Annotated in this window: 55 protein-coding genes and 1 pseudogene (2 of these 56 running past the window's edge); 26 read left to right on the plus strand and 30 right to left on the minus strand. The window is 65.1% G+C overall.

All coding sequences use genetic code 11. The features are described from left to right. On the minus strand, positions 1 to 576 hold the 5' portion of the coding sequence (gene rdgB, locus HNR28_RS14145; protein WP_052355771.1) for an RdgB/HAM1 family non-canonical purine NTP pyrophosphatase. 72 nt of this gene lie to the left of the window's left edge; the window shows 576 of its 648 coding nt (coding positions 1-576); the start codon lies at positions 574 to 576; the stop codon falls past the left edge of the window. A 55-nt stretch (positions 577 to 631) separates the two neighbouring features. Beyond that, a complete protein-coding gene (rph, locus tag HNR28_RS14150) occupies positions 632 to 1384 on the minus strand; it encodes a ribonuclease PH (RefSeq protein ID WP_151025360.1) in 753 nt (250 codons plus the stop codon). Between the two features lie 84 nt (positions 1385 to 1468). On the opposite strand from rph, the gene HNR28_RS14155 reads away from it, so the two are divergent. The 4 genes from HNR28_RS14155 to HNR28_RS14170 all read left to right on the plus strand — a co-directional run bounded on the left by HNR28_RS14155 (position 1469) and on the right by HNR28_RS14170 (position 5738). Further along, positions 1469 to 2380, plus strand: coding sequence for a YicC family protein (locus HNR28_RS14155; protein ID WP_043682684.1), 912 nt, complete (start codon positions 1469 to 1471; stop codon positions 2378 to 2380). A 376-nt stretch (positions 2381 to 2756) separates the two neighbouring features. Next, a complete protein-coding gene (locus HNR28_RS14160) occupies positions 2757 to 3020 on the plus strand; it encodes a hypothetical protein (RefSeq protein ID WP_151025362.1) in 264 nt (87 codons plus the stop codon). After that, positions 3017 to 4000 (plus strand): c-type cytochrome, encoded by a 984-nt coding sequence (locus tag HNR28_RS14165; RefSeq protein ID WP_184142980.1) that lies wholly within the window; start codon positions 3017 to 3019, stop codon positions 3998 to 4000. Before HNR28_RS14160 ends, HNR28_RS14165 begins: the two co-directional genes overlap by 4 nt. 13 nt (positions 4001 to 4013) lie before the next feature. Continuing rightward, positions 4014 to 5738 carry a cbb3-type cytochrome c oxidase subunit I gene (locus HNR28_RS14170; protein WP_211369354.1) on the plus strand — a complete coding sequence of 575 codons (1725 nt, stop codon included), beginning with the start codon at positions 4014 to 4016 and terminating at the stop codon, positions 5736 to 5738. Here the strand turns inward: HNR28_RS14170 and HNR28_RS14175 are convergent. After that, positions 5720 to 6631: an urea transporter gene (locus tag HNR28_RS14175; protein ID WP_151025521.1), complete on the minus strand. Its 912-nt coding sequence runs from the start codon at positions 6629 to 6631 to the stop codon at positions 5720 to 5722. The genes HNR28_RS14170 and HNR28_RS14175 overlap by 19 nt on opposite strands. A gap of 258 nt (positions 6632 to 6889) precedes the next feature. Between HNR28_RS14175 and HNR28_RS14180 the strand changes: the two genes are divergently transcribed. Both HNR28_RS14180 and HNR28_RS14185 read left to right on the plus strand, forming a co-directional pair. Further along, positions 6890 to 8107, plus strand: coding sequence for an MFS transporter (locus tag HNR28_RS14180; protein ID WP_043682690.1), 1218 nt, complete (start codon positions 6890 to 6892; stop codon positions 8105 to 8107). Further along, a complete protein-coding gene (locus HNR28_RS14185) occupies positions 8104 to 9330 on the plus strand; it encodes a CynX/NimT family MFS transporter (RefSeq protein WP_244978311.1) in 1227 nt (408 codons plus the stop codon). The genes HNR28_RS14180 and HNR28_RS14185 overlap by 4 nt, the downstream gene beginning before the upstream one ends. A 98-nt stretch (positions 9331 to 9428) precedes the next feature. Here HNR28_RS14185 and fabB read toward each other — a convergent pair whose 3' ends face one another. The 4 genes from fabB to HNR28_RS14205 form a co-directional block, all read right to left on the minus strand. Then, on the minus strand, positions 9429 to 10646 hold the full coding sequence (gene fabB, locus HNR28_RS14190; RefSeq protein WP_151025480.1) for a beta-ketoacyl-ACP synthase I: 1218 nt from the start codon (positions 10644 to 10646) through the stop codon (positions 9429 to 9431). Positions 10647 to 10657: 11 nt separating this feature from the next. Continuing rightward, a complete protein-coding gene (gene fabA, locus HNR28_RS14195) occupies positions 10658 to 11170 on the minus strand; it encodes a 3-hydroxyacyl-[acyl-carrier-protein] dehydratase FabA (protein WP_043682696.1) in 513 nt (170 codons plus the stop codon). 232 nt (positions 11171 to 11402) lie between these two features. Continuing rightward, entirely contained in the window at positions 11403 to 11852 is a 450-nt protein-coding gene (locus HNR28_RS14200; RefSeq protein WP_151025479.1) for a flagellar protein FlhE, read from the minus strand. Then, on the minus strand, positions 11849 to 13450 hold the full coding sequence (locus HNR28_RS14205; protein ID WP_244978312.1) for a methyl-accepting chemotaxis protein: 1602 nt from the start codon (positions 13448 to 13450) through the stop codon (positions 11849 to 11851). Before HNR28_RS14205 ends, HNR28_RS14200 begins: the two co-directional genes overlap by 4 nt. Before the next feature lie 182 nt (positions 13451 to 13632). On the opposite strand from HNR28_RS14205, the gene HNR28_RS14210 reads away from it, so the two are divergent. Both HNR28_RS14210 and HNR28_RS14215 read left to right on the plus strand, forming a co-directional pair. After that, complete coding sequence (locus HNR28_RS14210; protein WP_151025478.1) at positions 13633 to 14397, plus strand: NRDE family protein; 765 nt, start codon at positions 13633 to 13635, stop codon at positions 14395 to 14397. A 162-nt stretch (positions 14398 to 14559) separates the two neighbouring features. Continuing rightward, complete coding sequence (locus HNR28_RS14215; RefSeq protein ID WP_151023978.1) at positions 14560 to 15021, plus strand: GatB/YqeY domain-containing protein; 462 nt, start codon at positions 14560 to 14562, stop codon at positions 15019 to 15021. Positions 15022 to 15033: 12 nt separating this feature from the next. Here HNR28_RS14215 and HNR28_RS14220 read toward each other — a convergent pair whose 3' ends face one another. Continuing rightward, positions 15034 to 16056 carry an alkene reductase gene (locus HNR28_RS14220; RefSeq protein WP_043682708.1) on the minus strand — a complete coding sequence of 341 codons (1023 nt, stop codon included), beginning with the start codon at positions 16054 to 16056 and terminating at the stop codon, positions 15034 to 15036. Between the two features lie 227 nt (positions 16057 to 16283). Here HNR28_RS14220 and HNR28_RS14225 point away from each other — a divergent pair, with 227 nt between their 5' ends. The 12 genes from HNR28_RS14225 (at position 16284) to HNR28_RS14280 (ending at position 25323) form a co-directional block, all read left to right on the plus strand. Continuing rightward, the gene (locus HNR28_RS14225; RefSeq protein WP_043682710.1) at positions 16284 to 16940 is read left to right on the plus strand and encodes a potassium channel family protein; all 657 of its coding nucleotides are present in this window, start codon (positions 16284 to 16286) and stop codon (positions 16938 to 16940) included. A 68-nt stretch (positions 16941 to 17008) separates the two neighbouring features. Further along, entirely contained in the window at positions 17009 to 18373 is a 1365-nt protein-coding gene (locus HNR28_RS14230; RefSeq protein WP_151023979.1) for a TrkH family potassium uptake protein, read from the plus strand. A gap of 163 nt (positions 18374 to 18536) precedes the next feature. Next, a complete protein-coding gene (locus HNR28_RS14235) occupies positions 18537 to 19355 on the plus strand; it encodes a transporter substrate-binding domain-containing protein (RefSeq protein ID WP_043682712.1) in 819 nt (272 codons plus the stop codon). 97 nt (positions 19356 to 19452) lie between these two features. Further along, positions 19453 to 20169: an ABC transporter permease gene (locus tag HNR28_RS14240; protein ID WP_151023980.1), complete on the plus strand. Its 717-nt coding sequence runs from the start codon at positions 19453 to 19455 to the stop codon at positions 20167 to 20169. Further along, a complete protein-coding gene (locus HNR28_RS14245) occupies positions 20166 to 20849 on the plus strand; it encodes an ABC transporter permease (protein WP_043682716.1) in 684 nt (227 codons plus the stop codon). The genes HNR28_RS14240 and HNR28_RS14245 overlap by 4 nt, the downstream gene beginning before the upstream one ends. A gap of 111 nt (positions 20850 to 20960) precedes the next feature. Continuing rightward, the gene (gene abiEi / locus HNR28_RS14250; RefSeq protein WP_043682719.1) at positions 20961 to 21509 is read left to right on the plus strand and encodes a type IV toxin-antitoxin system AbiEi family antitoxin; all 549 of its coding nucleotides are present in this window, start codon (positions 20961 to 20963) and stop codon (positions 21507 to 21509) included. After that, positions 21506 to 22432, plus strand: coding sequence for a nucleotidyl transferase AbiEii/AbiGii toxin family protein (locus HNR28_RS14255; RefSeq protein ID WP_043682720.1), 927 nt, complete (start codon positions 21506 to 21508; stop codon positions 22430 to 22432). Before abiEi ends, HNR28_RS14255 begins: the two co-directional genes overlap by 4 nt. A gap of 10 nt (positions 22433 to 22442) precedes the next feature. Beyond that, the gene (locus HNR28_RS14260) at positions 22443 to 22841 is read left to right on the plus strand and encodes a YchJ family protein (RefSeq protein ID WP_151023981.1); all 399 of its coding nucleotides are present in this window, start codon (positions 22443 to 22445) and stop codon (positions 22839 to 22841) included. A gap of 67 nt (positions 22842 to 22908) precedes the next feature. Beyond that, complete coding sequence (locus HNR28_RS14265) at positions 22909 to 23553, plus strand: glutathione S-transferase family protein (RefSeq protein ID WP_211369274.1); 645 nt, start codon at positions 22909 to 22911, stop codon at positions 23551 to 23553. A 149-nt stretch (positions 23554 to 23702) separates the two neighbouring features. Next, positions 23703 to 24248 (plus strand): YbhB/YbcL family Raf kinase inhibitor-like protein, encoded by a 546-nt coding sequence (locus HNR28_RS14270; protein WP_151024000.1) that lies wholly within the window; start codon positions 23703 to 23705, stop codon positions 24246 to 24248. 22 nt (positions 24249 to 24270) lie between these two features. Then, positions 24271 to 25077 (plus strand): helix-turn-helix transcriptional regulator, encoded by an 807-nt coding sequence (locus tag HNR28_RS14275; protein WP_151023982.1) that lies wholly within the window; start codon positions 24271 to 24273, stop codon positions 25075 to 25077. Positions 25078 to 25167: 90 nt separating this feature from the next. Then, a complete protein-coding gene (locus HNR28_RS14280) occupies positions 25168 to 25323 on the plus strand; it encodes a helix-turn-helix domain-containing protein (RefSeq protein WP_170288421.1) in 156 nt (51 codons plus the stop codon). A 36-nt stretch (positions 25324 to 25359) separates the two neighbouring features. On the opposite strand, the gene HNR28_RS14285 is transcribed toward HNR28_RS14280, so the two are convergent. From HNR28_RS14285 to HNR28_RS14325, 9 genes are all read right to left on the minus strand, one after another. Beyond that, the gene (locus tag HNR28_RS14285; protein ID WP_151023983.1) at positions 25360 to 26460 is read right to left on the minus strand and encodes an NAD(P)-dependent alcohol dehydrogenase; all 1101 of its coding nucleotides are present in this window, start codon (positions 26458 to 26460) and stop codon (positions 25360 to 25362) included. Positions 26461 to 26794: 334 nt separating this feature from the next. After that, positions 26795 to 28237: a flagellin N-terminal helical domain-containing protein gene (locus tag HNR28_RS18565; RefSeq protein WP_151023984.1), complete on the minus strand. Its 1443-nt coding sequence runs from the start codon at positions 28235 to 28237 to the stop codon at positions 26795 to 26797. Positions 28238 to 28357: 120 nt separating this feature from the next. After that, a complete protein-coding gene (locus HNR28_RS14295; protein WP_151023985.1) occupies positions 28358 to 29413 on the minus strand; it encodes a glycosyltransferase in 1056 nt (351 codons plus the stop codon). A 100-nt stretch (positions 29414 to 29513) separates the two neighbouring features. Next, positions 29514 to 30515: a DUF4351 domain-containing protein gene (locus HNR28_RS14300; RefSeq protein WP_151023986.1), complete on the minus strand. Its 1002-nt coding sequence runs from the start codon at positions 30513 to 30515 to the stop codon at positions 29514 to 29516. 110 nt (positions 30516 to 30625) lie between these two features. Beyond that, a complete protein-coding gene (locus HNR28_RS14305; protein WP_151023987.1) occupies positions 30626 to 31168 on the minus strand; it encodes a hypothetical protein in 543 nt (180 codons plus the stop codon). Positions 31169 to 31307: 139 nt separating this feature from the next. Continuing rightward, on the minus strand, positions 31308 to 32789 hold the full coding sequence (locus HNR28_RS14310) for an IS5 family transposase (RefSeq protein ID WP_151023988.1): 1482 nt from the start codon (positions 32787 to 32789) through the stop codon (positions 31308 to 31310). Positions 32790 to 33160: 371 nt separating this feature from the next. Further along, positions 33161 to 34081: a methyl-accepting chemotaxis domain-containing protein gene (locus HNR28_RS14315; RefSeq protein WP_184142983.1), complete on the minus strand. Its 921-nt coding sequence runs from the start codon at positions 34079 to 34081 to the stop codon at positions 33161 to 33163. A gap of 38 nt (positions 34082 to 34119) precedes the next feature. Next, the gene (locus HNR28_RS14320) at positions 34120 to 34884 is read right to left on the minus strand and encodes a DUF3944 domain-containing protein (RefSeq protein ID WP_170288422.1); all 765 of its coding nucleotides are present in this window, start codon (positions 34882 to 34884) and stop codon (positions 34120 to 34122) included. A gap of 522 nt (positions 34885 to 35406) precedes the next feature. Further along, a complete protein-coding gene (locus HNR28_RS14325) occupies positions 35407 to 36303 on the minus strand; it encodes a flagellin N-terminal helical domain-containing protein (RefSeq protein ID WP_151023991.1) in 897 nt (298 codons plus the stop codon). Positions 36304 to 36522: 219 nt separating this feature from the next. Between HNR28_RS14325 and HNR28_RS14330 the strand changes: the two genes are divergently transcribed. Next, on the plus strand, positions 36523 to 37785 hold the full coding sequence (locus HNR28_RS14330; protein WP_151023992.1) for a tyrosine-type recombinase/integrase: 1263 nt from the start codon (positions 36523 to 36525) through the stop codon (positions 37783 to 37785). Positions 37786 to 38004: 219 nt separating this feature from the next. Beyond that, a complete protein-coding gene (locus tag HNR28_RS14335; protein ID WP_043682731.1) occupies positions 38005 to 38856 on the plus strand; it encodes a flagellin N-terminal helical domain-containing protein in 852 nt (283 codons plus the stop codon). Positions 38857 to 39012: 156 nt separating this feature from the next. Here HNR28_RS14335 and HNR28_RS14340 read toward each other — a convergent pair whose 3' ends face one another. From HNR28_RS14340 to HNR28_RS14345, 3 genes and pseudogenes are all read right to left on the minus strand, one after another. Beyond that, positions 39013 to 42096 (minus strand): glycosyltransferase, encoded by a 3084-nt coding sequence (locus HNR28_RS14340; RefSeq protein ID WP_242404172.1) that lies wholly within the window; start codon positions 42094 to 42096, stop codon positions 39013 to 39015. Positions 42097 to 42267: 171 nt separating this feature from the next. Further along, a pseudogene (locus HNR28_RS18865) lies at positions 42268 to 42642 on the minus strand (glycosyltransferase family 2 protein); the annotation flags it as partial. Positions 42643 to 42667: 25 nt separating this feature from the next. Then, positions 42668 to 43336 carry a class I SAM-dependent methyltransferase gene (locus tag HNR28_RS14345; protein ID WP_043682734.1) on the minus strand — a complete coding sequence of 223 codons (669 nt, stop codon included), beginning with the start codon at positions 43334 to 43336 and terminating at the stop codon, positions 42668 to 42670. Between the two features lie 96 nt (positions 43337 to 43432). On the opposite strand from HNR28_RS14345, the gene HNR28_RS14350 reads away from it, so the two are divergent. From HNR28_RS14350 to HNR28_RS14365, 4 genes are read left to right on the plus strand one after another with little or no spacing between them, the layout of a single operon-like run. Then, positions 43433 to 44584 carry a DegT/DnrJ/EryC1/StrS family aminotransferase gene (locus HNR28_RS14350; protein ID WP_277355900.1) on the plus strand — a complete coding sequence of 384 codons (1152 nt, stop codon included), beginning with the start codon at positions 43433 to 43435 and terminating at the stop codon, positions 44582 to 44584. Further along, entirely contained in the window at positions 44581 to 45858 is a 1278-nt protein-coding gene (locus tag HNR28_RS14355) for an ATP-grasp domain-containing protein (RefSeq protein ID WP_043682740.1), read from the plus strand. Before HNR28_RS14350 ends, HNR28_RS14355 begins: the two co-directional genes overlap by 4 nt. Before the next feature lie 17 nt (positions 45859 to 45875). Next, positions 45876 to 46334, plus strand: a complete 459-nt coding sequence (locus HNR28_RS14360; protein WP_043682743.1) for an adenylyltransferase/cytidyltransferase family protein — start codon at positions 45876 to 45878, stop codon at positions 46332 to 46334. A gap of 16 nt (positions 46335 to 46350) precedes the next feature. After that, entirely contained in the window at positions 46351 to 47613 is a 1263-nt protein-coding gene (locus tag HNR28_RS14365; protein WP_151023993.1) for a CDP-glycerol glycerophosphotransferase family protein, read from the plus strand. A gap of 4 nt (positions 47614 to 47617) precedes the next feature. Here HNR28_RS14365 and HNR28_RS14370 read toward each other — a convergent pair whose 3' ends face one another. The 10 genes in view from HNR28_RS14370 to rfbG are tightly spaced (at most 56 nt apart) and all read right to left on the minus strand, a layout consistent with a single transcriptional unit that may run on beyond the window. Further along, entirely contained in the window at positions 47618 to 48643 is a 1026-nt protein-coding gene (locus HNR28_RS14370; RefSeq protein WP_043682747.1) for a glycosyltransferase family 2 protein, read from the minus strand. A gap of 56 nt (positions 48644 to 48699) precedes the next feature. After that, entirely contained in the window at positions 48700 to 49833 is a 1134-nt protein-coding gene (locus HNR28_RS14375; RefSeq protein WP_151023994.1) for a glycosyltransferase family 2 protein, read from the minus strand. Next, on the minus strand, positions 49815 to 50681 hold the full coding sequence (locus HNR28_RS14380) for a glycosyltransferase family 2 protein (RefSeq protein WP_052355779.1): 867 nt from the start codon (positions 50679 to 50681) through the stop codon (positions 49815 to 49817). Before HNR28_RS14380 ends, HNR28_RS14375 begins: the two co-directional genes overlap by 19 nt. 51 nt (positions 50682 to 50732) lie before the next feature. Further along, positions 50733 to 52220: a glycosyltransferase family 2 protein gene (locus HNR28_RS14385; protein WP_052355780.1), complete on the minus strand. Its 1488-nt coding sequence runs from the start codon at positions 52218 to 52220 to the stop codon at positions 50733 to 50735. A gap of 30 nt (positions 52221 to 52250) precedes the next feature. Then, complete coding sequence (locus tag HNR28_RS14390) at positions 52251 to 53036, minus strand: cephalosporin hydroxylase family protein (protein ID WP_043682752.1); 786 nt, start codon at positions 53034 to 53036, stop codon at positions 52251 to 52253. 22 nt (positions 53037 to 53058) lie between these two features. Beyond that, complete coding sequence (locus tag HNR28_RS14395; protein ID WP_043682755.1) at positions 53059 to 53874, minus strand: NAD-dependent epimerase/dehydratase family protein; 816 nt, start codon at positions 53872 to 53874, stop codon at positions 53059 to 53061. After that, positions 53871 to 54359 carry an acyltransferase gene (locus tag HNR28_RS14400; RefSeq protein WP_043682756.1) on the minus strand — a complete coding sequence of 163 codons (489 nt, stop codon included), beginning with the start codon at positions 54357 to 54359 and terminating at the stop codon, positions 53871 to 53873. The genes HNR28_RS14395 and HNR28_RS14400 overlap by 4 nt, the downstream gene beginning before the upstream one ends. Then, positions 54356 to 55579, minus strand: a complete 1224-nt coding sequence (locus HNR28_RS14405) for a class I SAM-dependent methyltransferase (protein ID WP_043682757.1) — start codon at positions 55577 to 55579, stop codon at positions 54356 to 54358. Before HNR28_RS14405 ends, HNR28_RS14400 begins: the two co-directional genes overlap by 4 nt. Then, positions 55576 to 56142, minus strand: a complete 567-nt coding sequence (locus tag HNR28_RS14410) for a dTDP-4-dehydrorhamnose 3,5-epimerase family protein (protein ID WP_043682758.1) — start codon at positions 56140 to 56142, stop codon at positions 55576 to 55578. The genes HNR28_RS14405 and HNR28_RS14410 overlap by 4 nt, the downstream gene beginning before the upstream one ends. Beyond that, positions 56139 to 56554, minus strand: partial view of a CDP-glucose 4,6-dehydratase gene (rfbG, locus tag HNR28_RS14415; RefSeq protein WP_242404175.1) — the 3' portion only. Its footprint extends 679 nt past the window's final position; 416 of the gene's 1095 nt are visible here — the last part of the coding sequence; the start codon falls outside the window, past its right edge; its stop codon occupies positions 56139 to 56141. The genes HNR28_RS14410 and rfbG overlap by 4 nt, the downstream gene beginning before the upstream one ends.

The raw sequence follows: 56554 nt of genomic DNA on the forward strand, positions 1-56554 counted from the left end.
CAGCAGGCCGCGCAGGGCGCGTGCGCGGTGGCTGAGAATGTTCTTCTGCTCCAGGGGCAGCTCGGCGGCGGTCATGCCCAGGTCGGGCAGGTAGAAATACGGGTCGTAGCCGAAGCCGTTGGCGCCCCGCGGGGCGTCCAGGACCTCGCCGTCCCAGGAGCCCTCGACCACGATGGGGCGTGGGTCGTCGGCGCTGCGCATGTAGACCAGGACGGCGACGTAGCTGCCGCGCCGGTCGGTGCGGCCGGCCATCTCGGCCACCAGCCGGGCGTTGTTGGCCGCGTCCGAGCGCGTGCCGTCCGGCATCCGGGCGTAGCGCGCCGAATGGACGCCGGGCGCGCCGCCGAGGGCGTGGACGCACAGGCCGGAATCGTCGGCCAGCGCCGGCAGGCCGGTGGCGCGGCTGGCGTGGCGCGCCTTGGCCAGGGCGTTTTCCACGAAGGTGTGGAAGGGTTCCTCCGCCTCGGACACGCCCAGCGCGCTCTGCGGCACCATGTCGATGCCGGCGGCCGCCAGGCTGGCGGAAAATTCCCTCAATTTGCCCGGATTGCCCGAGGCCAGCACGACCTTTTTCATCGCCGGGCCGTCCCGAGACGAGCTGGCCGCTGGCGCGGCGTGGGGGCCACTGTTTTCATGCCGCCTCCAGGGCGCGCGCCTGCGCGCGGATCAGGGCCTGGATGCCGGCGGTGGCCAGGTCCAGCAGGCCGTCCAGCTCGTCGCGGCGGAAGCTGCCGCCCTCGCCCGTGCCCTGCACCTCGACGAAATCCCCGGCGCCGGTCATGACCACGTTCATGTCGGTGTCGCAGGCGGCGTCTTCCGGATAGTCCAGGTCCAGCACCGGGCGCCCGCCCACGATGCCGACCGAGACGGCGGCCACCTGGCCGCGCAGCGGATCGGCCGCCAGCTGGCCGCCGGCCATCAGACGGCGCACCGCCAGCGCCGCCGCCACCCAGGCGCCGGTGATGCTGGCGCAGCGGGTGCCGCCGTCGGCCTGCAGCACGTCGCAATCCAGGTGCAGCGTGCGCTCGCCCAGCGCCTGCAGGTCGAACACCGCGCGCAGGCCGCGGCCGATCAGGCGCTGGATTTCCTGGGTGCGGCCGCTCTGCTTGCCGCGGGCCGCCTCGCGCTCGCCGCGGGTGTGCGTGGCGCGCGGCAGCATGCCGTATTCCGCCGTGACCCAGCCCTGCCCGCGCCCCTTCAGGAAGGGCGGCACCTTGTCCAGCACGCTGACGTTGCACAGCACGCGGGTGTCGCCCATGCAGGCCAGCACCGAGCCTTCGGCGTGGCGCGTATAGCCGGTCAGCAGTTCGATGGGGCGCAGTTCGTCGGGCCGGCGGCCGGACGGCCGCGGCGGGGCGGAAACGGGGGCGGAGGGGAGCGTCATGAAGGAATTTCCTGCGATGGGCCGCGCGATGGGGCCGGACTACAATAAGGCCCCATTGTAGATAAACGCCGACGAGACCGCCCCATGATCCGCAGCATGACCGCCTTTGGCTCCGCCCGTCTGGATTCCGACGCCGGCTCGATCAGCGCCGAGATCCGCAGCGTCAACAACCGCTTTCTGGACCTGAGCCTGCGGATCCCGGAAGACCTGCGCTTCGCCGAATCCCGCCTGCGCGACCTGGTCGGCCGCCAGGCCCTGCGCGGCAAGGTCGAGCTCAAGCTGAGCTACGCCGCGCTCGACCGCGAGGCCCTGCGCCCGCTGGATCCCGAGGCGGTGCGCGCGCTGGCCGAACAGCTGCAATGGGCGCGCCGGTTCATTCCCGACCTGCCCGCCCCCACGCTGGCCGAACTCCCGCGCGAAGGCGGGCTGCGCGGCGGGCTGGACGCCGAAGTCTGGCTGCCCCTGTGCGAGCAGGCCTGCGCGCAGGCCCTGGAGGAATTCGGCGCCGCGCGCCAGCGCGAGGGCGCCCGGCTGGCCGAGGCGATGCTGGCCATGGCCGGGGAGGTCGATGCCATCGTCGCGCGCGTGGAAACCGAACTGCCGGCCCTGGTGCGCCAGCACCAGGAGCGCGTCGCCCAGCGCCTGCGCGAGGCCCTGGAGGCCGCCAGCCCGGAGGGCTTCGCCGCCATCGGCGGGGCCGAGCTCACCGCCCGCATCGCCCAGGAAGCCAGCCTGTTCGGCCTGCGCGTGGACGTGGCCGAGGAACTCACCCGGCTGCGCTCGCACCTGCAGGAACTGCGCGAGATCCTGTCCGGCAGGCATGCGTCCGCGGCGCGCGGCGGCAGCGGCAAGCGGCTGGACTTCCTGTTCCAGGAAATGAACCGCGAGGCCAACACCCTGGGCTCCAAGGCCGCCGCCCTGTCCGTCACCCAGGCCGCCATCGACCTGAAGCTGCTGATCGAGCAGATGCGGGAGCAGGCGCAGAACATCGAGTGACCGCCTGGGGAAAACCCCCATTTTTACGCTATTTTGATCCAGATCAAGGCGCTCGACCCCGGCAGTTGATCCTTGTGGTTCGGGCGCTCTGCGCGTCGCCCGCGGGCGCCCAGTCCGCGTTCCTCAGAAAAAACATCAAGAACATTCTGTATCTCCATGATACATAGGAATATATTCTTGAAAGACAATCTCTTGGACGTGGTCATTCGCGCCATTTCTTCATCTCGCGCCGCAGCAAAGAAAACCATCGTTTGATGTTTTCCTGATTCTTTACGCATCAACCATATCCCGCATCCGGCTTGATGGCTTCGCGGCTCCCCGCCCACCCCCGCTCCTAGACTGTTCCTGCCATCCGCAACCTGGAGGAAAGGGAATCATGGCGCAACGCATTATCGACGGGGTCCTCTCGGCCCTGGCCGGCCTGGTCAGCGTGCTGCTGTCCTGGCCCTACTGGCGGGATTTCGAATACTGGCCGGAATCCCATGCCATGTGGTGGCTGTACATCGCGGTGGGCTACGTCCTGGCGGTGTACGTGTTCTACGTCTTCATGGGCAGCCTGCGCACCCTGTTCCTGCATGACGAGCAGGCGCGGGCCCCGGCATCCGGGCGCGAAGGCCTGGCGAGGGAGGACCGGTCATGAGCTGCCTGAACGGTACCGACTGCCGCGAACCGGCCAAGCGCCGCGCCGCCCTGGCCGTGCTGGGGCTGATGCTGGCGATCTTCCTGCTGCTGTCGGCCTGGTCCTTCCTGCCGTCCCGCGTGCAGGCCATTCCCGATACGATCCAGTACGGCGGCGTCGACGCGGTGGAGGGCAAGCGCGTCTTCCAGGCCTACAACTGCATGGGCTGTCATACCATCGTCGGCAACGGCGCCTATTTCGGGCCCGACCTGACGCGCATCTACGCCGATGCCGGGCCCGCCTGGCTGGCCGCCTTCCTGCCTTCGGCGGGCGGCTGGCCCACGTCGGCCGCCGTGCGGGTGCAGCTGCAGAATCCCGCGGTCCGGGAAGACGCCGGCTCCGCCGACCTGCAAGACTACCTGCGGCATCATCCCGGGGTGGCCGAGCGGCTGGACCAGCGCGGGGGCCGGCACACCCTGATGCCCAACCTGCCGCTGGACGCCCATGAGGTCGCGGCGCTGATCGCCTTCCTGAAATACACCTCGTCCATGCACACCGAGGGCTGGCCGCCCAAGCCGCGCGAGGATCGGCGGATCCCCGCCGGCCTGGCCGGGCCGGCGGCGGCCGGCAGTCCGGCGGCCAGCCAGGCCGTCGCCGCGGCCGCCACGGCGCCCCCCGCCACGGCCGCCGCGCCGGACGCGCAGGCCCAGGATCCCGTGGCGCGCGGCCGGCAGCTGGTCTCCGACCTGGGCTGCGTGGCCTGCCACGCCACCGACCAGAAGCGCACGGTGGGTCCGGGCTGGGGCGGCCTGGCCGGCCACGCGGTCGAGCTGGCCGACGGCACCACCGTCACGGCGGACGAGGCCTACCTGGTCCGCTCGATCCGCCAGCCCGACGCCCAGATCGTCGCGGGCTACCCGCCGCACGTCATGCCGTCCTACGACGCGCTGATCGACGAGGCCGACATGAAGGCCATCGTGGCCTTCCTGCGCAGCCTGTGAAAAGGAAGCCATCATGATCAAGATCGACTATCAGACACAGCGCCTGAGCCTGCGCTTCTTCCTGCTGATGCTGGTGCTGTTCGGATTCCAGGTCCTGTTCGGCCTGCTGATCGCCGTGCAGCACGTGGACCCGCACCTGCTCTCGGGCATCCTCAACTTCAACGTCCTGCGCGCCGAGCACACCAATCTCGGCATCCTCTGGATCCTGTCGGGCTTCATCGGCACCATCCTCTTCATCGGCCCCCTGCTGTCGCGCCGCGAGCTGGCCGCTCCCGGCCTGATCCGCTTCCTGTTCTGGGCCCTGCTGGCGGTCACGCTGTGGAACGTCGCCACCCAGTCCCTGGCGGCGCACGGCATCGCCGGCTGGTGGCTGGGGCAGCCCTGGCTGCAGGAAGGCCTGGAATACCTGGAGGCCGGCCGCGCCGCCGACATCGTCATCTTCGTCGGCTTCGCCATCCTGGCCTGGGTGGTGCTGCGCACCTTCCCGGCGCGCCGCGAATGGAACGAGATCCACTGGGGGCTGGCGATCGGGGTCACCGCCCTGACCTTCGTCTGGCTGTTCGGCGTGTTCTTCGTCGAGCGCCTGGACCTGCAGGAATACTTCCGCTGGTACGTGGTGCACTACTGGGTCGAGGGCGTCTGGGAAGTCATCCACATCAGCCTGGTCGGCTTCCTGCTGGTGCTGATGTTCAAGGCCGACGTCAAGGCGGTGGGCTACGCCGTGTTCTGGGGCGTGGCGATGGTCTGGCTGTCGGGCCTGATCGGCAACGCCCACCATTACTTCTGGATCGGCACGCCGGAATTCTGGCAGTTCTGGGGCTCGCTGTTCAGCGCCCTGGAACCGCTGCCGCTGGTGTTCTGCTTCTGGCACATCTACCTGGACGCCCACCAGGACCACCGCCCGCTGGAAAACGCCCCGGCCTTCTACTTCATCCTCGGCTCGGTGGTGCTGGAGCAGGTCGGAGCGGGCATCCTGGGCTTCACCATGACCTTCGCGCTGACCAACGTCTGGTCGCACGGCACCTGGGTCACGCCCAGCCACGCCCACCTGGCGCTGTTCGGCACCTTCGGCATGCTGGGCATCGCGTCGGCCTACTATGCCATCCCGCTGCTGCGCGGCGTGAAGGACTTCGACCAGCGGCTGGGCCGGATCGCCTTCTGGCTGGTCTTCGCCGGCATGCTGGGCATCGCCTTCGCCTTCGCCATCGGCGGCACGATCCAGGTCTTCCTGTACCGCGCCATGGGGCTGAACTGGTTCGGCGGCCAGGTCTTCCCCGCGATGCAGTTCTACAAGGTCCTGGTGCCGGTGTTCGGCCTGGTCTTCCTCACCGGCGCGGGCCTGCTGATCTACGACCTGCTGACGCTGGGGCTACGCGCCCGCACCGCTCCCCGTGAGCAGGCGGTCCCGCGCGCGGCCGGCGCGGGACGCTGGGGCCGCACGCTGCACGGCGCGGAAGCCGGCCTGTGGCTGATGGGCATGTGGCTCTTCGGCGCCTTCATCACCCTGGGGCTGCTCAGCTTCAACCTGGATGCCGTGGCCCAGGGCGATCCGACCATCCCCTACGTCCTGGCCGGCCTGGGCTATCCGGGCCTGCTGCTGATCACGCTGCTGTTCGTCTGGCGCTTCCTGGCCTCGCTGGAGGCGCGGGTGGCCGGGGCGGCGGGGGTGGCGGGCGAACCGGCGCCGTCCAGCCCCGCCGCCGGCCACGCACCGATCGATCAGGCCGCCCGGGCCTGAGCCCCCCGGCGCAGGGCGGCCTGGCGCACCGCCCAGGTCGCCAGCAGGAACGGCGCCGTCAGCGGCGGCAGTTCCAGCGCCTGGAAGCCCCGCATCAGGCCAAGGCTGAGCAGCGCGCCCAGGCAGGGCCACAGCCAGCGCTCGAGGCGGCCCGGGCGGACCGCCCGCAGCGCCTCGGCCGCGAGCACGGCGTTGAAACCGTACAGGCCCAGCCCGGCCGCGTCGGGCGGGAAGCCCGCCAGGACCGCCGCCAGCAGGCACAGGCCCGAGGCCAGGCCGGCGGACAGCGCCGCTCCGGGCGCGCCCAGCGCCAGGCCCAGCAGGCACAGGGCGCCGGCGCGGGGATCGTCCAGGAACATCACCTGCCCCACCCCGCGCAGTACGCCCTGCACCGCCTCGCCCCAGCCGGGATCGGCGGCGGCCGCGGCGGCGGCCCGCGGCAGGTCCAGGCCTTCGGCCGCCGCCATCAGCAGCCAGGTCACGAGGACGAAGGGCGCCGTATAGGGCGGCGCCGCGCACCGGTTGCGCCATGCCCGCGCCGCCCACGTCGCCAGACAGGCCAGGGGCGCCACCAGGGACCAGGCGAGCGGCCCGGGCGGCAGCACGGCCATGATTCCCAGCCCGGTCAGCGCGCCGTTGTAGCCGTCCAGGCCGGCGCGGCCGCCGGCGTCGGCGCGACCCGCCGACAGGCCCCACACGGTCCCGGTCAAGGCGCCCAGCAGGCAGGCGCCCGCCAGCGTCCAGGACTGCCAGGCCACGGCGGCCAGCAGGACGGCGCCGGCCCGGGCGCTGGGCAGCAGATAGACCTGGCCGATCCCGCGCAGCACCCGGCGGCCGAAGACGGCGCCGAACGGAAACGGATCGCCGGACGAATCATGAACCCGCTGGAACATGGAGCGCGCCTGGAAGATGAATGAATCAATGAATGAATGACGTGGCTGACGGACCCGAGCCGATGACGAACCGGAGCCGATGAGGGGCCCGAGCCGATGGCGAACCAGCGCCGATGACGGACCCGAGCCGCGATCGTACAGCGGGAACGGCGCGTGCGGGCGCGGCCGACGAAATAGCCTCCATTACGGCCGGCGCATGTCCCGGCCCGGCTTCCAGGACCGGCGTACAATCGAGCGGATGTCATCGTCCGATCCATCATGAAAAACTCTCTCGCCACGGCGCCATCCGCCGCGCCTCCGTCCGAGCCCGGCGTCGCCTTCCCCGTCCTGGGGGCCATCAGCCTCACCCACCTGCTCAACGACATGATGCAGTCGGTGCTGCTGGCCATCTACCCGGTGCTGCAGGGCCGCTTCGACCTCAGCTTCGCCCAGGTCGGCATCATCACCCTGGCCTTCCAGTTCTCGTCCTCGCTGCTGCAGCCGCTGGTGGGCCGGTTCACGGACCGCCGCCCGCTGCCCTATTCCCTGCCGATCGGCATGGGCTTCACCTGCTGCGGCCTGCTGCTGCTGTCCCAGGCCTGGAACTTCCCCCTGGTGGTGCTGGCCGCCACGCTGGTGGGGGCCGGGTCCTCGGTGTTCCATCCGGAATCCTCGCGGGTGGCGCGCATGGCCTCGGCCGGCCACCACGGCCTGGCCCAGTCGATCTTCCAGGTGGGCGGCAACATCGGCTCTTCCATCGGCCCGCTGCTGGCGGCCCTGCTGATCGTGCCGCACGGCCAGGAAAGCGTCGCCTGGGTGTCACTGGCCGCGCTGGCCGGCATCTGCATCCTGCTGGGCGTCAGCCGCTGGTACGCCGCCAACCTGTCCGGCGTGCGCGGACGCGCGTCGCTGCGCAAGACCGACAACGGCCTGTCGGCGCGCCAGGTGCGCGGCGCGGTGTTCATCCTGCTGCTGCTCATCTTCAGCAAATATTTCTACCTGGCGGGACTGAACAGCTATTTCACCTTCTTCCTGATCGACCGCTTCGGCCTGGACGTCCAGCAGGCGCAATATTCCCTGTTCGTGTTCCTGGCCGGCGTGGCCACCGGCACGCTGGCCGGCGGCCCCATCGGCGACCGCGTCGGCCGCAAGCGCGTCATCTGGGGCTCGATCCTGGGCACGGCGCCGTTCTCCCTGGCGCTGCCCTACGCCAACCTGCACTGGACCCTGATCCTGGTGTTCTGCGCCGGCTTCATGATCGCCTCGGCCTTCCCGGCCATCATCGTCTACGCGCAGGAACTCATGCCCGGCAAGACCGGCACGGTCTCGGGCCTGTTCTTCGGCCTGGCCTTCGGCATGGGCGGGATCGGCGCCGCCGCGCTGGGCCGGCTGGCCGACGCCACCAGCATCGCCTTCGTCTACCACCTGTGCGCCTTCCTGCCGCTGCTGGGCCTGGCCGCCTTCTTCCTGCCGGACACCCGGCGCCGCGCCGCATGAAGCCGGCCGTCACCCGCCCGGCGGTCTGGCTGACGGCGGCCAGCCTCCTGCTGCTGGCCGCCAACCTGCGCCCGCTGTTTCCCAGCACGGCCATCCTGCTGCCCGAACTGACCCGGGCCCTGGGCCTCACCGGCGCCCAGGCCGGCTACCTGACCACCCTGCCCGTGCTCTGCATGGGCCTGTTCGCCCCCTTCGCGCCGCGCCTGGCGCAGCGCACCGGCATCGAGCGCACCCTGCTGCTGGTGCTGGCGCTGATCACCGCGGGTACGGCCCTGCGCGGCGTCCTGGGCGTGACGGGCCTGTTCCTGGGCACCGGCCTGGCGGGCGCGGGCATCGCCCTGGGCAACGTGCTGCTGCCCAGCCTGGTGAAGCGGGATTTTTCCGACCGTGCGGCCCTGATGACCGGCCTGTACACCATGAGCCTTGTGGGCGGCGCCGCCCTGGCCGCCGCCGTCACGCTGCCGGTCACCCGGGCCCTGGACGGCCGCTGGGACCTGGGCCTGGCGCTGTGGGCCGTCCCGGGCGTGGCGGCGCTCGCGGCCTGGGCGCCGATCGCCCTGCGCGCCCCCGGCCGCCCGGCGGGCGGGCGCCACATCCTGCCGGTCGACGGCCTGCGGCGCGACGGCCTGGCCTGGGCCGTCACCCTGTTCATGGGCCTGCAGTCGGCGCTGGCCTATTGCGTGCTGGGCTGGATGGCGCCGATGCTGCGCGATCGCGGGCTGGACGGCACCGAGGCCGGCCTGGTGACCTCCCTGTCCATCCTGCTGCAGGTCGCCGCCTGCCTGCTGACGCCCGTGGCGGCCGCGCGCTGCCGCGACCAGCGCGGCCTGGCGGTCGTTCTGGCGGCCGCGGCCACCCTGGCCCTGATCGGCATGATCCTGGGGCCGCGCTGGGCCATCTGGCCGCTGGCCGTGATCCAGGGCATCGGCCAGGGCGGGCTGTTCGCCCTGGCCCTGATGCTGATCGTGCTGCGCTCCGGGGATGCCCACGTGGCCGCCCACCTGTCCAGCATGGCCCAGACCACGGGCTACGTGCTGGCCGCCAGCGGCCCGCTGCTGATCGGGGTACTGCACGACTGGGCGGGCAATTTCCGGGCCTCGACCGGACTGCTGGCCGTACTCGGCGTCTGCACGGCGCTGGCCGGCTGGCGCGCGGGCCGCAATGCGCTGGTGCGCGCCACCGTGGTCCAGACCCCGGACGCCGCCGCGGCCGAAGCGTCCTGAGTCCGGCCGCCGGCCGTGTCGAAAGCCGGAACGGCCCGCCATGCGGTGCGCGCGGCGGGCCGTTCCGGATCAGGCCCAAGGAGGCGATGCGGGCGGGATCAGAGCCCCGCGCGCGAGAACACCAGGGTGGCGTTGGTGCCGCCGAAGCCGAAGCTGTTGGACAGCGCGGTCTCGATGCGGGCCTGCGGCAGGGTCTCGCGCAGGATGTTCATGCCTTCGGCCGCCGGGTCCAGGGTGTCGATGTTGGCCGAGGCCGCGACGAAGCCGTGCTGCATCATCAGCAGGGTGTAGACCGCCTCGTTCACGCCCGCCGCGCCCAGCGCGTGGCCGGACAGCGACTTGGTCGAGGCGATCCAGGGCTGGTCGTCGCCGAAGACTTCGCGGATGGCCTCGAGTTCCTTGATGTCGCCCACCGGCGTGCTGGTGCCGTGGGTGTTGATGTAGTCCACGCGGGCGTCCACGCCCGCCAGCGCCTGGCGCATGCAGCGCACCGCGCCTTCGCCGGACGGCGCCACCATGTCGTAGCCGTCGGACGTCGCCCCGTAGCCGACGATCTCGGCCAGGATGCGCGCGCCGCGCGCCTTGGCGTGCTCGTATTCCTCGACCACCAGGATGCCGCCGCCGCCGGAGATGACGAAGCCGTCGCGGTCGGCGTCGTAGGTGCGCGAGGCGCGTTCGGGCGTGTCGTTGTAGCGTGTGGACAGCGCGCCCATGGCGTCGAACATGAAGGACAGCGACCAGTGTTCTTCTTCCGCGCCGCCGGCGAAGACGATGTCCTGCTTGCCCAGCTGGATCTGCTCGACCGCGTTGCCGATGCAGTGCGCACTGGTGGAGCAGGCCGAGCTGATGGAGTAGTTCACGCCCTTGATCTGGGCGCCGGTGGCCAGGCAGGCGGACACGCCGCTGGCCATGGCCTTGGTGACCATGTAGGGGCCGACGCGGCGCACGCCCTTTTCGTGCAGGGTCCGGATGCCGTCGTTGATCGAGGAATGCGAGGCGCCGCCGGCGCCGACGATCAGGCCGGTGCGCGGATTGGACACCAGGTCGAGCGTCAGGCCGGCGTCCTGGATGGCTTCCTGCATGGCCAGCCAGGCGTAGGCGTGGCCGTCGGCCATGAAGCGGCTGAGCTTGCGGTCGATCCGGTCGAGCGCATCGAGGTGCACCGAACCCGCCACGTGCGAGCGCAGGCCCTGTTCGGCGTATTCCGGCTGGAAAGTGATGCCGGAGCGGCCCTGGCGCAGGCTGTCGAGGACCTCGGACTGGTTGTTGCCCAGGCTGGACACGATGCCCATGCCGGTGACGACGACACGACGCATGATCGAAGCTCCTAGAAATTGTCCGTGCGGGTGAACAGGCCCACGCGCAGGTCGTGTGCCGCGTAGATCTCGTGGCCGTCGACCTCCATGCGGGCGTCGGCGATGCCCATCACCAGCTTGCGCATCATGACGCGCTTCATGTCGATGGTATAGCGGACCAGCTTGCCGGTGGGCAGGACCTGGCCGGTGAACTTGACCTCGCCCACGCCCAGGGCGCGGCCCCGGCCCTGGCCGCCGCAGCAGCCCAGGAAAAAGCCCACCAGCTGCCACATGGCATCCAGCCCGAGACAGCCCGGCATGACCGGATCACCCTTGAAATGGCAATCGAAGAACCACAGGTCGGGGCGGATGTCGAGCTCGGCCACGATCTGGCCCTTGTCGTGCGCGCCGCCCTTGTCATCGATGTGCGTGATCCGGTCGAGCATCAACATGGGCGGCAGCGGCAGCTGGGCATTGCCGGGACCGAAGAGTTCCCCGCGCCCGCACGCCAGCAGTTCGTCGTAGCTATAGCTGTTCTTTTGCATGATTTTCCGTCTGAGATCCCCGGCTCGGCGGTCGTGGCGGGCGCAGGGGCGCCCTCTAAACCAGGTAAGCTGACTAGTATAACCCGATCCATTTTCAGCCGACGGCGCCGCCGGCCGGTACCCCTGGAAGCCCGGGCCGCGCGCCCGAGGCCCTGCCGGAATCCGGGCAGGCACTGCCAGCGGCAGCCACGCCCGCATCCTTCCCGCGCATCCTTCCCGCACGTCCGGCCCGTCAAGGCTGTCCGTCGTCGAACCACACCGTCACCGTCCCGCGGACGAAGACGGGCGGGTGGCCGCCGCCCCAGCCCTCGACCCGGTGCACCAGCAGCAGCGGTCCGCGCGCCGCCCGGCCCCGCAGCAGGCCCGTCTCGATGCTGCGGCCCTCCAGCGGCACGCACGGCCCCTTTTCGGAACCCCAGCACAGGCGGGTGGAGATCCGCGCGCTGCTGTCGTAATCGCGCGACGCGTAGACGCGGGTGATGCGCGCCGAGTCCGGCACCGCCGGATCCCGCGGGCCCGGCGCGTAGAGGACCGCCACCGCACGCCCCTGCGCCTGCAGGCCCTGGCTGACCCGGTCCCGCGTCCAGGCCCGCTCGCCCGCCTGCGCGGCGCCCGCCGCCAGGAGCAGCGCGAGCGCGGCGGCGGCCCCCGCACCGCGCGGGATCAGGCCAGCACGCCTCATTCCTGGGGCAAGGCGGGCGCGCCCGGCCCGCTCAGCTGGAAGACGCCGACGGCGCTGTTCAGGCCGTTCATCTGGTCGTTGAGGGACTGGGCGGCCGTGCCCGCCTCGACCACCAGCGCGGCGTTCTGCTGGGTCACCTGGTCCATCTGGCCGATGGCGAGGTTGATCTGCTCGATGCCGGCGGCCTGCTCGCGGCTCGCCAGGGTGATTTCCGACATGATGTCGGCCACCCGCTGCACGCTGGAGACGACTTCGGTCATGGTCTGGCCCGCGCCGTCGGCCATCTCGGCGCCGGCCTGGATCTTCTGCACGGTGCTGTCGATGAGGCTGCGGATTTCCTTGGCCGCGTTCGAGGACCGCTGGGCCAGCGCGCGGACCTCGGAGGCCACCACCGCGAAGCCCTTGCCCTGCTCGCCGGCGCGGGCGGCCTCGACCGCCGCGTTCAGGGCGAGGATGTTGGTCTGGAAGGCGATGCTGTCGATCACGCCGACGATGTCCGACATCTGGCGCGTCGAGGCGTTGACCTCGCCCATGGTCTCGACCACCCGGGAGACGTTCTGGCCGCCGCGCGAGGCGATCTCGGAAGCGGTGGCCGCCAGCGTGTTGGCCTGCTGGGCGTTGGCCGCGTTGTGGTTCACCGTGCTGGTGATTTCTTCCATGCTGGCGGCGGTTTCCTGCAGCGAGGCGGCCTGCTGCTCGGTGCGCGCCGACAGGTCGAGGTTGCCGTGCACGATCTGGCCGACGGACTGGCCGATCCACTCGGTGCCCTGGCGCACCTGGGCCACGGCCTGGGCGATGCCGTCGCGCATGACCCGCATCGCATGCATCAGGCTGGCCTGGTCGCCCGGGCGCACCGGGATGTCCACGCGCAGGTCGCCGCGCGACATGCGATCGGCGATCTGGATGACCGCGTCGGGCTCGCCGCCCAGCTGGCGCACCAGCCGGCGCGACAGGACGGCGCCCAGGACCAGCAGGATGAGCGCCAGGATGGCCGCCGCCAGCGCGAAGCCGCCGGCCTGCCCCCAGACGACGGCGTCGACCGTGTCCAGGTACACGCCCGAGCCGAGGATCCAGCCCCAGGGGGCGAATTCCTTCACGTAGGAGACCTTTTCCACGGGCTGGTCGACGCCCGGCTTGGGCCACAGGTAGAACACGTAGCCGTCGTGCGTGGGGCTCGCCTTGACGGTATCCACGAACGCCACGAACAGCTTCAGGCCGTTGGGATCCTGCATGCCCGACAAGTCCTTGCCTTCGAGTTCGGGCTTGATCGGGTGCATCACCATGCGCGGCGCCATGTCGTTGATCCAGAAATATTCCTGGCCGCTGTAGCGCATGCCGCGAAGGACCTCCATGGCCTGCTTCTTCGCCTGCTCCTCGGGCAGGGCGCCGGTCCCGGCGAGGCGGTGGTAGTAGGTGATCACCCCATAGGCCGTTTCGACCGCCTGGCGCGCGCCGACCTGCCGTTCCTGCAGCAGGGCGCCGCGCTCCATCCACAGCAGGGATGCCGTCAGCACGATGATCCCGATGATCGCCGCCAGGGTGAACAAGGCGAATTTGAACGCGGTCGTGCGCGTCCAGGCTTTCAATGACCGTGACATGATGTCTTCCTCTTCTTATTGTCCGCATTCCGGATGCGCCCGCGGTCTTCGACGGGGCGGCCGCTGGCGGAGACAGCGCGGTCGCAAAATCAGTATACGATTGGAGCATTCCGCCCAAGCTGCAGAAAAAGGGCCATATCCCGGGATTCCGGCCGCGCCGGTCCCGCCCCCGTTCCATACCCATGTGCATCGCCTACCTGTCCCTGGGGGCTCCCGGCCAGCCCCTGCTGATCGCCGCCAACCGCGACGAATTCCACGCGCGGCCGACGCGGGCGGCACGCCCCTGGGCCGAAGCCCCGCAGCTGCTCGCCGGCCGCGACCTGCAGGGCGGCGGCACCTGGATGGGCGCCACCGCCGCCGGCCGCTACGCCCTGCTGACCAACTACCGCGAGCCCGGACGCCCCATGCCGCCCGGCGCGCCGTCGCGCGGCCTGCTGGTGCGCGACTTCCTCCTGAGCGAAGACGATCCCGCCGCCTGGATCGCCGCGATCGCGGCGCGGATGGACGCCTGGGCGGGCTTCAACCTGATCGCGGGCGATGCGCGCCAGGCCTGGTACCTGGGCAACCGCGATCCCGCCCGCGCGCCCCGCCGCCTGGGACCGGGGCGGTACGTGCTGTCGAACCACCTGCTCGACACCCCCTGGCCCAAGGCCGCGCGGCTGCGCGCTTCGCTGGACGCCCTGCCGCCCGCGGCCTGGGAGGCCGCGCCCGAACAGGTGTTCGAGCGGCTGCGCGACACCACACCCGCCGACGACGCACGGCTGCCGGCCACCGGCCTCGCCCCGGAGCGCGAACGCCTGCTGAGCAGCCCCTTCATCATCAGCCCGGACTACGGCACGCGCTGCTCGACGGTCCTGGCGGGGACGGCCGACGGGCGGGTCTTCTTCAGCGAGCAGGGCTACGATGCCGCGGGGCGCCCGCTGGAGCGCCACGACTGGCGGCTGTAGGCCGGGACGGCCGGCCGGTCCCCTCGCGGCATCGCGCAGCACCGCCGCACGGGCCGCATCGCGCCGGGCGAGAGCGCGCCGGGCCCGAGCGCGCCGGGCCAGAGCGTGCCGGGGCGGCCCGCGCGCTAAAATGCCGTTTTCAACGCCCCACAGGAAATCCCCATGAGCACCGGGCTCGCCAGCCAGATATCCGACGCCGTCAAGACCGCCATGCGCGCGCACGACAGCACCCGCCTGGGCACCCTGCGGCTGCTGCAGGCCGCCATCAAGCAGAAGGCCGTGGACGAGCGCGTCGAGCCCGACGACGCCGCGATCCTCGCCATCATCGAAAAGCAGGTCAAGCAGCGGCGCGAATCCATCGCGGCCTTCGAGTCCGCCGGCCGCACCAACAGCGCCGCCCAGGAACGCGCCGAACTGGACATCCTGAAGGAATTCCTGCCGCAGGGCGCCTCGCCCGAGGAAATCGCGGCCGCCCTCGATGCCGCCGTCGCCCAGGCCGCCAGCCAGGGCCTGCAGGGTGGCGCCGCCATGGGCGCCGTCATGGGTCAGCTGAAGAAGGCCCTGGCCGGCCGCGCCGACATGGCCGCCGTATCCGCCCAGGTCCGCGCCCGGCTCAACGGCTGATCGGGCGAGCGCTCAGCCGCCCGCGGCGGCCAGCGGCTCCGCCGGCGCGGCCTCCGGCACCAGCGGCTGCCCGGCCCTGAGGCGCCGCACCAGGTCGGGATTGCGCACGAACGCCCGCCCGAAGGCGACCGCCTCGCCCCGCTCCGCCTGGACGGCGCGCAGCGCCGATGCGGGATCGTAGCCCTCGCTCAGCACCAGCGCACCGCTGAAGGCGTCCCGGATCACCGGCGCCAGCGCGTCCGGGCCCTCGTGCTCGCGCACGCAGATGAAGGCCACGCGGCGCTGGCCCAGTTCGCGGGCCACGTGGCGGTACAGCGCCGCGGGATCCGAATCCCGCATGTCGTAGCGGTCGCCGCGCGGCGACAGGTGCACGCCGACCCGGCCCGCGCCCCAGATGCCGGCGCAGGCCTCGACGATTTCCAGCAGGAAACGGCTGCGCTTGCACACCGAGCCGCCGTAGTCGTCCTGCCGGCCATTGGAGCCGTCGTGCAGGAACTGGTCGATCAGGTAGCCGTCGCCGGCATGCACTTCCACCCCGTCGAATTCCGCCAGCCAGGCGTGGCGGGCCGCCTGCTCGAAATCCGCGATCACGCGCCGGATCTCGTCGAGCCGCAGGCTGCGCGGCACGACGAAGCCTCCCGCCTGAGGGCAAGGTCCCCGGCCGCAGGGAATGGCGCTGGGCGCCACCGGCATCTCGCCCGACAGGTATTCGGGGTCCGACACCCGGCCGGCGTGCCACAGCTGCAGGACGATGCGCCCGCCGCGCCGATGCACGGTGTCGGTCACCGTCCGCCAGGCCTGCGCCTGGGAGGAATTCCAGATGCCCGGCGTGTTCGGATGGCCGATGCCCAGCGGCGACACCGAGGCCGCGCCCGCCAGGATCAGGCCCGCGTCGGCGCGCTGCGCATAATAGGCGCGCATGCCCTCGTCGGGCACGCGGCACTGCACGGACCCCGGGCCCGCGGCGGGCGCCATGACGATGCGGTTGGGCAGCTCGATTTCCCCCAGCCTGACCGGATCGAACAAACTTGTCATATCATGCGGGAAAAAGCGGGGCTGGTTCAGCGCATTCCCTGTCGTAATTTGCTGCAACGCACCATCCAAATATCAAATTCAAGCAAAAATCCATCAGGGTTTTTACCAGATTTTCGGGCGTCTGACCATGGTCAAAACGCCATCCGGCGTCCGCTGGCCGAACTCTGGCGCCCCGTCCCGGCGCCTTGTATGCTCAAATCGCCCTAAACGGACACTGAGGAAGCACCATGGGACAATTCGCCGTCATCGGCCTGGGCCGTTTCGGCAGCGCCACCTCGCTGGAACTGATGCGGCTGGGCCATTCGGTCCTGGGCGTGGACGCCGACAGCCGCGTCATCGACCAGATGGCCGACCGGCTGACCCGCGCCGCCATCGCCGACGTCACCGACCGCGACGCCCTGGCCGAACTGGGGCTGCCCGAATACGACGTGGTTCTGGTCGCCATCGGCGAGGATCTGCAGGCCAGCCTGGTCTGCACCGTGCACCTGAAGGCGCTGGGCGTGAAGGTCCTGTGGGTCAAGGCGTCCTCGCGCGCGCACCACCTGATCCTGGCCAAGCTGGGCGCCAACCGCATCATCCATCCGGAAGACGAGATGGGCATCCGCATCGCCCAGGTGCTCAGCTACCCCATGGTCAACGACTACATCTCGCTGGGCAACGGCGACTTCGTGGTCGAGATCGAGGCCAGCGCGCAACTGGACGGCCGCACCCTGGGCGACGCCCTGACCACCGATCCCCCGGGCGCCATCCACGCCCTGGCCGTCAAGCGCAAGGGCGAGACCACCGTGCACCCCACCGACCAGTTCGTGGTGCGCACCAAGGACACCCTGATCCTGTTCGGCCCGCTGCACTACCTGAAGAACGCCGCGCCGAAACTGCGCTGACCGTTCCCCGGTCCGGCCTCCCGCCCCTTCCGACCGGCCTCACCGATTCCGACCGATCCCGACCGAGCATGGCGCGCATCAACATCCACCCCCTGCAGGCCTACCGCCAGGCGCGCCGCACCGGCCAGCTGCAGGCGAGCCCGCCCGCCGTCCTGGCCGGCAGCTTCCTCATATTGATCCTGGTCGGGACCGTGCTGCTGTCCCTGCCGGTGGCGCAGCGCCATCCCTTCGGCGTGTTCGAGGCCCTGTTCACCGCCACCTCGGCCGTCACCGTCACCGGCCTGATGCTGATCGACCCCGCCACGGACCTGAGCTTCTTCGGCCAGGCCGTGCTGCTGGCCCTGGTGCAGATCGGCGGCATCGGCTTCGTCACCTTCGCCATCATCGCCACCCTGACCCTGGGCAGGCGCGTGAGCCTGAAATACCAGGCCCTGGCGCTGGAGGCCTTCAACCAGACCAGCGTGGCCCGCATCCGCCAGACGGCGCTGACGGTGCTGAAGTTCTCCCTCGTGATCGAGGGCGCCGCCATCCTGATCCTGACGCTCTGGTGGTGGCGCCACGACAGCCTGGAGCACGCCTTCCTGCTGGCCGGCTTCCACGCCGTCTCGGCCTTCAACAACGCCGGCCTGTCGCTCTTTCCCGGCAGCCTGGCCGGCTTCGCCCAGGACCCGGTCACCACTTTCGTGATCACCGGCTGCGTGATCCTCGGGGGATTGGGCTTCAGCGTGCTGGCCGACATCCAGCAGAAGCGCAGCTGGACGACGCTGGCCTACTACACGCGGCTGATGCTGATCGGCACGCTGGTCCTGAACCTGGCCGGCTTCGCGCTGTTCTGGCTGATCGAGGCGCGCAACCCCAACACCCTGGGCGCGCTGCCGGCCGCGGGCCAGGGGCTGGCCGCCTGGACCCAGGTCGTCGCGGCGCGCACGGCCGGCTTCGCCAGCGTGGACGTCGACCAGCTCTACGACAGCTCGCGCTTCCTGCTCACCGGCCTGATGTTCATCGGCGGCGGTTCGCTGTCCACCGCCAGCGGCATCAAGCTCGCCACCTTCATCGTCCTGCTGGCCGTGGTCCGCGCCTACATCCTGCAGCGCAAGGAAGTCGTGCTGATGCACCGCACCATCGCCCCCGAGACCATCCACAAGGCCCTGGCGCTGATGATGGTGTCGGGCCTGCTGGTCTGCCTGGGCATCTTCCTGGTCAGCCTGTTCGAGGACATGCCCTTCATCGCCGTGGTCATGGAAGTGATGTCGGCCTTCAGCACCACCGGCATCAGCCCCGACCTGACCCGCGTCCTGAGCCTGCCCAGCCAGATCGTGCTGATGCTGCTGATGTTCGTCGGCCGCCTGGGGCCGCTGACCCTGGTCTACAGCCTGGGCACGCAGCGCCGCAGCCGGGTGCGCTACCCGGAAACGGTGGTGCAGATTGGATGAGCCCGGACACGGAACAGCCCCTGCGGACTGTTCCGTGCAGGGCGAATCCGAGCGGCATGCAGGCCGCGAGGTGGAGAGATGCCTGCCCCACCCCGATCCTCAATGTACTAATATTCCTCTTTCCGCATTTCCCAAGACCCAACCTCTCATTAGGATCCCGTCCATGGTGATTTCCATCGCACGACAGGCGGCGCTGTGCGCCGCCCTCGGCCTTGCAGGCCTGGCCGCCACGGCTTCGGCCGCCACGCTGAAAATCGGCACCGAAGGCGGCTACCCGCCCTGGAGCATGGTCGACGCCAGCGGCAAGGTCACCGGCTTCGACGCCGACGTCGGCCATGCCCTGTGCAAGAAGCTCGACATGAAGTGCCGCTTCGTGGTCCAGGCCTTCGACAGCCTGATTCCCGCCCTGCAGGCCGAACGCTTCGACCTGGTGATCTCCGGCATGTCCGTCACCGCCGAGCGCGCCAAGGTCATCGCCTTCAGCATCCCCTACGCCACGGAAGATTCCGCCTTCGTGCTGCCCCAGGGCGACGCGCTGCTGAAGGCCGCCGATCCCAAGGCCCTGATGGCCGGCCTGGCGGGCAAGACCGTCGGCGTGCAGAGCGGCACCACCCAGGGCGCCTACCTGCAGAAATACGCGCCGGACCTGAAGCTCAAGACCTACGAGACCCAGGACCAGATGCAGATGGACCTGTCGGCCGGCCGCCTGGACGCGACCTTCTCCGAAGTCACCCCGCAGAGCCAGTTCCTGGACACCACCGGCAAGGGCAAGTTCGCCCTGGCCGACGCCGTGGTCAAGAGCAGCGCCGACCCGGACATCCTGGGCCTGGGCATCGGGGCCGGCATCAACCAGAAGAACACCGAGCTGAAGGCCAAGGTGGACAAGGCCCTGTGCGAACTGATCGCCGACGGCACCATCAAGTCCTCCAGCACCAAATGGTTCGGCGTCGACCTGTCCAACTACGCCGCCTGCAAGAAGTAATGCCCGACGACGCGGCCGGCGCCTGCGGGCGCCGGCTTCATTCCCCCGGGGCCGCCGGCCGCCCGCCGGCACCGTCCCGGGGTTTTCCATCCATCCCATGATCCAGACCCTGCACGACATCCTGAGCGCCGGCTGGGGCGCCATGCTGCTGCGCGGCGCGGCCATGACCGTCTTCATCAGCGTGTGCGGCATCGGCCTGGGCATGGCCATCGGCATCGCCGGCGCGGCCGCCAAGACCGGCGCCAACCGCCCGGCGCGCGCGCTCGTCGGCCTGTACACCATGGTCGTGCGCAGCGTCCCCGAACTGCTCATCATCTACCTGCTGTTCTTCGGCGCGGTGCAGCCCGCCGCCGACCTGGCCGACTGGCTGGAATGGGACGAGCTGATGAGCACCGTCTTTCCCATGCTGATCGGCATCCTGGCCATCGCCCTGATCTCGGGGTCCTACAGCGTGGAAGTCTTCCGCGGCGCCTTCAAGGCCATCGACCCCGGCCAGCTCGAAGCCGCCCGCGCCATCGGCATGGACCGCGGCCAGTGCCTGCGCCGCATCACCCTGCCGCAGCTCTTCTGGTACGCCCTGCCCGGCGCCAACAACGTCTGGCAGGCCGCCCTGAAGGACACCGCCCTGATCTCCCTGGTGGGCCTGGTCGAGCTGATGCGCGCCGCCGTGCTGGGCTCGGCCGCCACGCGCGCGCCCCTGATCCTGTACCTGATGGCCGGCATCCTGTATTTCCTGATCGGCGCCTGCAGCCAGGGGCTGTTCGTCTGGGCCGAGCGCCACTTCGGACGCGGCATGCGGGGGGCCGGACGATGATCGAACTGTTTGAAAAAGCCGTGCCCGTGCTGATCGAGGGATTCTGGATCACCCTGCGCATCGGCCTGTTCTCCATCCTGTTCGCCTCGCTGCTGGGCCTGGGCGCGGCGCTGATGCGCACCGCGCGCAACCCGCTGGTCGCGGGCGCGGCCTTCGCCTACAGCACCGTCTTTCGCGGCACGCCGCTGCTGATCCAGCTCTTCCTGCTGTACTACGGCATCGGCACCCTGGGCTTCGTGCGCGAGCAGCCCGCCCTGTGGTGGCTGTTCTCCGACGGCGCGCGCTGCGCCATCCTGGCCATCGCCCTGAACAGCGGCGCCTACATGAGCGAAGCCATCCGCGGCGGCCTGCAGTCCGTGCCGGCCGGCCAGCTGGACGCCGCCGCCTCCTGCGGCATGAGCCGCCTGCAGATCTTCCGCCGCATCCACTTTCCCCTGGCCATCCGCCAGGCCTTCCCGGCCTACAGCAACGAGCTGGTGCTGGCCATCAAGGGCACCAGCCTGGCCTCCACCATCGCGGTCATGGAGCTCACCGGCTTCGCCCGGCGCCTGATGAGCCAGAGCTACCTGATCGTCGAGACCTTCATCATCGCCGGCATGCTGTACCTGGCCATCAACGTCACCCTGCTCGGCTGCGCCTGGCTGGTGGAGCGCAGGCTGGGGATCCGGACGGGGGAATAGGATCGCAGGCCACCACCCCTTCGAAATCCGCAGAGGGACATGCAGCGCCAGAGTGGTTCATAAGTCTACGCAAACACCATATAAACAGGGTGCTGATGTACACTTAATCCCATGAACCAGCGCCAAGCCATTCGCGTTCTCCGTGCCCTGGACGACGCCGGCCGCTATGTATTCCGGCGCCAGCATCTGCGCACCTGCTTCCACGAGGATTCGGAAAAGACCTTTGCCGCCGGGCTGGCCCGCCTGGTCGATACCGGCGTCCTGACCCGCGCGGGCCGGGCCGTCTACGTTCATGACGCGGCGAAATCCCGCGACGGGTACACGATCGAACGCATCGCCATCGCCCTGCGTCCCGCCGAGCTCAGCTACATCAGCCTGGAATCCGCCCTGGCGGAATACGGCGTCATCTCGCAGATCCCCATCGATCGCATCACCCTCATGACCACCGGACGCGAAGGTGAAATCCGGACCCCTTACGGCACCATCGAGTTTGTGCACACCAAGCGCGATCCGGCCGATCTGCGCCAAGCGACGCTTTCTTCCGATCATCCCTTGCGCATGGCCAAGATCGACACGGCCATCCGCGACTTGCGGCGTGTCGGCCGCAATCTGCATTTGATCGACCCGGAAGCCCTCCAGGAGGCCTTGGCCAAACCATGAAAGAAAACTTCAATCATCTGGTGGAACTGGCCATGCGGGACGCGGGGCGCGCCCATATGCGTCCCGTCATCGAAAAAGAACTGCTGCACTATGACATCCTGTTCGCCCTAAGCGAAGCCAAGCTGCTCGACACTTTGACGTTTCAAGGCGGGACTTCGCTGCGCCTATGCCATGGCGCCCCACGCTTCTCCGAAGACCTGGATTTCGCAGGCGGACCGGGGCTGAACACGCGCAAGCTGCAGGACATCAAACAATGCCTGGAAGACTACCTGGGAAGCCGCTATGGCCTGGATGTCCGGGTTCGTGCCCCGCAAATCCGGGGAATGGATGACGGGCCGGCAGAGCCCGGACACACGCAGATCGCAAAATGGCGGATCAGCATCCAGACCGCCCCCTCTCGCCCTGATCTTCCCAGGCAGCGCATCAAACTCGAAGTAGCCGATATCCCCGCCTACACGCGAGACATCAAAAGCCTGGCGCGCAATTACCCGTTCCTGCCCGATGGTTACGCGGATGTACTGCTGGGCGTTGAGTCTCTTGACGAAATCATGGCCGACAAATTGGTCTCCCTGCCAGCCTGTGTCCGCTACGTGCGGCACCGGGACATCTGGGACCTGCGCTGGCTCAAACAACAAGGCGCAAGCCCCGACGTTGCCCTGGTGGAGCGCAAGATCGAAGACTACGGCGAAGTCCGCTACCTGGACAAGCTGCGGGCGATGATCGACCGGCTCGGCGAAATCGTGCGTGGCACGCCATTCACACAAGAAATGTCGCGCTTCATCCCCCAGGATGTACAGGACAGGACGCTGCACCGGAACGGATTTGGCACCTTCCTGACCAACGAAGTCCAAGGCCTGTTGCGAGTGGTGGAAAAGGCGCTGGACTCAGGCACCCGCGCCGACGATTCCTCTTTTCCAATGTAGAACATCCGGCATGAAGCGCGCATCCGACCAGCCCGTCCCCTGCCCCTGCGGCCTTCCCGCCGCCTACGCCGATTGCTGCGGCCGCTGGCACCATGGTTCCTTGCACCTGCAAGCGCCCGACGCCCAGGCCCTGATGCGCTCGCGCTACAGCGCCTACGTGCTGGACGAACTGGACTACCTGCTGCGGACCTGGCACCCCGACACCCGGCCGGCCGCGCTGGAACCCAACGAGCCCGGCACCCGCTGGCTGGGACTGGACGTGCGCCGCCACGTCCGGGTGGACGCCGACCACGAGGTCGTGGAATTCGTCGCGCGGGTGCGCGTCCACGGCCGCGCCACCCGCATCCATGAAACCAGCCGGTTCACGCGGGTGGACGGGATGTGGGTGTATGTGGACGGGGCCGCTTGAGTACACTTGAGTGATCCTCCCGGTCCGACCGCCCCGGTCGTCCTTCTTCGAACCCCACCCCCGTGCCATGATGCTGATCTACGATGCCCAGAGCCCCGCGCCGCGCTGCCTGCGGATGTTCCTGCTCGAAAAACAACTGCGGCTGCCCGCCACGACCATCGACGTGATGACGGGGGAAAACCGCCAGCCGCCCTATCTCGCCATCAATCCGGCGGGCCAGACGCCGGCCCTGCGCCTGGACGACGGCACCACCCTGGCCGAGGCGGTCGCCATCGCGGAATACCTGGAAGAACGCCATCCCGAGCCCGTGCTGATCGGCCACACGCCCGAACAGCGCGCGCAGACCCGGCAATGGTGGCGCCGGGTCGAACTCAACATCACGGAATTCATCCACAACGCCTACCACTACGCCGAAGGGCTGGCCCGCTTCGAGTCGCGCATCCCGGTCGCGCCCGAGGCGGCCGAGGGCCTGAAGCGGGTGGCCCGGGACCGCCTGCAGTGGCTCGACGGCCTGTTCGGTCCCGGCCCCTACCTGTGCGGCGAGCGCTTCACCGCCGCCGACATCTGGCTGTACGTCTGGCTGGATTTCGGCGAATCCGTCCACCAGCCCTTCGACCACGGCCTGCCGCGCATCGGCCCGTGGTTCGAGCGCGTGGCGGCGCGGCCCAGCGCGGCGCTCAGCCGAGCCTTGCTGCCCTCCTCGCGGGCCTGAGCGGCCCCCGGCGGGGACGGCCGGCCGACGCCCGCGCCCGCCGCGCGAGATGCGCGCAACGGCACCATCGATGCGCGTTTGCGCATCACCCGCGACAGCCCCCTTCCCTATACTGGACGCATCCATTTCGTTTCCGAGGCAACCTCATGATGCGTACCCTCTTTTGCGCACTGGCGCTATGCGGCCTGGCGGCCACGTCCCAGGCCGCCGAATTCACACTGTCCAGTCCCGACATGCGGGACGGCCAGCCGCTGACCCAGGTCCAGGTCTACGACGGCTTTGGATGCCATGGCGAAAACCGTTCGCCCGCGCTGGCCTGGCACAACCCGCCGGCGGGGACGCAAAGTTTCGCCGTCACAGCCTACGATCCCGACGCGCCCAGCGGCAGCGGCTGGTGGCACTGGACCGTCTTCAACATCCCGGCGACCGTTCATGAACTGCCGGCGGGCATCGGCCCCGATGGCAAAGGCCTGCCGACCGGCGCCATCCAGGGCCGCACGGACTTCGGCACCAGCGGCTTCGGCGGCGCCTGCCCGCCCGAAGGCGATGCGCCGCACCGCTACCAATTCACCGTCTGGGCGCTGAAAACCGCGACACTGCCTCTGGATGTCCAGGCCAGCGGCGCGATGGTCGGTTTCATGCTGCGCGCCAACAGCATCGGCCAGGCCCGGCTGACCCCGGTCTTCGGCCGCTGACGCAAACATCGCCGCGCGGCCCATGGAACCACCCCTCGCCCGCCAGCAACGCCGGATCCAGCCCGGCCATTTCCGGTGCCGGGCCCCGCAGCAATTGCGGCGGGTCCGGATCCCCCAGGCGAGTCTTTTCGACATCCGCCAGGGCGAAAAGCACGTCCACGCCAATGGCCGGCGGCTGCGCTGCACCGCCGGCCATTGGCTGCTGGTGGCGGCCGGCACGGAACTGGACATCGAGAACCACCCGATCGACGGCACGTATCTGGCTGAATCGATCGCCTTGCCTCCCGCATTGCTGGAGCGTTTCCGCCGGCGCAATCCCGGACTGGGCGCCGGCCCCGGCGCCGCCCCGTGCGTGCTTGCCATCCAGCCCGGCCCCGATTCGCTGCGCGCCTGGCGCTATCTGCGGGAATGCATGACCGCTGACGCCCCCGGAGCTCTGCAATGGCAAGCCGCCGAAAGCCTGTTGCTGGCGCTGAACCTGCAGCAGGCCATCGGACCGCTGCTGCGGGATCGACACGACCCCTTGAGCGCCCGCATCGAACAGCACCTGTCGCTGCTGCCGCCCGAACGGCGCACGCTCGCGCAGCTATCGCACGATTTCCATTGCAGCGCCGCGACGCTGCGCCGCAGGCTGGCGCGGGAACACACGGGATTCCGGGAATTGCTCGACAACATCCGGCTCGGACAGGCGCTGGACGCCCTGCAAAGCACGTCCCGCCCTATCGCCGACATCGCCGCCGACTGCGGATACGCCAGCCCATCGAGATTCGCCATCCGTTTCCGGCAGCGCTACGGGCTGAACCCGAGCACACTGCGGCAGACACGCTGAGGCGGGCGGCTCGCGATGGACAATCAACATCGGCAATGAGATATTGGTCAATCCGGGTCAGCGGCAACTGGCGGCTGACCTTCATGTTCGATGGCCGGGACGCAATTGCTGCGCCTGTCCAGATGGATTCCCGCACCCAGCGCCATCATGTGGCTGCAGATGCAGGCCGATTACGACTTGTGGCAGGCCGAGCATTCCGGCCGTGAATTCCAGGTCACACCGGTGCCCTACGCCGGGCCGGGGTGAACGAATTTCTCCAAACCCCGACCCGCGCCCCTCCGCTCAGAACGGCTTGATGGCGATCTTCAGCACGCCGTCGCGCTGATGGGCGAACAGATCGTAGGCCGCGACGATGTCGTCCAGCTTGTAGTGGTGGGTGACCAGCACCCCCAGATCCAGGCGTTCGGCGGCGATCACGTTCATCAGGCGGCGCATGCGCTCCTTGCCGCCCGGGCACAGAGCGGTATTGATGCGATGGTCGCCCAGGCCGGCGGCGAAGGCATCGAGCGGGATCTTCAGGTCCTGCGAATACACCCCCAGGCTGGAGAGCGTGCCGCCGGGCTTGAGGCAGCGCAGGGCCTGCTCGAACGTGGTCTGCGTACCGAGCGCTTCGATGGCGGCATCGGCGCCGCGCCCGCCGGTGAGCCGCATCACCTCGGCGACCACGTCGCAGGTATTGAAATCGAGGGTGACGTCGGCGCCCAGCCGCCGCGAAATGCCCAGGCGGTGCTCATTGCCGTCCACCGCGATGATGGTGGTCGCGCCCAGCAGGCGCGCGCCGGCCGTCGCGCACAGGCCGATGGGGCCCTGGGCGAAGACGACCACCGTGTCGCCCAGGCGGATATTGGCGTTTTCCGCCCCCTTGAAGCCGGTGGACATGATGTCCGGGCACATCAGCACCTGCTCGTCGGTCAGCCCGTCCGGAATCGGCGCGAGGTTGGCCTGCGCATCCGGCACCAGCACGTATTCGGCCTGGGTGCCGTCGATCAGGTTGCCGAAGCGCCAGCCGGCGGTGGCCTTGTAGCCATGGCAGCCGCACCGCCCGGAGGGGATCAGGTAGCTGCCGTCCTGCGACGGCACGCCATCCTGGGCGGCGTAGGAACCGAAGTTCGGGCAGATTGCCCCGGCGATCACGCGCTGCCCTTCCTGGTAGCCGGTGACCGCGCTGCCGAGCTTTTCGATGACCCCCACGGGCTCGTGACCGACCGTAAGGCCCTGGGCGACCGGATATTCGCCCTTGAGGATGTGGATGTCGGTGCCGCAGATCGTGGTGGTGGTAATGCGAACCAGCGCATCGTTAGGGCCGACTTCCGGGATGGGCTTCTCGGTCAGCTCGATCCGGCCGGGTTCGACGAACACGGCGGCTTTCATTGTGGCGGCCATGGGGTTCTCCTTCGATGAAATAAGCGGGCTTGTGGCCTGCCCGCCCGCAGGCGATGATTTCATCGTAACGGCTTGCCGGGGCCCGACGCTTGCGCTAGGTCATGGAAATCCCCATTCGCCATGGGGTCATGGATTGCCGGTTTTCGCCGCGGATTTCTCCGACCCGCTCGCCGACGTTCCAGCGGCGCTGCAACCCTACCAGCCGCAGATGCGCTACCTGCTGATTCAAGAAACCGGCCTGCTCGAAGAAGCCGATCGGCCCGAAGGCAGCTCGGCCGCGCTGATGCCGCGTCTGGCCAAAAGCCGGGTCTTTCGCGGCTGGGCCCGATCCGCCCTACCCCGAAATCAGCGACAGCATGTCGCGCGGCACCTGGTTGGCCTGGGCCAGCACGGCGGTGGATGCCTGCTGCAGGATCCGGGCCCGCGTCATGCTGGAGACCTCGACCGCATAATCGGCGTCCTGGATGCGGGACTGGGCGGCGGCCGTCGCATTGCGTTCCTGCGCCAGGTTCTGGATGGCGCCCTCGAAGCGATTGGTCAAGGCGCCGTACTGCCCCCTGTAGGTGTCCACCTTGCCCAGGGCCTCGCTGAGCTTGGCCAGCGCCTCGCGCGCCTGCTCGATCGGATCGAGCTCGACCGTGCTCAGACCCAGGGACACGCTGTCCGAAGGCGTCGGCTCGATCGTGACCTTCTCCACGTCCTGCCCGAAATTGGCGCCGACCACGATATCGGTGGGCTCCGAATAAGGCGGCTGGATCCGGGTCTCCGGACGGGGCATCACGTCCCAGCTGGCCGTGGCCTGAAACGCCCCCTGTCCCACCACGAGGATCAGCAGATCCTCCGTGACCTCGTCGATCGACAGCCGCTCCAGCCGGCCGCCGGCGCCATTCGTGCCGTCGTTGAACGCCGTGTCCGTCTCGTAGCGGTCGCCATCGCCGCTGTATGAAAAATTCATGCCGTTGTAGCTGCCCGATGCGCTTCCGTCGATGTCGAACGCGGGACCGCCCTGCACAAGCAGACTGTCGTCGTACGCCGCCGCGGGCAGAAAACCGTTGGACTCCGTCAGGACCCGCCCCTGGATCGACGCCGCATCGACCACCTGATTGTTCTTCCAGACGGCATCCCCGCCCGCTCCCAGGATCGGCGTTCCGGCCAGGTGCTTGCCATCCCGCGTGAACAACTGGATGTCGTCATCCGCGCCCAGGGAATCGATGTCCAGCACGAAATTCTTCGCCCCGGTCGGGATGTACGCCGTCGACACGATGCCGGAGGTGAACGAAGCCGGCTGGCCGCTTCCCGGAAACTTCGCAAAGATCGGCGGCGTGTCGCCGATCTTGACGGGCACCTGCGTCGAGGCATCCGGCGCCAGGGGATGGCGGCCGAAGATTTCCGTCCCGCAGGCGATCCGGTCGATCTCCGCGCGGATCTGATGGAACTCCTGGTTGATCGCCGCCCGATCCGAATCCGACAAGGTTCCGTTGGCCGACTGCACGGCCAGTTCGTGCGCTCGCTGCAGCAGATCGTTGATGCCGTCCAGGCCGCCTTCGGCCGTCTGCATCAGGCTGATGCCGTCGTTGATGCCCCGCATCACCTGCGCGCCCGCCCTCAGGCCGGCTTCCATCCGATTGGCGATCGACTGGCCGGCGGCATCGTCCTTGGCGCTGTTGATGCGCAGCCCCGACGACAGCCGCTCGATCGCCTGCCCCAGCGCATTGCCCGCCTGCCGGTTGCGATCCTGCGTCTGCAGGGAAGAAACATTGGTGCGGACGGAAACCATGGAATCTATCCAAATCGAACGAGACCCTGCGAAATATAACAAATCGCGTCAAGAAAGGGGCGGATTCAGTATCGCCAGAGCGGTCCGTCTTGCTACGGTGGTGGGGCATCTTCCGGCGGTCTAGCCTTGCCGCATCTCCCCGGCCTTTTTCCGGTATTCGGCCGCCAGCGCCGCCCGTCCCGTGTTCTCGTACAGCACCGCCAGGTTCTGCGCCGCCAGGTAGCTGCCCCGGCCGGCGACCGATTCAGACAGATCCGGGCGCTCGCCGATTTCCAGGCATTTCAGCCAGCTGGATTCCACGATCGGCAGGAACTGCGATTCCGCCTCGGCAGGATGCCGGATCGCCCAATCCAGAAAAACGTCCGCCACGCAGAAGAAATAATCGGGGGAATCCTGCCAGTACGGGAATTCCTCCTCGGCCAGCAGGATCGCCTGCTCCAGCCGGCCGGCCCGCTTCAGGCAGTACAGGGCGCGCATGATCAGGTCGTAGCGGAACGACTGGTCGCGGGCGCACAGCGACACCGCCCGGGAAAAATGGTCGGCCGCCTCCTCATGCCGGTCATAGAGGGCGAGCTCCTTGCCCAGCTGATAGAGCAGATAGGGATCTGCCGGCGCCTCGGCCAGCGCCACGCGCAGCAGCGCCTCGTTGCGCCCCTTCTTGGCCTCCAGGCCCTCGGGCATGTAGCCGTCGTGGCCGACGCGGATATCCAGCCGCTTGCGGGGCAGATTGCCGGGATTGGCCGCCTGCTCATGAATCCGGCCCACATAGCGCACCCCTCTGGGCAGCACGCGGGTTGTCCATTCGGTCGCCTGACGGACTTCGCCGCCCTGCACGAAGCGATTGAGGATGGCGACCTGCCCGAGAAACGACGCCGGGCCCAGGCGGCGCAGCTGCTCGTGTCCCGACTCCAGCCAGTTGTCGGCGTCCAGGATCAGGTTCCAATCCGCCGATGAATGATCCAGCGCCGCATTCCGGGCGGCGGAGAAATCATCGACCCAGTCGAAATGATGTACCTGGGCACCGAAGCGCCGGGCGATGGCGATCGTATCGTCCGTCGATCCGGTGTCCAGCACGATGAGTTCATCGACGTGGCCCTGCACGCTGGACAGGCAGCGGGCCAGCGTGGCCGCACCGTTCTTGACGATCATCACCAGGGCGATGGTGGGAGGGTTCATCTGATTGACTCGCAAACGGGGCAGCCGTGATCATGCCCCAATCCCCAACCCAGCGCCATCGGAATACATCGCGCAAGCCCCCGGACGGCGCACAGCGCGGTCAATCCTTGAACACCTCTTCTAGCGAAGCGGCGTCCACGAAATTCAGCGACCAGGTTTCCAGATCCTCCGTGCCGGCGGCGCGGATGCGCTGGACGACCGCCTCGTCCACCGGCCCGAAGCGGCGCTGGATCTGGCGCAGCAGCAGGTCGGCCTGGCCGCGTACCATCCCATGGCGCTCGGCGATCGTCACGTAACTCATTTCATGCTCCTGTTCCAGCCGCTGGGCAGCCAGAAAGTAGTCCGTCTCCAGGTCCGCCGGCAGGCGGAGCATCCATTCCACCAGCCGCAGCAAGGGGCCGATCACATCCCGCGTGTAGCCATAGCCATACAGGCGGCGAGTCAGATCCAGCAGCGGCGCCAGCCGGCTGGCCTTGTCCGGATGCCCCGCCGCCTGCAACTGCGCCATGATCACCACGGCAAATGGATTGGCCGGCGCCAGCGCATCCAGCTCGTCCCAGCGAGCCCGCCAGTCGTTCAATTCTACAATCGGAAAGGTGAACCGGGTCCGCTGCGCCAGGAAGTCGCTCTGATAGGTCAACGTGGCGGCCGGCGCGTCCTGCGGCGAGCGCCAAGGCTGGTCGATCAGAACCCCCAGGCTATAGACCTGCGGCGGCAGCAGTGCCCTGCCCTTGCGTCGTTCCCGCTGCCGGATCAGCACGTTGTATTCCAGCATCCGCCAACCAAAGACCTGCAGGGCCAGCGGGCCGGACAGGCGGCCCTGGACCTCGACATGCACCAGCAGCAAGGCGCCATCGCCGCTGCGCAGGCGAACCCGGGCCAGCTTGTCGGCATGGCGGCGGCCCTGGCCGGGTGCGCTGGCGCGCAAGACCGCCTGCAATTCCTTGTCCAGGAATTCGACCGGCACCGACGCGTCGATGAGGGAATACAGGTCCGGGGTCAGCAGGGCCAGCGCCTGGGGAAAATAGAGTTCGAGCGCGTCCTTCCACGGATTGTCGTGATCGTCCGCGAGGGCGGGCGGCGATGCGTTGCGGGCGGACATGGCGGGCTTCCTGGCTTGGGAAGCCTTATTCTGGGCGGGCGGCGCATTACGGGGGTAAATCCACCCTTATATCTCACCCACAAAATTCCAGACACCATCAAGCTGCGGGATTAAATTCTCGATGCTATCTTCATGAGATTCCTTTCTTCCTTGATGGCTTTGAATATTGCCTCTTCCAAATCTCCAATATCGTATTGAAGGCGGTATTTATCTTTGAATGCCTTTAGATCGGAGAGAAAACGCAGGTAACCTGCAGGATTGCGTGAATAGCCTAAGCGATCATCAATTACAGAGTCAAGGGTGGCAAAGCGATCAGGGTAGAGCAAGCGCAGATGCTTACTTGCAAACGAGACACCAATACCGCTAAGCTCAATCCCCTGCTCAATGGCTTCTCGCTCTGATAATTTCGGCACCTTCTGCAGCCATTGATGGACATGTGTATGCCATTTTTCTTTTGAGAGCTTTCCATATACTCGCTCCCCGCGCCCCCAGGCAAAGACCGCCTGGGAAAAAGCAATAGCATCTTTTTTCTTATTGGATTTCAAGTAGGCCAGACGTGCGACCTCAACTTTTCCCCTTAAGCCGCCAGCATCCACGATGTTGGCCAGGTGTTTTTTATCCAGTCTTAGATCGAGGAAAGTAAGATTTTTCATTTAAAATCCATTGGTTGGAATATGCATGAACTATCTAAAACCTATAGACAAGTTCCGCCAGATCACATAGGAAATACTGACGAACACAAACTATTTCTCAAGATATTTAGTCGTCCCTGAAGAATCTATCTAGCTCATTTCAAGCCGGATTTCCGGCGATCCGAGACCACGGATTTTGCTGAGATAGCCCAGCGCACGAACGAGCCGCCAGAATTTGCTGCCGCATCCAAGCAAACAATCGAGACAAAAATAAAGGACTGATGCCCTTGCGGGCAATCATGCGCAGCAGCCACCTGATATTGAATCCTGCCGCACACAGCACCGTGTGGATTGCATCACCTGTCTGACCTTTCAAATGACAGCGATTCATCTCATGATCGCCTTTCAGGTGGCCAATGACGGGCTCCACCGCCTGGCGCCGTTTGAGCGTCTGGCGCTCCTGGTCGGTAAGGCGTTTGAATTTGCCTCGATGCTTGAGGCTGTATTCCGGGATCTCTCCATCCACGCCTCGATAGCCCAGATCTGTGTAGACGGTCTGTGGCCGAACACCAATCGCCTCCATCAGAATGCTGGACTGCTTCAACTGCTCGGCCAATGTGTGGCCGTCATACGGATTGCCGGGGAAGCTGCGGGCGCCAACAATAAGATTGCCCTTCAAAGTGATGGCGATGCCCACCTTCACACCAAATTCATAGGGTGTGCGGGCCTTTCCCTTTGAAATGCACTCCACTTCCGGTGCATGCCAGCTGTAAATCTTTTCATGCCCCTTGGGCCTGGAACCCTTGCGACTCTGGGCTGCAATCTTGTATGCCTGCGCCAACAGTGGGTCCAGGGCATCCTGGATATCCCGTGCCAGCGCCGTCTTGCTGCGCTCAATGTCACGCGCCGAGCGCCCCAGGATCGTGCGCTGACGTTTGATCGTCTTGTGCATGCGCCGGTACTGCTTGGCATGCGTATAACGGCCAGCTTTCCTGGCCAGATCCCGGCCTTTCTTGGCATAGCTTTGCTTCAAGGCGATGCCGTGCGCCTTGGCCGCATCGGCGATCTTCTGGCGCGCCACCTCCAACAGACGGCTATCGGTGGGATGCGTCACCGCCTTGCTTTGCACTGTACTGTTCACAATCACCGACTCCATGGCCGTGCACTCGATCAGGCCCAGATTGATCGCCACCACCAGCATCTGCACTAGCAACCCCTCGACGCCTTCCTCGCCCAGCAGCCCGCGGAATCGGCTGATGGCGCTGGGGTCACAGGGGCGGCGATTCTCGAAATATTCTTGACCAGAAAAATACTGCCAAACCGGTGTCTCACTCCAGCGTTCGCAGACGTCTTCGTCGCTTTCGTTGAAGGTATGCTTCAAATACAAAAGCGAAATCATCAGTCGCATCGGCAGTCGAGGGCGTCCCGCGCTTGAATGACCTGCCCCCACCACAGCCATCGTCAGGCCGAATAGATCAATGTCTTCGACCCACTTGCCGGTACGCACTTGACGAGCGAAACGGTGGGCGACCGCCGCTTCCATTTCCTGCCAGGGAATATGCGTGGCAAGCACCGCCAGCGGTTTACACAGATCAATCATCTGGTCCAGGCGGCTGCGGAAAAAGTCGTCGATTTGGCTCATGCAGATTTGGGGCAATCTCCCAGAAGATAGCACCAAAAAGGCAATCTTTGAGGGATCCAATGATCGTTAATAGCTATATTTTACAATGAAATCAATGCGTTATCGATATTTCAGGGCCGACTAAGGCGGGTCTGGTCAGACCCGCCGCCCTCCGTCGAATGATGGCACTCAGGTGAGGAAATTTGCGTGACCCCAACAGAGGAAATCTGGAAGACCTTCGACATATGTCCTTGCCGACCGCCACGCCATCCGGATCAATGCGCAGATGCACGACGGCATCGGCGTGTGGCTGGCCGCCAAACGCCTGAACCAAGGCAAGTTTTTCTAGCCTGTACCCTGTTCGCCCCTTCATCGCCCGTTACCTGCTAAAGCTATACGGCAGTTTTTTCGGCTGCGATATTGGCTGCCTGCTTAAACAATAACATATGGTTGATAGGAGATTGCATCAGCTCCTGCAACTTGGGCTTGTATTCCATAAATACACGCTCACCTTGCTGGCCCAAGGCGCCAGTTATCATTTCACGGTGGAGTTGATTCATCAGTCTCTTATAACTATCCAGCACATGCTCATACTTCACAGAACCACTTCGTAAGATTAATTGGGCAAGGCGCGGCTTGCCAATGCGTGCTGCCAGTAAATGTTCCGTGTGCAGAGCACCCGGCAACACATCCACCAGTAGATGAATAAAGTCCAGCATCAATTTGAAATGCCTGCTCTCATTGCGCTCTTTGCTGCTGCTGCGAACATAGTTGGCAATATTATCCACTAAAGACGTAATATGATTTCGTTTGCCGCCAACTTCAGGCAACAGTTGCAAAGCCACACCACTAATTTCGTTAGCCATCGACCTATCTTGTAGCAAACTACGGGCGTATTCCACACTACCCATATAGTCGCCAATCTTATCCATATAGAACACTAGATTCTGTTCATGCTGAGATAGCGCAATCTCATCCACCGTGTCTTGGATCGCATCCAGTTTGCGTCCCAGATACTGTGTTTGTACCACAATAGCTCCGACCATCACCACGCTGCTTAACACCTGTGTCGCCATCAGCACGTTTTGCATGCTTTGCACGGCTTGGCTCATATTCTGTGTAGCCGACGCCACCGACTGCAACTGATCTATGATTTCCTTAGCCGAATCCGCCGAACGCTCTATGAATTTCAGATGCTGAATGATACCGGTCTTACCGCTACCCTGCGCCCAGTAAGCAACCCCGTCACAGATTACGGCTTTGCCGTTTTGCAAAGCTTCCAGCAAGGTTGCACTAATGGAATTTCCATCCAAGACCCATATCTTGGTTATCAAGTCGTTCAAATTATTAATCAAAACAAATCCCTTTCTAAATACTTCTTGCGCATATACGCAATTTGAATTACCGCAGGCATAGTCACACGATAGGCTGTACCAGAGAGCATGGGTATGGTCAACGCCGCGCCCAGCACCAGCGCAAACGGGCCAGCAAGCGTCGTAGCCCCGAACCTTGTGCCAATGAATTGCATTGCCATAGGCCCGACCATACGTGCACCTAAACCAACACCTAATGACGCCAGCAGGGCACTAGCCACATATTCATAGACCATCATGGCAGCTGCGCCACCCGTAGCCAAAGCAAGTCGCACTGGAGAAAGGCCAGTCACATCCTTGAAGCGCTCAATTAGATTGGCCTTTCGGAGAAACTCTTCGCGCTGCGCCTCGCTCATTTTTTCCCAAGCTTTATTCGCCAGAAATTCAATGTGTTTTTCTTCTTTCTGCACGATCTCCTTGTCTGCGTCTGAGATCTTGACACTTACACGCTCGCAGACATCATCCAGAATTTCTTCGTACAGCACCCCTGTGCCGCGGAAGAGATTGACCACCGAATCTCCACCATATAGCTGCAACTCACCGGCAACCACCTCCCAGCTCTTGACCCAACGCCGAGAATCCTCCAAGTGCTTAGTAAAGCCCGGGTCGGTCAGGATGCTACTGGTTCGGCGTATTTCACCATCTGTATCATAAATCAATATCTGCGCCAGATTCGACACATCATCGTTGTCGCACATGGCCAAGAATTTTAGACCTGGATCATCACGGTATTTGATTGCCATAAAAATCTTATCCCTCTCATATAAAAGCATATTGCAAAGCGCTTGCTGATGCTGTCGGCAGTATCCGGTTCGCCCAGAGGGTTAAAAGCACAAGTACGAGCCAGACCAATCAAACGAACATCTATTGGGAACTACCGGGCGTCGTGATATGGGTCAGCGAATACACCGAAGATACACATGTTTTTATACCAGTCTCCTCATTGCCTCTTATGCAAAAACTCAACGCCTCCCAGAAAGATCTTCCCTAGGGAGAGGTCAACATGCCGTCCTCCAGGAGGCTAATGGCTATTGCCAGATCGAGGTCCATTCCTTGCAGATTATCCACAGCCTCATAGGATGTGGATTTTTCTGGATTTAGATTGATCATCAGCAAATGAGCAAGTATACCTTGCCCCACAACCAACTTCGATTCAAATGATATTTTTGACTTTATTCTTTGACATCTGGTTTCTTCCCGTAAAAAGCCCCCTGGAATTATATTCCAAGGGGCAGATGGTAATTTTCCGATTAAGAAAAATTAACTTAACGCAGCAGGCTCAGCATGGTTTGCGGAACCTGGTTGGCCTGCGCCAGGACGGCGGTGCCGGCCTGCTGCAGGATCTGGGCCCGCGTCATGTTGGACACTTCCACCGCGTAGTCGGCGTCTTCGATGCGCGAGCGCGAAGCCGTCAGGTTGGTGATGGTGTTGTTCAGGTTGGCGATGGTCGATTCAAAGCGGTTCTGGACGGCGCCCAAGTTGCTGCGCATGGTGTCCACTTTCTTGATGGCTGCATCAATGGTTGCAAGAACCGCATTGCCACTCGCAGTCGGTATGTTAACTGTACCGCTGGCATTAACGGCAATACCAGCGCCAGAAGTGATGGTAGTAGCGCCATCGAGCAGGGTAACGGCTCGTGCATCAGCGCCCTGAATTCGGATCACATCCATGTCGCGAGCACCGACCTGAATGGCCAGACCTTCTCCGGCTCCCGAGGCGATCGAACCATTCAGAACGAACACGCCGTTGAATTCCGACTTATTGGCGACGCGATCGATTTCTTCAAAGCGCTGCTTGATTTCGGCATTGATGGAGGCAATATCATCACTGGAGTTCGTGCCGTTGTAGGCTTGGACCGCCAGTTCGCGAATGCGCTGCAGGTTGTTATTGATTTCGTTCAGGGAACCTTCCGTTGTCTGCGCGATCGAGATGCCGTCGTTGGCATTGCGGGCGGCTTGCGTCAAGCCTCTAATCTGAGCCGTGAAGCGGTTGGCGATAGCCTGACCGGCGGCGTCGTCCTTGGCGCTATTGATGCGCAGTCCAGAGGACAGGCGTTCGATCGCGGAACCCAGAGCGGACTGAGACTTGCTCAGATTGTTCTGGGAGACCAGAGCGAGGTAGTTAGTGTTGATAATCGTTCTGCCCGAATTTCTCCGAACCAATCACCATCCATGGATACATTTTGTTTCTTTGAGAGGGAAATCTATTGAGAAAATGCCCGACACAAGCCCCTTGCAAAGAGCTCCCGTGTATGGAGATGTGTATACCGTTGTGCTGGCTTATATCATTGATAAATAAGACATTTCGTACAAATACACTGATCCGGGGAAAAAGCAATGTGTATATATCTGTGTGCTCTTTTGTAATGGAGAAAGCAGCACATGGCTCAGAACCTTCTATCCACCCGCACGATCAACTCCGCCAAAGCGGCTGGCAAACCCTATCAACTCCGGGACGGCGGCAGCCTGTTCCTGTCGGTACAACCCAGCGGAAGCAAGCTCTGGCGCTACCGCTACCGCCTGAGCGGCAAGGCCCAGGTGTACGCCATCGGACGCTATCCCGATGTCACTCTGGCTCAGGCCCGTCGGGAACGGGACCGCGTACGCGACCTGATCCTCCAAGGCATACACCCCCTATGGGAGCAAAGGCCCCGCACGCATGACGAGCCGCCCGCGCCTCCTTCGTTTGAAGCGGTCGCGCGCGCCTGGCTGGCCGCCAACCCGCAATGGAGTCCGGGGTACTCCCGCCAGATACGGCGGTATTTTGAAAATGACATCCTTCCCGCCATCGGAACTGTGGCGGTCGCCGACCTCACCCCTACGCACATCCGCGCGCTCATCGCATCGATCGCGGATCGCGGCGCCCGCTGCGCCGCGCTGCTCGCGCAGCAGTGGACATCCCAGGTCTTCTCCCACGCCATCTTGCAGGGGCTGCGCGAGGACAACCCGGCCAGCCTGCTCAAAGGCTTGGTCAGGCGGCCGACCGTGCGCCACCATCCGCCGCTCGGCTGGTCCGACATCCCGGAATTCTTCCAGCGCCTGGACGCCTGGGACGGGCATCCCGACATCGCCATCGGCCTGCGCCTGCTGGCGCTGACCTTCGTGCGGCCTTCGGAGCTGCGGCTGGCCCGCTGGCAGGAGTTCGATTTCGACAATGCCGTCTGGATCGTTCCGAAGGAGCGCATGAAGATGCGCCGGCCGCACATGGTGCCGCTCTCCCGGCAGGCCCTGGCGATGCTCCGCTCCCTGCGCGCCTGGTCCGGCCACGGCCCCACGCTGTTTCCCAACCGCCGGGACCCGGACGGCGTGCTTGCCGCGAGCAGCTTCAACCACGCCATCGGCCGCCTGGGATACGGCGGTCGGTTTTCCGCGCACGGATTCCGGGCGACTGCCACGACCCTGCTCGGCCTGCTCGGCTATCCCGACAAGCTGGTGGACCTGCAGCTTGCGCACCGCCGCCGGGACGCGTCCCGGGCGCCCTACGATCACGCGCGTTTCGTCGGCTCCCGGACACTCCTCATGCAGGACTGGGCCGACATCCTGAGTGCCCTGGCCGACGGCGAGCGGTATGCCCGCCTGTTCCAGGCATTCGGCCCCCTGTCGGAGCGCAGGACGCGGATGCTGAGCGTGATCGAGCGGGAATGATCCGCCCGCGGGAAGACGCCCGCGCCGCCTGGCATGCGGCTGCTTTCCGCCCTCGAAAGGACCCAGCCCGCCCCAGGGCGGCCCGGGGGCAAAAAAACTCGCGGACCGCCCTAAAGTTCCCTCGCCCCCCTCCGTTAACGGGGCAGAACAGGAGGTCACTCGGTTTGTCATCCTGGGCAAAAAGGGCGAATCCTTCGCCGAATCTCTTAGGAGTCTCTCATGGCTGTTATCAACACCAACTACCTTGCTCTGGTCTCCCAGAACAACCTGAACAAGTCCCAATCCTCCCTGAACTCCGCCATCCAGCGCCTGTCCTCGGGCCTGCGCATCAACAGCGCCAAGGACGACGCCGCCGGCCAGGCCATCGCCAACCGCTTCACCGCCAACATCAAGGGCCTGACGCAAGCCGCCCGCAATGCCAACGACGGCATCTCGATGGCGCAGACGACGGAAGGCTCCCTGAACGAAATCAATAACAACCTGCAACGTATTCGCGAGCTGACGGTCCAGGCCTACAACGGCACGAACTCCTCCGATGACCTGAACTCGATCAACGCCGAAATCAAGCAGCGCCTGGACGAAATCCAGCGCGTCGCCGACCAGACCCAGTTCAACGGCACCAAGGTCCTGAACGGCTCCGCCGCGTCCGGCATCGCCATCCAGGTCGGCGCCAACGACGGCGAGACCATCACGATCTCGGGCACCGACGCCCGCGTCAACACGCTGCTGAGCGGCACCTCCGCCATCAACTCCAACGGTCTGGTCATTACCGCTTCCGGCGGCGTGTCCTCCGTGGCCTCCGGCGCTCTGGCTGAAATCGACGCCGCCATCAACAACGTCGACAAGATGCGCAGCGACCTGGGTGCGATCCAGAACCGCTTTGAATCGACCATCGCCAACCTGAACAACACCATCACCAACCTGACGGCTTCGCGCTCGCGCATCGAAGACGCCGACTACGCGGTGGAAGTGTCCAACATGACGCGGGCCCAGATCCTGCAGCAGGCCGGCACCGCCGTCCTGGCGCAGGCCAACCAGGTCCCGCAGACCATGCTGTCCCTGCTGCGCTAATTCGCCAGACTGCATCGGGGCGGGTCCTACCCCGCCTCGTCCAGACTCCAGAAGCAGCAAAGCCGCCGGCTGTCATCCCTGGCGGCTTTTTTTCGTCTTCCGGCCTCGATGGGCCGGAGCCCTGGCATCCCTCCCCGCCAAGGCCTTCGCGCGCTCTCAGTCGGCCGCTGGCGCCACACCCCAGGCGCGGGCCCACTGATCCAGGAATTCGCCTTCCAGCATCCAGCGCCCCAGGACCGCATCGCGCAAGGCGTCGCCCTTGCGCGCCAGGGCATCGGGATCGGCCAGATGGGCGCGAATGGCCTCCATCCAGTCCTGGTGGCGGTTGCGCACCCGCGTCACGGGCAGGTCGCCGCGATACGGCTCGATGTCCGTGGCGATCGCCGGCACGCCGCAAGCTCCCAGTTCCAGCAGGCGCAGGTTGCTCTTGCAGCGGTTGAACTGGTTGGTTTCCAGCGGCACCACGGCCAGGTCCAGGTTGAGGCCGGCCAGCTTTTCCGGATACTGGCCGATCGAGACCCCGGGATGATATTCGCACTGCACGCCCTCGGGCTTCATGCCCATGAAGACCCACTCGACCTCGTCCCGCAGATCGTGGACGACCGAGCGGATCTCCGCCAGGTCGCCCGCATGGCTGACCCCGCCGGCCCAGCCCACGCGCATCTTCCGCCCCGCGCGGCGCCCGGCCGAAAGACCGCGCCACGAAGCCGGCGGCAGGCCATTCAGGGCCACGCGGATATCGCCGTGGTAGTCGGCATATTCCTCGGCCAGCACCGGCGTGGAAACCACCAGCCAGTCCACCTGCTCGATCGCGCGGCGCATGTTCTTGATCACGCCCTGGGGCAGCTTCTTGCGGTAGATGCTGCGCGTCGGGATGTTGGGCAGGTAATCGTCGAACTCCAGGACGACCTTGGCGCCGGTGATCTCGCGGTAGCGCCGGATCTGGGTCAGGATCCCCTCGTTCAGCCACGCGCCCTGCAGCACGATCACGTCCGGCTGGATGCGCGCCACGTCGGTGAAATGGAAGTCGCCCAGCTTGAGCCCGCCTTCCAGGCGCAGTTCGCCGGCCATGGCCTCGAAGGGGTACAGGATCCGGTAATGGCCGCAGCCCTGCCAATCCGCATGGGCCGCCAGCACCACGGGCAGCGGCCTGCCCGGCAGCGGCTCCTGGATCCGCGAAGCATCGGCGCTGAGGTCGAAGCCCGGCGAGCGCTTGCCGAAGGCCGGATGATAGTGCGGGTCGCGTGCCAGTTGTGGCAGCCACCGGTGATACAGCCGATCGCGCTGCGCGTCGTCGGGGCTGGCTTTCAGGCCGAACTTTTCGGTCAGCAGCCGGGTGGCGCCGCCCATGTGCAGCAGGCCGGTATCGGGCTCCAGCGCCAGCAGATATCCCGCCTGCGTCGCCTTCATGCACAGGTCCGCATCCGCGTAATAGACGGGGAAGGATGCGGCATCGAAACCGCCCAGTTCGTGGAAGACCTCCCGCCGCATCATCAGGCACGAGGCGCTGAGCGCGCTGACGTTCTGCTGGACGATCAGGCGGCCCATGTAGCCCTGCCGGTCGGAAGGCAGGCCCCGGAACGCCGCGCCGACGCTGTTGTCCATCCCCAGCACCTGGCCGCACTGCTCCACCCCGCCATCGGGCAGGTCCAGGCGCGAGCCGGCCATCCCCACCTCGGGCCGCAGCGCATGCCGCAGCAGGCGCTCCAGCCAGTCCGTCCGCGTGCGCGGCGAAAACTGGATGTCGTTGTTCAGGAACAGCAGCACGTCCCCGCGCGCCTGGCCGGCGGCGAAATTGTTCATGGCCGCGAAATCGAAGGCCTGCGGCCAGCGCAGCACGCGGATCCGGTCCGTTCCCATGCCTTCGAGCCCGGCGAGGAAGGCCACGGCATCGGGCTCGACGCTGCCGTTGTCCACGATCAGCAGTTCGTAATGGGGGTAGGCCGTGTGCTCCATCAGCCCTTCGACGCAGGCCCGCAGGACCGGCTGCTGGTCACGCGTGGGAATGATGATGGAGACCAGCGGCTGCGTGTCCAGCGGGTATTCGATGCGCTGCAGGCCGGGCGCCAGTCCAGGTCCGATCCGGGCCTCCAGGCCCATGCGCACGAAATGAGCCTGGATCACGGCGGGGAACCAGGCCATCGTCGCCGGATCGCGCACCCAGTCCATCAGGCTGCGCCCGCCCAGCTGCAGGACTTCGGGCACGTGCCCCACCACCGGCGGGCCGACCTGCTCCACCAGGCGCCAGATCAGGTCCACAGCCGCCAGGTCGGCGACCCGCTCGTCCAGTCCGCCCGCCGCCTGGATGGCCGCCGTGCTAATGACCGGATTGCGGCCGATATAGGGATAGCTGCGCAGGAGATCGACGTTGAAATCCGGCTTGAGCATCGGATTGACCGGCACGTCCGCTTCGAGGACGGCCTCGTCCGCGTACCAGACCAGGGGATCGGGCTTGCGCAGGCGGTATTCCCCCAGCGCCAGCGTCGCATGGGGCACCAGGCGGTCGCCCGCGTACAGGATCCACAGGAAGTCGGGCACGCCTCCCCGATCGATCCGGTCCGACAGCTGCCTCGTCCAATGGACCTGGCCGCGCAGCAGCTCGATGCCGTTGCCGGCCGCCTCGTCCGGGATGTCGCGGCCGATCAGCCAGACGCCATCGACGGGCCGATGCTGGGTGCCCAGGCTTTCCAGGGTCGCCACCAGCGCCTGCACGTCCGCGCCATCCGGCACGATCACGGCGGCGCCCAGGGTGCCGACATCCGGATTCGCCTGCAGCAGGGTCTGGATCGCCAGGATGCGGGCGGCCGAAGGCGCACGGTCGGCCAGCCATTCGGAAACGCCCCAGCTCTTGATTTCCTCTTTCCGGACCAGAGCCTTGGCCCGGTCGCGGATGCGCGCCCCCAGGTTGATCGGCGTGAAGCCTTGCTTTGGATCGTTCAGGGGCCTGATGCGAACGAGATGGTTGTTTTCGGAGCGGTACCAGCCCAGCTCGCGGATCATCCGCCGGAAGTCGCTATGGCCTTTTTCTCCGATCCCGGGCTGGTCGCGGCCCTTCTGGCTGAATTGTTCTCTCGAGACGCGGAAAGCGGAATAAGGCTGATGCAGCAGGGCTAGGTGGCCGCGGCGCAGCAGCTTGATCGTCATGGCCAGATCGCCGACCCACTCGATATACTGGCCGCCCAGCTTGAGCAAACCGCGATGCTCCACGACGATGGGATCATAATCGTCCCGACGGAACATGATCGAGGAGGGCTCGCCAATGAAATTCAGCGTGACGTCGCCCAGGAATGAAACGGCATCCTTTCCATGAATGACGACGTCCTCGTCGAACAGAGGAACCGTTGCAACGCTGTCGGGCAGTCTTTCGCCTTCCTCGCCCACCAGGAACCGGCGGGATCCGACCACGGCGACGCGCGCATCCTGCGCCAGGACCTCCACGAACCGGGAAATCATCCCGGGCAGCAGGACATCATCGTCGAACAGCGGCTTGATATACTTTCCGCGCGCCTTCTGGATGCACGAAGACAGATTGCCCCCGCCACCCAGGGAAGTTTCGTTTCTGCAATACCGAAAATTATCGATCCGCCTGTCTTCGACGAGTTTTTTGAACAGGTCGAAAACGTCCTCGGTGGGGCAATCGTCTCCCACCACGATCTCGTAATCCGAAAAATCCTGCGCCAGCAGGCTGTCGATTGCCGCCTGGAGATATTTCGACCTGAATGCCGGAATCACCACGGAAACCAGGGGAGGACGCTCGCTTCGAGACGTTTCAAAATCCATTGCCATCAATCCATTTCCGGTAAGCGTTGAATCACATCTTCTGGATCAGGTAGCTGTTCTCGAATCCGCGAACGGATCCCAGGACATTGAATCCATTGAAATATCCCCCCGCGCGCAGCAGATCGACCGCGGGCCCGACCTCCGGACTGTACCGGACGTCCATGTAGTCGTCGAACACGATGAATCCCTGGGAAACCACGCTGGGGGAATACAGCAGAAAATCCAGCAGGACATTCCTGCCCTCATGCCCGCCATCGATATGCAGCAGCGCCACGCTGGGGGAAAGATCGTAGTACCGCTCCGCGCACAATTCGGAGAGGCCTCTCAGCACGACGGCATTCTGGAACAGCAGGTTCCTGTAATGGCTGAATTCCTCGTACTGCTTCGGCAATGCGAAGGGATCGATCCCGATGATTCTTCTTTCGTGATTGCACGCCTCGTTCATCAAGGACAGCGATTTTCCCTTCCAGACCCCGATTTCGACGATATCGCCCGGCAGATCGGCGATCAGCGCGCACAGATAGGCCAGCAGCCTGACCTGGTCGTGGAAAGAAAGCTCCTTGCGTTCCATCGCCTGATCCTGCGGCAACAGCGCCTGGGCGTGCTGGAAGCCCTGGCCGAGCAGATCCCAGACCGTGGCGACCATTTCATTCAATTGCGGATTTTCCAGGAGTTCGTACAGCTCTTTTCTGGTGATCATTTTTGTCCCTGAACGATCGAAATGGCGCCTATATTTCCAGGAAATCCGGTGAATTCCCGATCGGCCGATAGAGTAAGATCGGTACGGTTTCCCACAGTGCTTACGCGGCCCATCCGGGCACAGGACGACATGATCTCACAGCGCCCCGTTTTCGTCACCGAGCCGCACCTGCCGCCTTTGCAGGAATTCATTCCCTACCTGGAAAAGATCTGGGCCAGCAAACGCCTGACCAACGGCGGCCCCTTTCACGAGCAACTGGAAAACGAACTGGCGGCCTACCTGGGCGTCCGCCACCTCAGCCTGTTCGCCAACGGAACCCTGGCGCTGGTCACCGCCCTGCAGGCCTTGCGCATCGGCGGCGAAGTCATCACCACACCGTATACCTTCGCCGCCACCGCCCATTCGCTGCTGTGGAACAACATCAAACCCGTGTTCGTCGACATCGATCCGGACACCTGCAACCTCGACCCGGAACGCATCGAGGAAGCCATCACCCCCGCCACCACGGCCATCCTGCCGGTGCATTGCTACGGCCTGCCCTGCGACGTCGACCGCATCCAGCAGATCGCGGACGTCTACGGATTGAAGGTCATCTACGACGCGGCGCACGCATTCGGCGTCAAGAAAGACGGCGCGAGCATCCTGAACCACGGCGATCTGGCCGTCCTGAGCTTCCATGCCACCAAGGTGCTCAACACCTTCGAGGGCGGCGCCATCGTCTGCCCGGACGCCAAGATCAAGCAGCGCATCGACTACCTGAAGAACTTCGGCTTCGCGAACGAAGTCACGGTGGTGGCACCGGGCATCAACGGCAAGATGAACGAAGTCTGCGCGGCCATGGGGCTGCTGCAGCTCAAGCACATCGACCGGGCGCTGGAGATCCGCACGGCCATCCATCGGCGCTACCAGGAAGCCTTCAAGGACATCCCCACGCTGCGCATGCAGCAGGTTCCGGCCAACCTGGAATGGAACCACGCCTACTGCCCCCTGTTCGTGCATCCCGACCACCCCGTCGGCCGCGACGAACTGTACGCCCTGCTGAAGTCGCACCAGATCCACGCCCGGCGCTACTTCTATCCCCTGGTCAGCTCGTTCCCCATGTACCGCGGGCTGGCCAGCGCCGCCGCCGAACACCTGCCCAATGCCCATGCGCTGGCCGAACGGGTCATCTGCCTGCCCATCTATCCCACCCTTCAGACGGAAGACCAGGAGCGGCTGATCGGCATCATCCTGCAGACCGCCCGATGAGCAAACGCATCCTGGTCTTTCCCTGCGGCTCGGAAATCGGCCTGGAGATCCACCGGGCTCTGTGCTATTCCACCCATTTCGAGCTCATCGGCGCCTCCAGCGCGGACGATCACGGCCGCTTCGTCTACGACAATTACGTGGGCGGCCTGCCCTTTCACGACAGCCCGGATTTCGCGCCCCGCCTGGCCGAAATCATCCAGACGCATCGCATCGACGCCCTCTACCCGACGATGGACGCGGTGGCCGAAACGCTGCAGGATCTGGCGGAACGCCTGGGTGTGCGCGTCATCGGCAGCCCGGCGGCCGTCACCCGCATTTGCGCCTCCAAGACCCTCACCTACGACACACTGGACGGCCTGGTTCCGATTCCTGCGCGCTACCCCGACCTGGCGGCGGTCCCCGCCTATCCGGTCTTCATCAAGCCCGACCGGGGCTATGGATCGCGCCATGCCGCCCGCGCCGACGATGCCGCCGGCGCCGCCGCGCTGCTGGCCCGGCAGCCCGGCCGGGACATGCTGATCCTGGAATACTTGCCGGGACGCGAATGGACCGTCGACTGCTTCTCGGACCGCCACGGGGTGCTGCTGTTCCATGCGGTCCGGGGGCGCGACCGGATCAGCAACGGCATCAGCGTCCACACCTCGCCCAGCGCCGACTTCGCCGGACTGTTCACGGACTGGGCCTCGGCCATCAACGAAAAACTGCGGCCGCGCGGCGCCTGGTTCTTCCAGGCCAAGCTGGACGGCGCCGGCCAGCCCAAACTGCTGGAAGTGGCCGCCCGCTTCGCGGGATCGTCCGCCCTGCAGCGCGGCCTGGGGGTGAACCTGCCGCTGCTGAGCGCATTCGACGCCTTCGACTGGCCCGTCTCGGTCGCGGCCAACGACTACCCGATCGAACTGGACCGCGCCCTGGAAAACCGCTTCCGCATCCAGCTCGACTACCGGCACGTGTACGTCGACCTGGACGACTGCCTGCTCGTCAGGGGACGGCTCAACACGGCGCTGATCGCCTTCCTGTACAAGGCCATCGACGGGGGCTGCACGATCACGCTGCTGACGCGGCATGCGGACGATCCGCGCGAGACCTTGCGCCGCGTCCGTCTGGGAGCGATCTTTGACCGCATCATCCACATCACCGACGGCAGTCCCAAGTCGACTCATATCGATCTGCTGCCGGCCATTTTCATCGATGATTCGTTTCGCGAAAGAGACGCGGTGGCCCGGCACCTGGGCATCCCTGTTTTCGCCCCGGACATGATCGAAGCCCTGTTCTGAGAAGTCCCGAACCCGCCATGAAAACCGTCCTGACCTACGGCACCTTCGACCTGTTCCACATCGGCCATCTGCGTCTGCTGCAACGCCTGAGCGCCCTCGGAGACCGCCTGGTTGTCGGAGTCTCCACCGACGAATTCAACCATATCAAGGGCAAGAAGACCGTGGTCCCGTTCTCCGACCGGATCGAGATCATCCGGGCGCTGCGATGCGTCGATCTCGCCATTCCGGAAACGTGCTGGGAGCAGAAGGCCGAGGACATCAAAACGCATGGGGTAGCGGTCTTCGGCATGGGCAGTGACTGGGAAGGCCGCTTCGACGAGTTGAAGGCCTACTGCGAAGTCGTCTACCTGCCACGCACCGAAGGCATTTCCAGCACACACATCCGAAAAACGCTGAAGATCCTGGACCAGACGCATATCGGGGAGCTCAAGCAGGCACTCGACCTGATTTCCTCCATCATCGACCGCTTCGACTGAACGAGTCTCCCGTCCCATGATGCGGCTTCTATTCCCCCTGTTCCATCCGCTGTGGCGGCTGGTCGATTTCATGACCCCCAAAAGGGCGGATCACTGGGCCTTTGCGACGCACCACCTGCATACGAACCGTTTCATCGAGAATCAACGCGCGATGTTCGAGGCGGTCAAAAGGGACCCCGCCATCCGCAAGATCGTTTTCTACCGTGGTCAGACGCCCGACCTCCAGATAGAGGATGCCGTCCGGTACGAGGTCGTCAGGCATGGCAGCTTGCGAGGGTTGCTGTTGCTCGCGCGCTGCAAAGTCGTTTTCCTGACGCATTCGGTGTCCATGGACTACTCGCTTCGCTGGGAAGGCGGGCGATTCAGCATCCTGAAGCTGGCCATGGGCGCACGGCTGGTCGTCAATCTGTGGCACGGAATCCCCCTGAAGCGGCTGCTCTATGCGGCCAACGAAGCCACGTCCCGCCATACCGACCGGATGAAGTACCGGGTGGAGGAGAGGCGGGGCTATGCGGGGCTGATCGCTTCGTCCGACATCGACAGCTATGCCATGGCGGCCATGTTCTATCCCTTGAACTATCGTCAGATCTGGAGCACAGGCCTTCCGCGCAATGATTTTCTGACCCAGGCGGAAGAGCGGCTGCCCCGCTATATCCGTGATTCCCTGCAACTCATCCGCCGGAAGCGTCAGGCGCGCAAGCTGGTGCTTTATGCCCCAACCTACCGCCAGACGGCCGTCAGTGAGAGCGCGTGCTATTACCAGTTTTCGGACGATGAAATCGGCCGCCTGAAGTCCCTCCTGCGCGCGCGAGGCGCCGTCCTGGGATACCGGCCGCATTACTTCAGAAACAGCACGCTCTATTTCAACCTGGACCGCTACATCGACGACGAGCTGATATTCGACATGTCGCAAGACGCGATACCGGAATTCTCCGCTCTTGCCAGGGAATGTGATCTTCTGGTCACGGACTACTCCAGCGTCTATATCGAAGCGCTCTATCTTGACAAGCCCATCATCTGTTTCGGCTATGACATCGAGCACTACAAGGCTCACGAGGATGGATTGCTCTACGACATGGCGCTGGCATTCCCCGGTCCCATTGCGCAGGACTTCGACACCTTGATCCAGCGCATGGACGAGGCGTTGGGCCATGACGGCGAGCCCTCCCATCGGCAGCAACGGACCACCGCAAGAAGGATATTCTTCAAGTACAACGACTCGATGAACTCGGAAAGAGTCAGGCAGGAAATACTGAAGCGCCTAGAAAACCAGGCGTGAAACATCATTTTTGTGCTCTGCTCCGCAGCCTGTACGCCAACCCCTTCAGGCGATGCACCCTGAGCGCCCATCCGGCCACCAGGGAATATATTCTGCTGTTTCCGGTGGCGGCCGCCAGCAGCAGCGGATCGGGTCCCCACAGGCGCAGCATGCGGCGAAAGTCCTTCAACAGTGCCGATATTTCTTTCAGGTAATCCCCTTCCCTCGCCTTCGGGATGCGCGATCCGGTATTGATGACACCGAACAAGGTGGATCGTATGTAGCCATAGATCTTCGCCCCGTACCACCGTCGATAATCGGCTCGGTCCTTCAGCAAAGACTCGACGCAGCGGCATTCGCGGATGATGTTGAAATGACCGTCATGGGTCGTATGCAGGCTGGACCGGGGGTGCCTCCTGTAGTTATGTAAGACATCAGGTATGAAATAGAAGGTGCCGGCCTCGACCGCCGCGCGGATGCTCCACACCATGTCTTCGTAGAAGGTCTGACGGGGGAACAACAGCCCATGATCCCTGATGAAGCCCATTCTGTAGGCTTTGTTCCAGGGAACATGCAGATTCCTGATGGCGCCTTTCCTGACGGCCGGATCCGTCAGATCCACCCACCGATCGCCCAGATCGACATACCGGTTGGGAACATTGGGGATTTTCCTGCCATCCGGCCACACCTGCTGATGATTGAACATCAGGACATCCGGTTCCCATTCCTTCAGGCGGCTCACGATCGTCGGGATGGCTTGCGGCTCGAACCAGTCATCGCCGTCGAGAAACATGCAATATTCCCCGGAGGCATGTGCCAGCCCGATGTTTCTTGCCTCCCCGGGACCCAGGTTTTCGTGGTTCTCGACGACCCTGAACGCCGATCCGCATCCCGCTGCCATGCGATGGATCAGTTCCAGACTCCGGTCCGTCGAGCCATTGTCGACCACGATGATCTCGTGGTCCGCCCCGGCCAGGCACAGACAGCTCGACACCGCCTGCTCGATGTAGCGCTCGCCATTGAAAGAAACGATGATGATAGACAGCAGCATTGCAGCAATATACCCATCCGGAACGAAGCCGGTCTTCCGCCCGCTGGAACGCCGCGCTACGGCCGGACGAACTTCATTTTAAAATCGAACGCGATCTTCCCCATCCGTTTCATCCGGGCCGCCCACGCCGCCGCGCGGAAATAGACACCCCGGCGCCCCGTCATGGCGGCATAGAACAACAGATCGGGCTTCCATATCCCCAGCAAGGACCGGAATTCCCTCAGGAGGACCACCATGTCCCGGAGATAGGCCTCTTCCCTGGACTCCGGGATGCGGTATCTGGTATTGATCACGCCATACAGCGCCGATTGCGCATATCCATACAACGGCATGCCATACCAGCGGCGGTAATCATCATGCTCGCCCAGGAAGTCCTTGAGACGCCGGCACTCGTGGATCACCGCGAAATGGCCTTCGTTCCTGGTGTTGATGCTCGACTGCGGATGCTGCCTGTAGTTGTAGACGATGTCCGGCATGAAATGGAAGGAGCCCGCGCACACCATCGCCTTGATGCTCCACAGCAGGTCCTCATGATAGACGAGCCTGGGGAATTCGAGCCCGTGCTTTTCCACGAACCGCCTGCCATAGGCCTTGTTCCATGAGATGTGCAGGTTCCGGATGGCCCCCTTCCTGACGTCCGGATCGCTCAGGTCCGCGGCCTCGTCGCGCAGATCGACATACCGGTTCGGGATGTTCGGTATCCTTCTGCCATCCGCCAGGGCGCGCTGATGATTGAACATCAGCAGATCGGGGCGCCACTGGCGCAGGCGATCCATCACCCGCCGGATCGCTCCGGGCTCGAACCAGTCGTCGCCATCCAGGAACATGAAGTAGTCGCCGGACGCCTGGCGCATGCCGATGTTGCGCGCTTCCCCGGGCCCCACGTTCTCGTCGTTCGAGACGAGCCTGAGCGGCCATCCCCGCCCGTCCATCAATTCATGGACGACCTCGCCCGTGCGATCCGTCGACCGGTTGTGGACGACGAGCACCTCGCAATCGGGGTCATCGAAGCACGCGCAACTGGCGATCGCCTGCTCGATGTAGTCCTCGTTGTTGTATGCGACGACGATTATGGACAATAGCATTGCGGTAGCATCCTCGTGTGGCTGCGCGCCGGATGGTCGAAAAAATCGGGATGCCCGATGAGGAGAGCCTGGGCCTGCATGCCGGATCAGGAGCGGTTCATCCAATATTCCCTGTCATCCTGGGCATGCAGGGACTGGAGGGTATAACGATCCGCCAGAATGCCGATGACCAGGCTTTCGAGATGGCGCAGGATCCTGGCATCGCCGCGATACAGTTTCTGCAGATCGTCCAGGTAGTAGATCACGAGATCGTGGATCGTCAATACATCCCGGCTGCCCGTGATCCTTTGCGAATAGTCCACGGTACGGGCCTCGTCGAAGTATCTGCGAAAATAGATTTCATCCTCCAAGTAGCGCACTCCGCCATGCCAGAGAAGGCGACTCAGCATCACGTGATCCAGGCCTCTGACGTGCCTGAACTCCAGGTCGTCGAGGCAGTATCGCCGAAAGACGGAGTAAAACATCGTGCAGTTGGTCAGCAGTCTGACTGACTGCATATACCTTTCCACGCGCCTGCGGCTGAAATCGTAGATGGCGTCCGGCATGGGCACGGGCTCCGATTCGCCGACGAAACGGAATGGCCGGCCTGCTGCCAGGGCAACGCCGGGGTCTTCATCCAGACACCGCACGGATTTTTCCAACAGCGCAGGGGATATATGATCGTGCGCACCGAGCCACATGAAATACTCGCTCATGGAATTCCTGAGCAGGAACTCAGTGTTTTTCGCCGCGCCAATATTTTCCGCGTGCCGATACAGCACGAACCGCTCGTCGCCGGCGCAACGATCCTGGATCAGATCCCAGCTGCCATCCGATGAGTGATTGTCGCAAACCAGATACTTCACTTCACCATAGGTCTGTGCTTTCAGGGAATCCAGCATCCGGTCCAGGTATCCCGCCTCGTTGTATACGGGAACCCCCACGCAAAGTTTGCAGGCTCGATCGACTAGCATGCGCCCCCCCACTGACAAAATACGTCACTCATCTTCAACTCCATCATGCGTTCACTTTGACACCAGACCCGATTCCAGCAACGCGCGTCTGGCCTGGATGGCATCGACCCGCATTTCCTCCGGCGCATCAAAGGGGCGGCCATCGATCCAGAACAAAGGATCCTGACCCTCCGGCATTCGGCCGTTGCGCAGGCAACCGATGTGCCAGGCATTGAAAGACTCGGTATACGCCAAGCGCGAAGGCGGAAAGCGTCCTCCCCGGAAGCCGACGTCGTCCTGGGTAGTCGTCAGCGTCCCCTTGCGATAGGAAAGCAGAGAAAGCGGCTCACGGACCTGCAGGATCGACTGCGGACCGTAGACAAGCCGCAGCCGCCAGAAGAACTCGGCATCGGCGCCCATGCGCACTCCGCAGTCCCAGGCGCCGGTTTCCCGCAACACCCTGGCCCTCCGGAACAACAGGGAAGAATAGTTGAAGTGGACCGGGTCGGCGTGGCTGCTGGTATTGATCGAGCCATCATCATGAATACGCACGGCGCAGGACGTCGTGGCGATCAGATTTTCGTCGCGCAGCAGGGGCGCCATCTGGAATTCGAGCTTGAGGGGGTGTGACCAGTCATCCGAATCGAGACATGTCACGAATTCACCACGCGCATGACTCAAGCCGATGCTTTTAGCCAGATAAGTGCCGACATTGTGCCGCAACCGCACCATGCGCACGCGAGGATCCCGATCAGCCCATGCCTGTATCAAATCAGGTGTATCGTCGCCGCTGGCATCATCCACGACGATGACCTCCAGATCCTCGTAAGTCTGGCGCAGTGCGGACTCGATCGCAGCGGAAAGCCGGGTTCCCGCGTTGAAAGATGTCATCAAGACGGTGACGAGCGGTCCATGCCTGCCGGGCAGCGCGGCCGGGACCGCGACATTGCAAGGATTGAGCGGCAAAGAGGCATCCAGCGGTGCCAGGGGGGGCATGCCATAGGCGCCCAGCACGCGGCTGAGCAGATCGGCCTGCTGCGCCGGAGGGACGACGTCCAGCGCCATCCGATACAGGTAAAGCTCGGGATATCGGCCGGCCAGTCCCTCATCCAATGCCGCTTCCAACACGGCCCTGGCCTGGTCCATGCACCCCGCCCGCTGCAGCAGCAGTATGCGCAACGTCGGCGGCAGTTCGTGCAGCGAATCCCCGGCCAGAGCGAGAGATTCGCGAGGTAGATAAAACGAGAGGTGCTTGGCGATGGAGAGTCGCAGCGTCTTCGGAACATCGTCCCAGGGAACCGACGCCAGCAGTTCCATGACTCGCGCGTCCTGACCGCAGGCAGCCATCGAAATCACGGACGGCAGCAGATGACGCCCGATGTACTGTGGATCGGCGGACCGCAGCGGCAACGCGGCGACCGTCGCGTACATGCCCAGTCTGAAATAGGCCCAGGGTTGCCAGATGCCTGTTTCGTCGGTCGGTCCGGATCGGGTCAGCGCCAGCGCGCGCGCGAACTCATCACGATCCGCATAGTTTTGGGCACGAAGCGTCCCGGACATGTGTCACCCTCAAGATCAAGATACTCAGTTTCATATCCGTTTCAGGAACCCGTCGGGCGCCACCGTGATCTGCAGCTTGTCGTGCATGCCCCGGTCGATCTCGAACTCCGGGTGCCGCTCCAGATACGCACGCACCGCCGTTTTCGGATTGTTTCCCGGGTCCCACGGACGGTCCTCGAAAAAGCCCGGCGGCATGTCCTCCACGAAGGTATCGAACACCACGCAATAACTGCCTACGCTCACCAGCGGCGCGTACGCGTCCAGCTCGGCCAGCACGTGCTCGTGCGTGTGATTGCTGTCCAGGCACACCATCACCTTCGAATGGCCCGCCGCCAGGCCGCGCACGCGCTCGACCGTCTCGCCGGCAACGCTCGAGCCCTCGATCATGTGGATGCGGGAGGCCATCGGATGCCTTTCCATCGCGACGCGGTTGTGCGCCCGGATGTCGATATCGATGCCCAGCACCTTCCTTTTCGAGACTCGAGGATCGAACGACACGCCCGCCTCGATCGCATCGCACATGTCCAGCAGCGCCAGCATCGAGGCGCTCAACGCCAGCGACCCGCCATGGGCGATGCCTGTCTCGATGATCAGGTCCGGCCTGACCGCCCAGATCAACTCCTGCATCGCCACCATGTCCTGGGGATACTGAATGATGGGCCGGCCCATCCAATCGAAGTTGTAGACGTACTTGCGCGCCATGGACTCGCGCAGCCAATCCTGGGACAGGCGCTTGAAGTCCTCGTCCCGCCCGTACCGGACGATGCGCTCGGCCCGCTCCTGGTGGAACGCGGCGATGGGGTCTTGATTTGTCATGTGATGAACCAGTATGAGTGATTTATTGATCGAGGCATTTCCGGAATTCCTCCACCAGACCAGGCACCGTGGCGAGCACCGGAGCCGGCGCAAAACCGAACTCCTCCCGGATCCGGACGATGTCGATCGGCGCGAACCGGTATTCGCGCGCATCCGGCGCGCGCCCTACCTCGCAGCCCGTCACCCGCGCCAGCGTGTCGCACCAGTGCTCATGCGTGAGATTGATGCCGCTGGCGACGTTGTAGACTGGCGCCTCCCCGTGCAAGCCGATCCGCAGGATCAGTCCGACGGCGTCGCGCAACAGGATGTAGTCCTTCTCGGAACTCGGCGCGCTTCTGAGCGTGATGCGCCCCGAGAGCGCCTCTCGGATCAGTTCCGCATGGAAATTATGGCTATGCGGGTCAACACCCACGACGTTCGAAAGGCGCGCGACGCGGCAACGCGGCTTGCCCGAATGCAGACAGATCGCCTCTCCCGCCAGTTTCGACAGGTTGTAAAGATCGGAAGGATCGCCGGGATTGACGGCCAGGGGCGCATCCTCATGCGTACGGCCCGAGCCTGCGTACACGCGCGTCGAGGAAAGATAAAGCATCGACTGGAAGCGCTGGCGCTCCAGCAAATCCGCAAGCAGCGACACATGCGTCCGCACGGTATCGAATGGCCGGCTGCGGAAGTCGGCCGTCATGCCGATGCAGTAGAACACATGCCCCAGGTCCATGGCCGGGTCGGGACGCTCGTCTCTGCCGGGTGCATGAACCTCGTGGCCCGCATCAACCAGCGCCCGCGTCAGCGCCCGACCGATGAACCCGCTCGCACCGAACACCGTGCAGCGGCTCATGACCGGCTACCCAGCTGCCGCAAGGGATTGCCGCCATACACGCCATAGGCCTGCAGCTCCCCGCGCACGACACTGCCCGCAGCGATGACCGCGCCCCGACGCACGCACGCGCCATCGAGCAGCACGCAATTGGCCCCGATCCAGACATCGTCTTCGATCACGATGCCGCCCTTGCCGGGCCGGAATCCCTGGCTGCGGATCAGCCGATCGCGCGACCGGTATTCATGATTCACAGGCGCGAACGTGCAATTGGCCGCGATCGCCACGCTATCGCCGATGACGATCCCGTTGCCGGTGTAGAAGACGCATCCCGAGTTGATCACCACATCGGCGCCGACGACCATGTCGCCTGTGCCCCCCGCGGGCTTGACCTTCACGAAGGCATCGACCACCGAGCGCTCGCCGATGACGATCCGCGAGCCCCTGACGGAGTCCTCAATGTCGGCCAGGGCAGACACGACCGCGGATGGGGCCACATCGATCATGCGACCTCCAGCCGCGGCACCGCGGTCACGAACTTCGTCCCCAGCTCGGCCAGATGCCTGTTCTGCTCCCTGACTTCGGCCGCAATGTTCCACGGCAGGATCAGCACGTAGTCCGTCCGCCGCTCGGCCAGCGCCTGCGGCGCCAGGATCGGAATATGGCTGCCCGGCAGGTACTTGCCCTGCTTGGCGGGCGCCGCATCGCACACGAACGGCAACAGATCGGGTTTCACGCCCGCGTAATTCAGCAAGGTATTGCCCTTGGCCGCAGCGCCATAGGCCGCCACGGTCTTGCCCAGGCGCTTTTGCTCCAGCAGGAAACCCAGCAGTGCATCTTTGACCTGGTCGGCGCGCGCCTGAAAGGCCTGGTAGGTGCTCAGATCCAGCAAGCCGCCTTCGACTTCCAGGCGCAATATACGTTCGACTTCGGGCTGTGCCGCAAACGCCGCAGCCGCATGGCAGCCGTAGACCCGCACGCTGCCGCCGTGCGTGGGCAGTTCCTCGACATCGTAGATTCGCAAGCCGGCCGCCTCGAAGATCCGTTGCGCCGCGTGGATGGACAGGTACGAGAAATGCTCGTGATACACCGTATCGAACTGCGCATGCTCGATCAAACGCAGCAAGTGCGGGAACTCAAGCGTGATCGTGCCCCCGGGCTTGAGCGCCGCCGCCAGACCGCGCGTGAAATCATTGATGTCGGGCACGTGCGCGTAGACGTTGTTGCCCGCGATCAAGTCGGCCTGGCGGTCTTCGCCGGCCAGCCGGTGGCCCAGCGCCTCGCCAAAGAACTCGCGCAGCACCGGTACGCCGATGGCCTCGGCCGCCGCCGCCGTGCCAGCCGTGGGTTCGATGCCCAGGCACGGAATGCCGGCGGCGACGAAATTCCTCAGGAGGTAGCCATCATTGGAGGCGACCTCGATCACGAAGCTCTGATTGTCCAGGCCCAGACGTCGGGTGATCGCCTGCGCGTACCGCTGCGCATGGGCGAGCCATCCTCTGGAAGTGCTGGAAAAATAGGCATAGTCCGGACTGAACAATTCGTCCGCGCGCGCGTAGTCTTCAGTCTGCACCAGCCAGCACTGATCGCAGACGCGGATCTTCAGCGGAAACCAGATTTCGGGCCGGTTCAGATCCTCGGCCTTCAGGTAGGCGTTGGAAGGCGGCGCAAAGCCCAGATCCAGGAAGGTATGGCGCAGGAGCGCGCCGCAATGGCGGCAATTCATGAATTCAAGTCCAATCCGGTGAACTCCGGTGCTATCCCGGGATGATGGCGGTCGCGCTCGGATTGCAGCGCGATCGGCAGAGGCCATTCGATCCCCAGCGCCGGGTCGGTGGCCGACAGTCCGTCCTCGGCCTGAGCGGCGTAGGGCTCGGTGTGCAGGTACAGCAGTTCGCAATCGTCGGTGAGCGCCTGAAAGCCGTGCGCCAGGCCCTCGGGAATCAACAGCGCATTGCCATTGTCGGCGGACAATTCCACGGCGCGCCATTGCAGGAAGGTGGACGATCCGGCTCGCAGATCCAGGCCCACGTCCCACACCGCGCCGCGCAGGCACGTCACGAGCTTCATCTCGGCGTGCGGCGGATGCTGGAAGTGCATGCCTCGCACCGTGCCCCGCGCTTGAGTCCAGGTGTGGTTGATCTGGGCCACGGGCTTGCGCCAGCCGGCGGGCGCCAGTTCTTCGGCGCAAAAGAGCCGCGACAGGAATCCCCGCTCATCGCCCAGGCGCTGGCGCCGCACGACGCGCAGACCCTCGATGCCGGTTTCCGTGATGGTGAAGCGGCTCATGATGCCGTGCCTGCCGCCTCGAAGGCCTGGATATCGGCCTCGCACAGGGCTCTGGCATCCGCGCCCTCGCATTGGCGGCGATACCAGGTCATCGTGCGGCTTACCGATTCCTGCAGGCCCCAACGCGGCCGCACCCCCAGCTCCGTGCGGGCACGGGCGACTTCCAGCGCCAGCCAGCCGGCCTCGTGCGGTCCCTCGGCCCCATCGCCCCATTGGACGTCGCCACCGCCATAGGCCAGCCGCGCCTGGCCGATCACCTGTCGCACCGTGGCAGCCTCGTGGGTATGCGGACCGAAGTTGTAGGCACCGGCCAATGCCGGCTGCCCATGCAGGATCTCGGCCAGCCGCAGGTAGGCTGCCACTGGCTCCAGCACGTGCTGCCAGGGCCGGGTCGCCTGCGGACGGCGGACCG

Source organism: Castellaniella defragrans (assembly GCF_014203015.1).
GTDB classification, from domain to species: domain Bacteria; phylum Pseudomonadota; class Gammaproteobacteria; order Burkholderiales; family Burkholderiaceae_B; genus Castellaniella; species Castellaniella defragrans.

Coding starts and splice junctions, on each gene's coding strand:
- rph (WP_151025360.1), bottom strand. CDS start 1,384: ATGACGCTCCCCTCCGCCCCCGTTTCCGCCCCGCCGCGGCCGTCCGGC.
- HNR28_RS14155 (WP_043682684.1), top strand. CDS start 1,469: ATGATCCGCAGCATGACCGCCTTTGGCTCCGCCCGTCTGGATTCCGAC.
- HNR28_RS14160 (WP_151025362.1), top strand. CDS start 2,757: ATGGCGCAACGCATTATCGACGGGGTCCTCTCGGCCCTGGCCGGCCTG.
- HNR28_RS14165 (WP_184142980.1), top strand. CDS start 3,017: ATGAGCTGCCTGAACGGTACCGACTGCCGCGAACCGGCCAAGCGCCGC.
- HNR28_RS14170 (WP_211369354.1), top strand. CDS start 4,014: ATGATCAAGATCGACTATCAGACACAGCGCCTGAGCCTGCGCTTCTTC.
- HNR28_RS14175 (WP_151025521.1), bottom strand. CDS start 6,631: ATGTTCCAGCGGGTTCATGATTCGTCCGGCGATCCGTTTCCGTTCGGC.
- HNR28_RS14180 (WP_043682690.1), top strand. CDS start 6,890: ATGAAAAACTCTCTCGCCACGGCGCCATCCGCCGCGCCTCCGTCCGAG.
- HNR28_RS14185 (WP_244978311.1), top strand. CDS start 8,104: ATGAAGCCGGCCGTCACCCGCCCGGCGGTCTGGCTGACGGCGGCCAGC.
- fabB (WP_151025480.1), bottom strand. CDS start 10,646: ATGCGTCGTGTCGTCGTCACCGGCATGGGCATCGTGTCCAGCCTGGGC.
- fabA (WP_043682696.1), bottom strand. CDS start 11,170: ATGCAAAAGAACAGCTATAGCTACGACGAACTGCTGGCGTGCGGGCGC.
- HNR28_RS14200 (WP_151025479.1), bottom strand. CDS start 11,852: ATGAGGCGTGCTGGCCTGATCCCGCGCGGTGCGGGGGCCGCCGCCGCG.
- HNR28_RS14205 (WP_244978312.1), bottom strand. CDS start 13,450: ATGTCACGGTCATTGAAAGCCTGGACGCGCACGACCGCGTTCAAATTC.
- HNR28_RS14210 (WP_151025478.1), top strand. CDS start 13,633: ATGTGCATCGCCTACCTGTCCCTGGGGGCTCCCGGCCAGCCCCTGCTG.
- HNR28_RS14215 (WP_151023978.1), top strand. CDS start 14,560: ATGAGCACCGGGCTCGCCAGCCAGATATCCGACGCCGTCAAGACCGCC.
- HNR28_RS14220 (WP_043682708.1), bottom strand. CDS start 16,056: ATGACAAGTTTGTTCGATCCGGTCAGGCTGGGGGAAATCGAGCTGCCC.
- HNR28_RS14225 (WP_043682710.1), top strand. CDS start 16,284: ATGGGACAATTCGCCGTCATCGGCCTGGGCCGTTTCGGCAGCGCCACC.
- HNR28_RS14230 (WP_151023979.1), top strand. CDS start 17,009: ATGGCGCGCATCAACATCCACCCCCTGCAGGCCTACCGCCAGGCGCGC.
- HNR28_RS14235 (WP_043682712.1), top strand. CDS start 18,537: ATGGTGATTTCCATCGCACGACAGGCGGCGCTGTGCGCCGCCCTCGGC.
- HNR28_RS14240 (WP_151023980.1), top strand. CDS start 19,453: ATGATCCAGACCCTGCACGACATCCTGAGCGCCGGCTGGGGCGCCATG.
- HNR28_RS14245 (WP_043682716.1), top strand. CDS start 20,166: ATGATCGAACTGTTTGAAAAAGCCGTGCCCGTGCTGATCGAGGGATTC.
- abiEi (WP_043682719.1), top strand. CDS start 20,961: ATGAACCAGCGCCAAGCCATTCGCGTTCTCCGTGCCCTGGACGACGCC.
- HNR28_RS14255 (WP_043682720.1), top strand. CDS start 21,506: ATGAAAGAAAACTTCAATCATCTGGTGGAACTGGCCATGCGGGACGCG.
- HNR28_RS14260 (WP_151023981.1), top strand. CDS start 22,443: ATGAAGCGCGCATCCGACCAGCCCGTCCCCTGCCCCTGCGGCCTTCCC.
- HNR28_RS14265 (WP_211369274.1), top strand. CDS start 22,909: ATGATGCTGATCTACGATGCCCAGAGCCCCGCGCCGCGCTGCCTGCGG.
- HNR28_RS14270 (WP_151024000.1), top strand. CDS start 23,703: ATGCGTACCCTCTTTTGCGCACTGGCGCTATGCGGCCTGGCGGCCACG.
- HNR28_RS14275 (WP_151023982.1), top strand. CDS start 24,271: ATGGAACCACCCCTCGCCCGCCAGCAACGCCGGATCCAGCCCGGCCAT.
- HNR28_RS14280 (WP_170288421.1), top strand. CDS start 25,168: ATGGCCGGGACGCAATTGCTGCGCCTGTCCAGATGGATTCCCGCACCC.
- HNR28_RS14285 (WP_151023983.1), bottom strand. CDS start 26,460: ATGGCCGCCACAATGAAAGCCGCCGTGTTCGTCGAACCCGGCCGGATC.
- HNR28_RS18565 (WP_151023984.1), bottom strand. CDS start 28,237: ATGGTTTCCGTCCGCACCAATGTTTCTTCCCTGCAGACGCAGGATCGC.
- HNR28_RS14295 (WP_151023985.1), bottom strand. CDS start 29,413: ATGAACCCTCCCACCATCGCCCTGGTGATGATCGTCAAGAACGGTGCG.
- HNR28_RS14300 (WP_151023986.1), bottom strand. CDS start 30,515: ATGTCCGCCCGCAACGCATCGCCGCCCGCCCTCGCGGACGATCACGAC.
- HNR28_RS14305 (WP_151023987.1), bottom strand. CDS start 31,168: ATGAAAAATCTTACTTTCCTCGATCTAAGACTGGATAAAAAACACCTG.
- HNR28_RS14310 (WP_151023988.1), bottom strand. CDS start 32,789: ATGAGCCAAATCGACGACTTTTTCCGCAGCCGCCTGGACCAGATGATT.
- HNR28_RS14320 (WP_170288422.1), bottom strand. CDS start 34,884: ATGGCAATCAAATACCGTGATGATCCAGGTCTAAAATTCTTGGCCATG.
- HNR28_RS14330 (WP_151023992.1), top strand. CDS start 36,523: ATGGCTCAGAACCTTCTATCCACCCGCACGATCAACTCCGCCAAAGCG.
- HNR28_RS14335 (WP_043682731.1), top strand. CDS start 38,005: ATGGCTGTTATCAACACCAACTACCTTGCTCTGGTCTCCCAGAACAAC.
- HNR28_RS14340 (WP_242404172.1), bottom strand. CDS start 42,096: ATGTTCCGTCGGGACGATTATGATCCCATCGTCGTGGAGCATCGCGGT.
- HNR28_RS14345 (WP_043682734.1), bottom strand. CDS start 43,336: ATGATCACCAGAAAAGAGCTGTACGAACTCCTGGAAAATCCGCAATTG.
- HNR28_RS14355 (WP_043682740.1), top strand. CDS start 44,581: ATGAGCAAACGCATCCTGGTCTTTCCCTGCGGCTCGGAAATCGGCCTG.
- HNR28_RS14360 (WP_043682743.1), top strand. CDS start 45,876: ATGAAAACCGTCCTGACCTACGGCACCTTCGACCTGTTCCACATCGGC.
- HNR28_RS14365 (WP_151023993.1), top strand. CDS start 46,351: ATGATGCGGCTTCTATTCCCCCTGTTCCATCCGCTGTGGCGGCTGGTC.
- HNR28_RS14370 (WP_043682747.1), bottom strand. CDS start 48,643: ATGCTGCTGTCTATCATCATCGTTTCTTTCAATGGCGAGCGCTACATC.
- HNR28_RS14380 (WP_052355779.1), bottom strand. CDS start 50,681: ATGCTAGTCGATCGAGCCTGCAAACTTTGCGTGGGGGTTCCCGTATAC.
- HNR28_RS14385 (WP_052355780.1), bottom strand. CDS start 52,220: ATGTCCGGGACGCTTCGTGCCCAAAACTATGCGGATCGTGATGAGTTC.
- HNR28_RS14390 (WP_043682752.1), bottom strand. CDS start 53,036: ATGACAAATCAAGACCCCATCGCCGCGTTCCACCAGGAGCGGGCCGAG.
- HNR28_RS14395 (WP_043682755.1), bottom strand. CDS start 53,874: ATGAGCCGCTGCACGGTGTTCGGTGCGAGCGGGTTCATCGGTCGGGCG.
- HNR28_RS14400 (WP_043682756.1), bottom strand. CDS start 54,359: ATGATCGATGTGGCCCCATCCGCGGTCGTGTCTGCCCTGGCCGACATT.
- HNR28_RS14405 (WP_043682757.1), bottom strand. CDS start 55,579: ATGAATTGCCGCCATTGCGGCGCGCTCCTGCGCCATACCTTCCTGGAT.
- HNR28_RS14410 (WP_043682758.1), bottom strand. CDS start 56,142: ATGAGCCGCTTCACCATCACGGAAACCGGCATCGAGGGTCTGCGCGTC.